Origin of the sequence: Anaerosolibacter sp. (assembly GCF_029240175.1) — a bacterium.
Lineage (GTDB): Bacteria > Bacillota > Clostridia > Peptostreptococcales > Thermotaleaceae > Anaerosolibacter.
Genome location: NZ_JARBTM010000015.1, coordinates 1 through 57,671 on the forward strand (window position 1 = coordinate 1; position 57,671 = coordinate 57,671).

Genomic DNA, 57,671 nt, shown 5'->3' on the forward strand with positions numbered 1-57,671 from the left:
TGCTCGGTATTCCTACAAATATTAGGCGAACACTGTTCGCCGCTACGGGTTTAACCTTAACCTCAACCTTAGCCTATGCGACATTTATGTCGCATCATTCATTTAAATACGCAATTGCATTCTCCAACGCTTTTTTATATATAAATTGAAATTATCAATAAGTGTTATAATAGAAGAATATGAAACACAACAAACTGCTGGAAGGGGCTGGAAAATTGAAAAATCCTGAGACTGCATATAAACGAAGACAACAGCATTATGCTCGGTTACATAATAGACAGGACCGCGCAGCAAATAGGATCAGTAAAATTAGATTGTTGTTTTCTCTAGCTGGTATTCTAATCAGTGGAGCTCTTGCAGGGATAAATAAGGATTCTATGGCAGCTTTGGTGCTATTTATTACTTTATGCGTATTTATTCCTTTGGTAATTTATCATAGAAGAATGAAGGTGAAAAGCAGATATTCAGAAGCCCTCAGGAAAATTAACGAAGAAGGTGTATTGCGAATAAAGGGTGACTGGCATTCATTCCTTGATAAGGGAGAGGATTTTAAAAATGAAGCCCATAACTATGGGGAAGACCTGGATGTATTTGGAGAAGTGTCATTGTTCCAATGGATTAATGCAGGAAAAACAGATTTAGGAAGGAAAAAGTTAGGGGAATATCTTTCTAATCCTAGTAAAGAACTGGAAGACATTAGAGGACGTCAAGGGGCCATCGAAGAATTATCCAAACAACTTCGATGGAGACAGCGGTTTGCAGCTGAAGCCAGATTGGCTGCTGATGATATCTTCAATCCAGAGCCTTTGTTTCAGTGGTTGAAATCACCCGATACAATTTATAGGAAAGCATGGGTGCTGGCTTTAATGTATATTTTGCCTGGACTGACACTAGTGCTTGGGTGGCTAAGCTTTGTGAGTCAGACTATTCCTTATAGTTTTTTTGTAGCTGCTATAGGGGTGCACTTGGGGATGTTAAAGATAGGAAGTAAGGAAAGAGCAGAAATATTTCAAACGGTTTATCGCTATAAAAATGATATTGGAATCTATATAGGAATGATCAGCTGGATTGAGCAACAAGAATTTCAAAGTCCTTATTTAAATAAGATAAAGACCCAGATGATGAATGAAAAAAAAGAGCTTCCATCCTCTCAGATCAAAAATTTCTTTCGGGTTGTTGAAGTATTTTCTCAACGATATAATGCTGCATTTTTTCTTATAAATCTATTGTTTTTATGGGATTATCATGGCCTATGGAAGTTAGAGCGCTGGAAAAATGATTCGGGGACATACTTACACCAATGGCTGAAGGGGATTGGCGAAATTGAAGCCCTGGCTAGTTTATCGATCATAGGATTTGAACATCCTGATTGGACTCGCCCGGAAATACTGAGGGGCGAGCCAGTACTATTCGCTGAGGCAATGGGACATCCGTTGTTGGCGCAGAAATGTATCAGAAATGATCTTAAGGTAAAAAGACCCGCCAGTGTGCTGCTGATCACTGGATCAAATATGTCGGGAAAGAGTACATTTTTAAGAAGTGCAGGGCTGAATCTTGTTCTCGCTTATGCTGGGGCACCTGTTTATGCTAAACGTTTTCAATGTGCAGTTATGGAGATTTACACCTGTATGCGAGTCCACGATGATCTAGGACAGAGCATTTCCTCTTTCTATGCTGAGCTGCTGCGAATCAGGAAAATCATAGAAGCTGTGAAGGAAGAAAAAACTGTATTTTTCTTACTGGATGAAATCTTTAAGGGAACCAATTCCCATGATCGGCATTTGGGGGCAAAGACTCTCATCAGACAGTTAATTCAAGGAAAAACCATGGGATTGGTATCAACCCATGATTTAGAGCTTGGTGAGCTAGAACAGGAAACCCAAGGCATAGTACGTAACGTTCATTTTAGGGAGTACTATGAGGAGGATCAGCTTAAATTCGATTATAAGCTGCGCCCAGGTATCTCCACCACCAGAAATGCCATGTATCTTATAAAGATGGCAGGGATAGATATTGAGAACGGATAATATTTTTAAAAACTGCTGTGATATTCAGCAGTTTTTTTGCATATATATGGTCATAAAAGTTTTTAGACAAGCCTAGAAATGATTGTCTATGGCGGATGAAAATTTGATGTGGCTGGGGGGAAAACAATGGATGAAAGATGGAGGACAATCCATAGGAAATACAAAAATAAGATTGAAGTTCTTCAACGGAAGATTTTTGAAATCCAAAAAGAAAAGGTGAAAGATCATAAAAAGATTATCGCCCTCAACAATAGAGTTAATGCATTGGAGATAGAAAACCAGAGATTGTTAGAGCTCTCTCAAAATGACAGCTTAACTGGGATACCCAATCGTAGAAGGTTGGATGCGTATTTGAACATAGAATGGCTCCGTGGGAGAAGAGAGGTCTCAAATCTATCACTGCTGATTATCGATATAGATTATTTCAAAGAATACAATGATCATTATGGACATATTGAAGGAGACCGGTGTATCATACAAGTGGGAAATACATTGAAGAAAATCCTAAAAAGACCTGGTGATTTACTTGCTAGGTACGGGGGAGATGAGTTTATAGCTGTGTTGCCCAATACAGATTCTGTTGGAGCCCTATTGATAGCCGAAGAGATGAGGCAAGGCATAGAGAATTTAGGAATCATGCATCAACACTCTATTGTCAGTGATTTTGTTAGCGTCACCATTGGCGTTTCAACAACTTTACCGAATGAACAAATGTCATCAGAGATTCTTGTTCATAGGGCTGACGCTGCACTTTATGAAGCAAAGAAAAAAGGTCGGAATCAGATCAAAGCCTTTATATAAAAGGAATAAAGCAGGATAGATCAATGTAGATTGTGAATAGGCATAGAAAGCTATCGAACAACCAGGTAAGTGCCTAACAGTAGAAATAGGATACCAAATAGCTTAAACAAATAAAAACCTTGCTGTTTGAGGATAAATGCATCTACCACTAGGCCGCTGATGAGCTGGGAAGCTACGATAATAGTAAGGGTGTTGGCTACTCCCAGCTTAGGAATTGCCTTGATGCCCATATAGACAATAAACGTTCCAAACACACCACCGATAAGCCACTGGGGCTCTACGGTGATAATCTTTTTATACTCATGGATTGTTCCTTTTAATAGATTTGCCACAAGAATTACGAGGAGACCCGTGATCAAATTATGGAGTGTCGCTATTTTAGGGGAAACGATCCGGCCTAGTTTTACGTTGATGGCAGCTTCAATGGTTGTAAAGACTCCCGCCAAAATGGCAAAGAGAATAGGAATAAATTTGCCCATAAAATAATCTCCTTTCTATTCTTTAAATGTATATGCAAAAAAACTTTTAAAGAATAGAAAAATTTCTTAGATTTTATAAAACAATCGTGTTCTGTTCTTGTATTTTTTTAGAGAATATGATATAGTGTTATTCAAATATTATATATTTTGTTAAAGGGGAGTAACTACCCGGTCTGGGAGATAAAGTCAACAATCGATAGCTTATGCTGTCTGGCTTTGTCCTTTATTTATTGAAGAAGTAAGACCTTTAACATAATTCCATCTTCATAGATGGAATTATGTTAAAGGTCTTTTATTTAGAAAGGGGTGATGAGAAGAGGATACACTTACAAACAAAAACGCTAAATACTAAATTTCAAATAAAATAATAGGAGGAAAAAATATGATACCTTTTTTTGATCCGACGTTTATATTGCTGATCCCAGCCATTATATTGGCTATGATTGCCCAGGGCAGGGTTAAGTCAGCTTACAGTAAATACTCAAGATATGGTTCGAAATACGGCATTACAGGTGCTGAATTGGCGAGCAGGCTTTTGCGAGATCAAAGGATAGGCGATGTGGTGATTGAGATGGTTTCTGGCCATATGACAGATCACTATGATCCGAGACAAAAGGTACTGAGACTTTCTAGGGACATTTATCATGGTACTTCCTTGGCAGCTTTGGGAATTGCTGCCCATGAAGTAGGGCATGCAGTTCAGCATAGTGAAGGTTATGCCATGCTAAGCTTACGAAACATGATTTTCCCTTTGGCAAGCATAGGCTCCCAAGCAGCTTTCCCACTATTGTTTCTAGGGATGATCTTAGGTTCCCAGTCTTTAGCATCCATAGGGGTATTGATATTCATGTTTGCAGTGGCATTTCAGATCATTACGCTGCCTGTTGAATACAATGCCAGCAGTAGAGCTTTAACAATGTTAGCTGATGGATCATATGTGACTGTGGAGGAAGAAAAACCGATTAAAAAAGTGCTAAATGCCGCAGCACTAACCTATGTAGCTGCCACAGCCATGGCAGTGATGCAGCTCCTAAGACTATTGATGATTTCAGGCTTCCTGGGACGGCGTGATGATTAGGCATGGTTGTAAATACAAAGGCGTCTAGAAAACTCTTCTAGGCGCTTTTGTATTTCAAAGCTACTATAGCTATCCCCTTAAAAAAATAGGTTTCAGAATATGCTGAAGGGAGGACAACGGAATTCTAAATACAGGCAGCAAAGACTCTGTGGGTGCAATTTGATGGAATCCAAAGAAAACAACCAAATAACCATTTTCAAGATAAAATGGTTGATCTTCGGCGATGCCTTTGAACTGTTCGATGGTGCCGGGGAAATATTTGCTGCTGTCGGCTTGAAGTTGTTGTCTGACCTGACGGTTGACCGCTTCTTTATAGTTGGCCCCTTCTTGGAATAAGTCTGAAATAGATAAGGATTTTCCTGTTAGAATGTTATAATTATAGGGTACTTTTATATAGGAATGCCTTCCTCGGATGAACTGGTGGTATAAGATGTTCATGCTGAGGATGGATGCCTTGTTATAGGGGATGGAATATATATTAGACGCGATGAATGGAACAAAAGGTTTTCCTTGTTCTTTGGCTAACTTTGCGTAAATATTTGCTTCTTCTTCCATTTCTCTTTTAAATTCCAGTAGGTCATCTTCAACCTGTTTGTTTATGTTGTTTTGAATTTGAGTATTGGCTATACCCTGTATTACGGGAATTTTTAATTCAGTGGTAATAACAGATGTACGGTTGTTAACCGCTTTTGTGGAGATGGTTATAGGATTTTCTGGAACATCACTGCGATAAAGCGTAGGATTCGTTTCAGCAATATGAAATGCCATGCATAAAGGATAACCATAACATTGATATCGGCAAGGCCACGACATTGTACTCCCCCTTTTCTTTGATAAGGTCGAAATGCTACGTAGAAAAATTTTACTATCTATAACAATATTATGTATGATAGTCTATATAGGTTCTTTCGATGGTGTGAGGGTACATAGATAATTTATCCGATGGCTAACAACTCTAAGACTCCCGCTTGCACCCTGTGTAAGCGATGATAATAAATCAAAGATTTATGATCCCTGCTTATACAAGCGGGAGACAAGAGTTGTACAGCCCCTGGATAACACGACTTGGCGTTCAGGTGGAGATACAAACTCCATCTGAACTGAGTCTTAGTTGATGATTCGGGTAGAATAAGATTAAGTAAATGATTATCAGATGAAGGGAGAAAAAAGAGATATGATCAAAGAATTTGAAGGGATTTATCCTGACTTAGATGAGAAAACTTTTATAGCTGAGGGTGTCCAGGTGATTGGGGCGGTAAAAATGAAAGAATTCAGCAGTATTTGGTTCAACACGGTGGTAAGGGGAGATGTGAATCATATTGAAATTGGAAACTATACCAATGTGCAAGACAATAGTGTTGTTCATGTGGCGGATGACCATCCCACCATCATAGGAGATTATGTTACGATTGGGCATAATGCAGTCATTCATGGTTGTACCATCGAAGATCATTGTTTGATTGGTATGGGTGCTATCATATTGAATGGTGCCGTGGTTGGAAAGGGAAGTATTGTGGCAGCTGGTGCATTGGTCAGAGAAAACCAGGTGATTCCTCCAAATTCCATGGTCGTAGGTATGCCGGGAAAAGTAATAAGGACCATAGAAAGCCTAGAGAGTATCCATGCCCAAGCCTTAAAATATAAGACCCTATGGACAGAACGCTATGGTATCATTCCCAATGCGGGAGGCGAGCGATACCAAGGCGAGAAGATTGTTTAGAAAAATAACAAATAGAAAGATGCAGCGGTTTTATACCGTTGCATTTTTCTATTTGTAAGTGATTCATAAGAAGCGTAATGTCAATGATTGAGGGGGCGATAGGCAAAAGTGGCAATAATTCTTGCGGAAACATTTATTTGTCCTGGTTGTATAGGGACAGCACTTTCGGCTGTCTTGAAAAGCTGGCGATCATCAAATAAAATAGGTGAATTGGATTCTTCTACAACGTGAACGGGCGTCTCTGAAACTATTGCTCGGATACTTTGCCCGATGACATGTGCCTTACTTACAGCATCACGAATTGCCATGGTAAGGGCCTGCTTATAGTATTTTGATGGATCAGCGGTGGAGAAAGCAATGTTGTTGATGATGTTCACACCATTGGCTACAGCTTGATCAATGATCGTTCCGATCCTGTCTAAGCTGCGGATCGTGACCAAAAGCATGTGGATAACACGATAGTTTCTAAATATCTGACGTCCTTCCACATAGTCATATTGAGGGTCTATGGTATAGGATTGGGTTTGAATATCTTTCTGGGGAATACCAGAAGATAGTAAGCCTTGTATTACCCTATTTATTATTTGCGTATTTCTTTCTTGTGCCACGCTAAGGTCCTGATCTTCAGTGGACACCCCAAGAGAAACAGAGGCCATATCTGGAGTTATCTTAACATCTGCACTCCCAGATACCTTAAGATGTTGAGGAATCTGGCAGAACATGGGGAGAATAGCGAGAGAAGGGTTAGGGTAAGGATTATTTGGCGTAACAGGAATAGATACCATGAGCTTCATCCTTTCTTATAAAATGTTGCATAGTTTATCATATGTTCGTATCAATGAAATGGAAGCAATTCCAACAGGATATAATGTTTAAGAATATATAGAAGATTTATAAAACAATATTTACTTTGATAGGGGAAATCAATATAATAATAACTAGGCATGTACGATCATTTAAATGCTCAAACAAGAATTTAATACGGAGAATATTTTCCGAGTTATATCTTCTAAAGATTCTTCTATGAAGCTATAACCTGTGGTTTGACCAGAGGGTTTTGTGAGAAATTTCGAAGCCTCCCATGTTAGGAAAGGAAAATACTGTAAAAAGAGTGTACGCGACTATACTGTTTTGAGTAGAACAATCCTTTTAGGATTGTTTTTATTTATATATTCATATAGGAGGAAGAGCATGGCATATTTTCAAGAAGCATTTATAATGGCAATAAAAAATCTTTTATCCTTTGATCCTGAACTATATGGAATCGTATTTCTTTCGTTGAAAATATCGACGATAGCTGTTATACTCAGTGCACTAGTGGGCATACCAGTAGGTGCCGTCATCGCATTAAAGGAATTTAAGGGGAAAAATGTATTGATTAATATGATTAATACCCTTATGGGCATTCCCCCGGTGGTGGTGGGTCTTGTTGTGTACATACTTCTATCGAACCAGTTCGGGATATTTGGGGATTTAAGGCTATTGTTTACCCAAACAGCCATGGTGATGGCCCAAACTATGTTGGCTACACCTATTATTATGGGGCTTACCATCGTTGCACTCCATGGTTTAGATCCTTTACTGCGAAAGACAGCCATTAGCTTAGGAGCCAGTCGTTATCAACTGGTATGGATTCTAATCAGGGAAGCCCGTTATTCCATTGGATCATCTATTATCGTTGCTTTTGGCAGATTGTTGGCTGAAGTAGGTGCAGTAATGATGGTGGGGGGGAATATACGGTATCAGACAAGGGTCATGACAACAGCCATCGCCCTGCAGAAAGGCATGGGTGAATTTCAAGAAGCCCTTGCCCTAGGAATTATTTTATTAATTCTGTCGCTGTTTATCACTACAGGTATAGATATGATCCGCCGGGGAAAGGTGTGGTTGTAATATGGAGAATATTTTCAAGATCAATAACTTATCAAAAGCGTTCAAAGGGAAAAAAGTATTGTGTATTGATGAGCTCAATATTCCCCGGGGTTTGATTACGGCAATCATAGGGCCTAGTGGTGCAGGGAAGAGTACCTTATTATCTATACTGAATGGACTTGTACCTCCCGATGAGGGAAAGATCTTTTTTGAGGATCAGAATATTATAGGTTCTATGAGACATGGGGATCATAATCGAAGATCTATGGCCATGGTATTTCAACATGCAGTCATGTTTCATGGAACTGTTTTCGATAACATTGCCTATGGACTTAAGATTCGTAAGACACCTGAGGATCAGATCAAGAAACGTGTAGATGAAATTTTAGCGTTGATTGGTTTAAATGAAATTGCCCTCCAAAGGGCAGAGACCATTTCTGGTGGAGAAGCCCAAAGAATTGCTTTAGCTAGAGCCATGGTGTTTCAACCAAAGGTGCTACTTTTAGATGAACCCACAGCCAATCTAGATCCAGCGAATGTGAGCCAAATCGAAAAACTGATTGTACACGCAAAGAGAGAATATGGAACCACCGTTGTTCTTGTAACCCATAATATGTTTCAGGCCAAAAGGTTGGCAGATTATACAGTATTTATGATGAATGGCAGCATCATAGAGTGCGGAAACCATGAAAGGATTTTTGAGAATCCAAACGATACGAAGACCCGATTATTCATTTCAGGAGAAATGATTTATTAATAAAAAGAATATGTGAAATTGAATCCATCAGTCATAAAAATTTAGTATAAATATTTGCTGTATAGACCATGAAGGATCAAAGATATGATTGATAAAGGAAAAATTTGACTGGGGCCTTTTTAATGAAATATAATAATAAACAAAGGGCGAAAGAATAAACTGCCTATATGGGCTGTATACGGCTAGAAGGCAAACGTTAAAATACAACTGAGGGAGTGATATAGGTGTTAAAACCCAGTAGTGGAATTTCTATGGCGCTAATCAGGAGACTACCCAAATATCATAGGTATTTGGCGGAGTTCTTAGCTGAAGGTGTTACCATTATATCTTCAAAAGAACTAAGTAAAGTCATGGGCTTTACGGCTTCTCAGATCAGGCAGGATTTTAACACCTTTGGAGAGTTTGGACAGCAGGGATATGGATATAATGTGGAAGTGCTCTATCATGAAATCAGCAAAATTATTGGATTGGATAAGACATATAGTACAGTGATTATTGGTGCAGGGAATTTAGGACAAGCGATTGCGAACTATACAAGTTTGAAGGAGTCGAGATTTATTCCCAAAGGGATGTTTGATATAAACCCAAAGATGATTGGTTTGAAAATTGGAGACATTGAAATAAAAGATATGGATGATTTGGAGTGTTTTGTTGAAAATAATCAAATTGATATTGGCATCATATGTACGCCGGGATCAAGTGCCCAAGATGTAGCGGATAGACTTGTAAGAGCCGGTATTAAAGGCATTTGGAATTTTGCGCCAGTGGACTTAAAAATACCAAATCATGTGGTGGTAGAAAATGTCCATGTCAGTGAAAGTTTATTTGCATTATCCTTCTTAATGAAGAGCAATAAGTAGTCAGGCTTAGCGGTTTTGAATAAGAAAATAGAAAAAAATAAAAATTCAAAAAACATGTTGCAAAAATATAAAAAATATATTATGATTATTCCTATATTAAAAAATGCATAGTAATACGTAGGCAACGACGTCTACAATCAAGGGATATAGAATTCCTTGTTTGTTGACGTCTTTTTTCTTTTTTGATGTACAGCTGGCATCATGATGAAAAAAGGTAAAAGGAAAAATAGAGAAGGAGGAGTTATTCATGGATTATGGGATGGCAATTGACACAATGTGGGTATTGGTAGCAACAGCGTTGGTATTTTTTATGCAAGCAGGCTTTGCAATGGTAGAAACTGGGTTTACAAGGGCAAAAAATGCAGGGAATATCATCATGAAGAATATGATGGATTTTGCAGTGGGATCAGTCGTCTTCTGGGTGTTTGGATTTGGTATTATGTTTGGAACCGATATAGGCGGCTATATTGGGAAAGTGGATCTTTTTTCCTTGAGTTCCTTTGAACATTTGGGATTAGGTATACCCAAAGAAGCATTTTTAATTTTTCAAACGGTATTCTGTGCCACGGCAGCAACGATTGTGTCCGGTGCCATGGCAGAAAGAACAAAGTTTAGCTCTTATCTCATTTATAGTTTGGTCATTAGTGCAGTGATTTATCCCATCGTCGGCCATTGGATATGGGGAGGTGGTTGGTTGGCACAGCTTGGGTTCCATGATTTTGCTGGTTCTACCGTGGTTCACTCCCTGGGGGGCTGGGCAGCCCTCATGGGTGCGTGGATTATTGGACCACGTTTGGGCAAGTTTACAAGTGATGGAAAACCTAAAGTAATCAAGGGGCACAGTCTCACCCTAGGCGCTCTCGGTGTATTTATACTATGGTTTGGATGGTTTGGTTTTAATCCTGGGTCAACGTTGGCTGGAACAAGTACAGAGGCTGTTTCTCATATATTTGTGACCACAAACCTGGCAGCAGCAGCAGGGGCTATTGCATCTATGATTCTCTCTTGGGTTCGTTACAATAAGCCCGATGTGAGTATGACATTAAACGGCGCACTAGGCGGCCTGGTAGGAATCACTGCCGGTACAGATATTGTGAGTCCAAGCGGTGCTGCTGTCATAGGTATCATCTCTGGTATCGTCGTTGTATTGGCTATAGAGTTTATTGAGAATGTAATGAAAATTGATGATCCAGTAGGTGCCATAAGCGTCCATGGTGTCTGTGGTGCTTTAGGTACCCTGTTGGTTGGTATCTTTGCCACCGATGGAGGGTTGTTCTATGGGGGTGGAACAAAACTACTGTTTGTTCAGCTGCTTGGGGTAGGTGCCGTGGCGCTCTGGACCAATGTTACCGCATATTATCTATTCAAGGCCATAGATAAAACGGTGGGTTTACGTGTAAGCAGTGAAGAGGAAGAGGAAGGACTGGATAAGAAAGAGCATGGGACAGAAAGCTACGCTGACTTCCAACCAAGGGTTATTTACTTAAATAGCGATCAAATTTAAAGATCCAGCTAACCATAAAAGTTTATAAATATCCATTGATAAGGAGGATGAGTATGGATAAAATTACCAAGGTGGATATTATCACCAGACCGAACAAGTTCGAGGAATTGAAGGATGCCCTCAATAAAATTGGCGTCATGGGGATGACTGTCAGTAATGTGATGGGATGTGGTGTTCAAAAAGGCCAGACTGGAAATTACCGAGGCGTTACCTATACACCAGAATTGCTGCCCAAGATTAAGGTAGAAACAGTAATCTGTGAAGTACCCGTAGCATTGGTGGTAGAAACAGCAAAAAAAGTGTTGTATACAGGCAAAATTGGTGATGGAAAAATATTCATTTATGAGATTGCCAATGTGGTACGAATTCGAAATGGAGATGAAGGAAAAGTTGCTTTAAACAATCAACCTTAGGATAGAACAAGAGGTATAAAAAGAAGGAAGAATGGAAATAGTAACATAAATAAAAAATGATGTGTATAAAAATTAATTTTTTTCATAGAAAGTATTGACAAAAAAAGAGAATAGGCGTAAAATTCATAAAAAAGAGAAAATAAAGACGATGATGAGAAGAGTAAACCTAGGAAGTAGTTTCAGCGAGTTGGTGATAGTGAGAGACCAATACGATACCTATGTCGAAGAACAGCTCGGAGTTGCTAACCGAAATTCATTGGGAAAGTAGGCTTAGACGGAGCCAAACCGTTATAGATTGGACAGTATCGATTTATAGATAATATTTCCGTACTGATAAAGTGAGCCGTATAGCTAATTTGGGTGGTACCGCGGAAGCAAGCCTTTCGTCCCTGTTTTACAGGGATGATGGGCTTTTATTTATTTTTTTGGAAAATAACAATGAGAAAGGAGAACGAAAATATGCAAAGAGTATGGATTCGGGAATTGGCAGAGATGAAAACGCAAGAGGTATTGTTAAAGGGTTGGATATACAAAATGAAAAGCTTTGGAAAATTTGCTTTTGTTTTTTTAAGAGACAAAACGGGGATTGTCCAGTTGGTCGTAGAAGATGAGGAACTGCTGAAGGCGTTAAAACTGGAAATGTCTGTAACAGTGGAAGGTACTGTGTTTAAGAATGATAGGGCGCCAGAAGGGGTTGAGGTTCGGGTAAAAACCCTGGAGATTTTAGGAAAAACCTATTATGAACTTTTGCCATTCAGTATCAATCAAAGGGATATCAGTGCATCCCTAGAAACACAATTAGATCATCGAACCATAGGGCTGCGTAGGCCAGACCGAAGGGCTGTATTTAAAATTCAGGGGGAGATTGTAGAAGCATTTCGTACGTACCTGAGAGGCTATGGATTCTCGGAAATCCATACACCGAAGATTGTGGCTTCAGGAACTGAAGGGGGGTCAGAACTGTTCACTGTAAACTATTTCGAAACCAGAGCTTTCCTGGCCCAGAGTCCTCAATTTTATAAGCAGATGATGGTTGGGGCAGGTTTTGAGTCAGTTTTCGAAGTAGGGCATGCCTACAGGGCGGAGCTTCATAATACGTGGAGACATCTAAACGAGTATGTGAGCTTAGATATAGAGATGGGATTTATACAAGATGAACATGACTTGATGGATTTAGAAGAAGGTTTCATGAGATTCTTGTTTCAGCATTTAAATATGACATGTGGAAAGGAACTGGAGATGTTTGGGATTGTATTATCTGAAATTCCTGAAATACCTAGGATTCCATTGGGAGAGGTACAAAGAATATTATTAGAGGACTATGACAAAAAGTCACCTGTGGGGAACATTGATGCAGAAGGGGAGATATTGTTTTCAAAATATGTAAAGGAAAATTATCAAAGTGATTTTGTTTTTATTACGAAATACCCTGCTGCCAAGAGACCAATGTATGCTATGCCTGATGATCAAATGGAGGGTATGACCAAGAGCTTTGACCTGATCTATAAGGGATTGGAAATCACCACAGGTGGCCAGAGAATTCATGATTATGAGATGCTAAAACAAAATATTATCAAATTCGGTGCAAACCCAGATGATTTTGATTTTTATCTAGATAGCTTCAAATATGGCATGCCACCCCATGGAGGATTTGCCATCGGATTAGAAAGAATCACCATGAAGATTTTAGACTTAGAGAACATTCGAGAGTCCACACTATTCCCAAGAGATTTAAACAGAATTGTACCCTAGGAGGATTAAAAATGAAGATAACCACAGAAACCATTAACTACATCGCCAAGCTGGCAAAGTTGAGATTTAATGAGGATGAGGCAGAAACTTTTGCCAAGGAATTTGAGGGGATTCTAGATCATTTTCAAAATCTAGACAAGGAAGATCTAAGTATGGAAGGGTTAGCCGCAGCAAAAGAAGGGAAGTCCATTCTAAGAAAAGATGAGATAAAACCCTTTGAGAATAAGGAAGAATTGTTTCAAAATGCAAAAGGGATGAGAGAAAGTTATCTGTCCATTCCAAAGGTTATAGAATAGGGGTGACACCATGAAAATAGAAGAGCTAACCATCGAGGAGATTCAAAAAGCTTATCAAGAAAAGCGATTTACTGTGACGGAGATCGTTCAAGGTTATTTGGATCGTATCAACAAATTAGATCCTCAAATTGGGGCATTTATCACGCTATGTAAAGAATCGGCATTGAAGGAAGCTGAAGCTATAGACAAAAAACTAGCGAATGGGGAAGACATCGGCATGCTGGGGGGAATTCCAGTAGCTATAAAGGATAACATCTGTACCCGAGGGATTAAGACTACCTGTGCATCAAAAATCTTAGAAGATTTTATTCCTCCTTACGATGCCACAGTGGTGCAAAGACTAAAGGATGCTGGCGCAATTATCATAGGAAAAACCAATATGGATGAATTTGCCATGGGATCTTCTACGGAGAACTCAGCATTCCAAAAAACGAAGAACCCTTGGCATCTAGATAAAGTTCCAGGTGGTTCGTCGGGGGGCTCCGCAGCGGCAGTGGCAGCAGGTTTTGCCCCACTAACCATCGGATCAGATACCGGTGGCTCCATCAGACAGCCCGCTGCGTTTTGTGGTGCAGTTGGATTAAAGCCTACCTATGGATTGGTTTCAAGATATGGGTTGGTTGCCTTTGCATCCTCCTTGGATCAAGTTGGTCCTTTTACACGAACAGTAAAGGATTGTGCCATAAGCCTTCAAACAATCCAAGGTCATGACCCTCTGGATACCACCAGTATTCAAAGGGAGCCGGAAAAGGATTATATTTCAGATCTGCATAAGGGTGTGAAAGGTCTGCGTATAGGTATTCCGAAGGAGTGTTTTAAGGAAGGTCTGGACCCAGAGATTCGCTCTGCTATTGAAAAAGCAGTGAGGCAATTAGAAGAAGATGGTGCTGTTGTGGAGGAATTTTCTTTGCCCATTATGGATTCAGGGCTTTCTGCTTACTATATCATATCTTCTGCAGAAGCCAGTGCCAACCTTGCCAGATACGATGGTGTACGATATGGTTATCGGGCAGAAAACTTTACTGGCATTGAAGAATTAATGGAAAATACGAGAACTGAAGGTTTTGGCAAAGAGGTAAAGAGAAGGATCATGCTGGGAACCTACGTACTCTCCTCCGGCTATTATGATGCTTACTATAAAAAAGCCATGATGCTTCGTCAAAAGATACAAAAAGTAATGAAACAGGCATTTGAGGCTTATGATATTATTTTAACGCCCACATCGCCAGTATTGCCGTTTTCCATAGGAGAAAAGACTGCTGATCCCATGGAGATGTATTTAGCAGATATTTATACGGTGAACATCAACATTGCAGGGGTACCGGCTATATCCATTCCATGCGGCTTCAGTAAAGAAAAGCTACCCATTGGATTACAGTTGATCGGTGATCATTATACAGAAAAGAAGCTGCTGCAAGCGGCTTACAGCTTAGAACAAGGGCTAGGGGTTTATCATGAAACAGCATTCTTAAAGGAGGCAGAATAGACATGTTTGAAACGATTATAGGACTAGAAATCCATGTGGAATTAAAAACAAAATCAAAAATATTCTGCGGATGCTCCACGGGATTTGGTGCTCCACCCAATGAAAATACATGTCCCATCTGTACAGGATTGCCTGGCACACTGCCTGTGCTAAATGAAGAAGTTGTAAATCTTGCTATGCGTGCAGGCAGTGCTTTAAATTGCCAAATCAATCATGTAAACAAGTTCGACCGAAAGAATTATTTCTACCCGGATTTGCCCAAGGCATATCAGATTTCTCAATTTGATTTGCCCATCTGCGAAAAAGGATTTGTAGATATCAAATTGGATGACAGGGAAAAACGGGTGGGGATTACAAGAATTCATCTAGAAGAAGATGCGGGGAAGCTGATACATTTAGAAGATGCCCCTGTTACACTCATCGATTATAATCGAACCGGCATACCCTTGATAGAGATTGTTACGGAGCCAGATATGCGGTCTGCTGAAGAGGCCGTTACCTTTCTAAAAGAATTGAGAGCCATGTTGGAGTATGTTGAAGTTTCAGACTGCAAGATGGAACAAGGCTCTATGAGATGTGATGCCAATATTTCCATCCGGCCATTAGGACAGCAGGCGTTGAATACAAAGGTGGAGATCAAGAACATGAACTCCTTTAAGGAGATACTAAAGGCTATTCAGAAAGAAGAGAAACGTCAAAGAGAACTATATACCTTTGGAGAGGCCTACAAGATTAAGCAGGAAACAAGAAAGTGGGACAGTGCCAAGGGCAAGACAGTACCTATGCGGTCAAAAGAAGATGCCCATGACTATCGTTATTTTCCAGAACCCGACCTGCTGCCGGTATTCATCCAGGAAGAGGATATCGTGAAGGTAAAAGAAAGCCTTCCAGAACTTCCAACTCAAAAAAAGACCAGATTTGCAGAAACCTACGGATTGAGTGAAAAAGAAATTGATATCCTTACAGGTAGAAAGATGTTGGCAGACTACTTTGAAGCGGTAATAGCTGAAGGGGTTCCGCCAAAAGAAGCATCAAATTGGATTCTTGTTGAAATCCTAAGACTACTGAAAGATGAAGAAGGGGATGAGATTCCTATAAAGGCAGTACATCTGGGAGATTTGATTAAAATGATCGAAGCGGGTAAGATCAGCCGTACTGCAGGTAAGGAAGTATTCGAGGCGTTAGCCATCACCCATAAAAGTCCTACAGAAATTGTGGAGGAAAAGGGATTAGCCCAGATTAGCGGAACAGATGAATTAGAATCAGCAGTTAAAGAGATACTTGATTATAATCAGCAGGCCATCGATGACTTTAAAAATGGAAAATCTCAGGCAGTAGGATTTCTCATGGGGCAGATCATGAAAGCTACAAAGGGAAAAGCGAATCCAAAGACAGCAAAAGAGATTCTAGAAAAGATGTTGGTGAATCTATATGTAAAGTCGAATATGTAAAGCGGGGAGGTTTATTGTATGGACCCAAAAATTGCCCTCATGGAAAGGGCGAAAGAAATGGAAGTAGAATTCATTCATCTACAGTTCACAGATATTCTAGGCGTTATGAAAAATGTAGCCATTACCATTGAACAATTAGAAAAAGCATTAAACAATGAGATTATGTTTGATGGTTCATCCATAGATGGATTTGTTAGAATCGAAGAATCTGACATGTATTTACGGCCGGATTTATCCACTTTTGTCGTTCTCCCTTGGACCAACTATCCAAGGGAAGCAAGATTGATCTGTGACATATACAAAGCAGATGAGACACCTTTTGAAGGATGCCCAAGAAATACCTTGAAGAAAGTACTGAAAGAGGCTGCGGATATGGGATACATCATGAATGTGGGACCTGAATGCGAGTTTTTCTTGTTCCATACCGATGAAAAGGGGCAGCCTTCTTTGGAAACCCATGACAACGCTGGTTATTTTGATTTGGCACCCATTGACTTAGGCGGGAATGCCCGCAAGGATATGACCATGACCTTAAAGGAGATGGGATTTGAAATCGAAGCATCCCATCACGAGGTGGCACCAGGTCAACATGAAATTGATTTCAAGTATGCCGATGCATTGACTACTGCTGATAATATTATGACCTTTAAGATGGTAGTAAGGCTCATTGCCCAGAGACATGGCCTTCATGCCACCTTTATGCCGAAGCCAAAGTTTGGTGTCAGCGGATCAGGTATGCATATCAATATGTCCTTAGAAACCTTGGATGGTAAGAATGCTTTCTATGATGAAGGGGATGAGATGAAGCTGTCCCAGGTGGCCTATCATTTTCTTGGAGGGGTCATGGAACATGCCAAAGGGTTTACAGCCATCACCAATCCTACGGTGAATTCTTATAAGCGATTGGTACCAGGCTATGAAGCCCCTATATTGATTGCTTGGTCTGCCAGCAATCGAAGTCCGCTGATTAGGATACCTGCAAAGAAGGAAAATTCTACGCGAATTGAACTCAGGAGTCCAGATCCATCTGCCAATCCTTACTTGGCCCTGGCTGCTATTTTAAAGGCAGGTCTTGATGGGATTAAAAACAAAATTGATCCCCCAACACCTGTTACAAGTAATGTTTATCACATGGAAGAGCAGGAGATGAAGGAAAAAGGTATTGAATATCTACCTGGAAATATTTATGAGGCGGTACAATTTCTTTCCCAAGATGAGGTCATCAAAGAAGCCCTTGGAGAGCATACTTATGAGAAATTTGTAGATGCCGTCCTATACGAATGGACAGAATACTCCCGGTATGTTTCTCAATGGGAATTGGATCGATACCTGAGAAAGTTTTAGATGATTGCTGTAGGGAACAGGCATGTCTGTTCTGCATAGAGATAGAGAAAATTGCCATAGCTTGCTGTTTGGGGTGGGTGAGATGAATAGTTATAGTATATTGGTTGCGGATAGCAGCGAGACATCAAGGAAAAAACTATGTGAGCTGTTAACGATAAAGGGATATAAACTGTTTCAAGCAACAGATGGAGCGGGGGCTATAAGGATTTCCAGGAGCATTTTTCCAGATCTAGTGATTATGGATGTGAACCTTTGGGGAATTCAGGCCTATGAGGCAGGGCGGGTCATAGAAGAGGATCGGCTTTCTACAGTACTATTTATCACGAATCATGCCAGTAAGGGATTTTATGAAAAGCTGCAAGTGATGAACGTTTATGCCTACATTATGAAGCCCATTCAACAGGAACAGCTGCATCAAACCGTAGAATTTACCATTCGAAATGCGAGAAAAATTCGCTCTTTAGAGAAAAAAGTAGCCATATTAGAACATAGCCTGGAAAGTAGAAAAAAGATAGACCGGGCGAAGGGCATTTTGATGGAAAAGTTTAAAATTCCAGAGGATGAAGCTTATAATATATTGAGAAAGCAGAGCATGGACCATTGTATCTCCATGGATAAGATGGCAGAAAAAATTATTACCATCAATAAATAAACATATTTTTACAAAAGTAAACTATACAGCACAAAGAAAAGAGGAATAAGGTAAAAAACGTCGAAAATAAAAGAAAATAAAAAATAATTTTTAAAGATTCTGACTAATCGATGGTGTCCATAGGAGTCCATGCTGATTGGTTTGACCTGGGGGGAATAACATCATTATGGATCAGGAGCGAATAGGGGATGTTCAGGAACAGTACAGGTATATATTTAATAATATCACGGATGGGTTTTGGGAATGGGATATCGCATCAAATAAAACGTATCACTCATTGCCTTGGCGGAGAAGAATAGGCTTCGATGACATGGACTATACCTTTGAGGATTGGACATCTTTACTACATCCTGATGATAGGGATCGTGTTCTAAACTTCCTACAATCTTATCTAATAAAGGAGATACCAAAATATGAAATTGAATTTCGGGTTAAAATAAAAGGCGATCAATATATATGGATACAGAGCAGGGGCCAAGCCACCTGGGATCAAAACGGAGTACCTTTGTCCATGGTAGGGGTACATACCATCATTGAAGAGTATAAGTGCCTTGAAAGTGATTTAAGAGAAAGCCAGGAGTATTATGTCAGTATGTTCGAAAATAATTTAGCGGTCATGCTTTTGGTTGATCCAGCGACTGGAGAGATTGTGGATGCCAACGAATCCGCTTGCAAATATTATGGCTACAATAAAGATACATTAACGAATATCAGAATTTACCATCTTAATACGGCATGTCAGGATTACATTGATGAAGCGATGGAAAAAGTGATATCAAATAGAAATGAGTTCTTCCAATTTGAGCATATATTAGCCAATGGAGAGAGAAGACATGTGGAAGTCTACAGCAGTCCGATCAAAGTTAAGGAGAGATTGCTTATATTTTCTATCGTCCATGATGTCACTGAAAGAAAAATGATAGAATTTCAGTTAAATAACACCCTAAAAGAAAATCAAGAACTATTGGTCAAGGTACTAGAATATGACCGGCTGAAAACAGAGTTTTTTTCAAATATTTCCCATGAATTAAAGACACCATTAAACATCATTCTGAGTGCCACCCAGTTAATAAATACTCAATTTTGCCAGCATAAGTACTGTGTACATAGAGAAAAACTGCATAAGTATGTAAATATGTCTAGACAAAATAGCTATCGGTTATTAAGACTGATCAACAACTTGATTGATATTACGAAACTTGATACTGGATTCATGAAAATGAACCTCAGGAACCATAATATTGTGGGAATTGTTGAAGATATTGTGCTATCGGTGGCAAGCTACATTGAAAGCAAGGGGATAGAGCTAATATTTGACACTGATATTGAAGAAAAGATAATGGCTTGTGATGCAGAGAAAATAGAGAGGGTCATTTTAAACATACTCTCCAATGCCATCAAATTTACCGGATCAGATGGAAACATATTTGTAGACGTATATGATCAAGGAGAAATAATTCTCATATCTGTAAAAGATACGGGTATAGGTATCCCTGAAGATAAAAAGGATGTTATATTTGATCGGTTTAGACAAGTGGACGCAACCTTGACTAGAAAAAGAGAAGGCAGTGGGATAGGATTGTCTCTAGTAAAATCAATCGTTGAATTACACGAAGGGACAATTACAGTGGAAAGTATACTTGGTGAAGGGAGTCAATTTTTAATTAAATTGCCAGTAAAGACCATAGAAAATGAAGAAGATTTTTCCAATAGCGAAGCAGCTGCCGCGAGGGAAACAAATATTGAGACCATCCATTTAGAGTTTTCAGATATTTATCTATAAAGAATTGAGATAATTTGTGATTTTCTTATATTTATTATTGAAAAGATAATTGAAGAAATCCTAAAACACGAAATAGATTTTGATATGAAACCGTAGTCTAAGTATACATTGGTTGTATAATCACATACTAATGGTGAGGTGATTATATGAAGGTTAGTAAAAAAAGTCCTAGAAATGCTAGTAGAGCAGAATTTAGCAAAGAGTTTTTATCTGAATTTGGACTCGTTCCCAATAAGCATGAGATGATGGTGGATAGACGTAAAGAAGACAATATGGAAAATGAAAAGCAATAACATCAATAATTAAGGAGAATCTAATCTGGATTCTCCTTTTCCATGCTGAATTTGAAGATTTATTGAATAAGGAAAAATGAGGAATTTGTAGAAATTTGACAAAATATCTGTCTAATGACTTGTGTTGTAGATTACTTTATTGATATAATGTATCCGATAGTATTTACTACGAAATAGGAAAATATTTTATTTAATGCAGTTTGATAATTAACAATCAATATTGATGTTTGTCAGACTGGAAAGAAGATATTTATATTTCGTGGAAATGCAAAAACAGAGCATATACATATAAGGAGGGTATTTATTTGAAAAGAAGCCTAAAACCAGTAACATGTGCATTAGTAGCGGCATTATCATTGTCAGTGGTACCAGGTGTAAAGTTAGGTCCTCTAGGTGTTGACGTTGTTTCAGCGGCTACAGGAGCAGCTACACCAGCGGCACCAGCACCTAAGGCACCAGCAGCGCCGAAAGTAACAGCACCGAAAGTAACAGCGCCGAAAGCAACAGCACCTAAGACTACTGCGGCACCAAAAGCAGCAGTTACTACAGTGGCAACAGCAGTAGCTCGTTTACTTGCGGTAGGATCCAATGGTAGCGATGTTGCACTACTTCAAACGAAGCTTAACGAGAACGGATTTAAGCTTAGCGTTGATGGAGTATTTGGAGAGCGTACATTAGAAGCGGTAAAGAGCTATCAAGGTAAAAACGGCTTAAAGGCTGATGGTATTGTTGGTCCTAAGACTTTAGCAAAATTAAATCCAGCAGCACCAGTTGTAACTCCTGAGCCTACACCAGTAGATGTTGTAACAACAGCTTCTTTAGTAAACAATATTGAAGCTTTCGAAAAGGGAATCAGCGAAGAAGGTAAGTGGATTATTTCAACCCTTAATGATTTAACTAGTGATAAGACACTTGTTTTAGAAGGTGAATTCAAAAACGGTAAGAAGAACGCTGATGGAACAGATGCTATTCAACGTAAAATAGCACTTTATACACAAGATAAAGATAAAAATGTAACAGCTAGATTTACGCTTACAGCACCAAAATTAGTAATCAAGAGCCCAAATGCTAGAATCCAGAGTGGAACTTTCAAGGGTGACCTTTATGTGAGAGTACCAAACTTCCAGTTAGTAGATGCTACTGTTGATGGTAATGTATACTTCACAACACAAGAAGCGCAAGATACATTCAAAATGGATGCTAAAAGCTCTGTAACAGGAAAGCAGTTATTAACTGCAATCGATACAACAACATCAGCTTCTTTGGTAGACAATGTAGAAGCCTTTGAAAAGGGTATCAGCAAAGATGGCAAGTGGATTATTTCTGTACTTAATGATTTAACGACAAATAAGACACTTGTTTTAGATGGCGAGTTCAAGAATGGTAAGAAAGATGCTGCTGGTAATGAACTTATTCAGCGTAAAATCTCTCTTTACAACCAGATTACATTAGATGGCAAGAAAGTATCAGTAGAGAGCTATACTTTAACTGCACCTAAATTGGTAATCAAGAGCCCAGAAGCTAGAATTCAAGGCGGAACTTTCAAGGGTGACGTTTATGTGAGAGTACCTAACTTCCAATTAGTAAACGCTAAGGTGGATGGTAATGTATACTTCACAACAAAAGAAGCTCAAGATACATTCAAAGTTGATGCTGGAAGTTCTGTAACAGGAAAGCAACTATTAACAGAAATCGATACGACAACATCTGCTTCTTTAGTAGACAATGTAGAAGCTTTTGAAAAGGGCATCAGCAAAGATGGTAAGTGGATCATTTCTGTGCTTAATGATTTAGCAACTGATAAAGATCTTGTTCTAGATGGCGAGTTCAAAAATGGTAAGAAAGATGCTGCTGGTAATGAACTTATTCAGCGTAAAATCTCTCTTTACAACCAAATTTCTTTAGAAGGTAAGAAGGTTTCAGTAGAGAGCTATACGTTGACAGCACCTACTTTAACAATTAACAGTCCTGAAGCTAGAATTCAAGGCGGAACTTTCAAGGGTGATGTGTATGTAACAGTACCAAACTTCCAATTAGTAAACGCTAAGGTGGATGGTAATGTATACTTCACAACAAAAGAAGCCCAAGAGACGTTCAAAGTTGATGCCAACAGTTCTGTAACTGGAAAGCAAGAATTAAAGATAAACTAATAATACAAAGAAAAAACCAGGAATCCTGGTTTTTTCTTTGTATTAAGCTTTTATTTTAGGGAAAAGAATATTGTTTTCCAAGTGGATATGCTGGAATAAGTCTGACTCAAACTCTTCAAGTCTTTTGTATGTTAAGACAAAACTGGCACAGCTGTTGCCTGGAGCATTGAAGTCGTTGGTAACTGTTCTTAGGGATTTAATCAAATCACCAGCACCATCATGTTCATTTTCAGTTTCCTCCATAACGGAGATTATTTCAGCAAGTAATTGATCACTAGGATTTTGCTCATATTCTTTTATTTTAGGAAATAGTATTTCTTCTTCCTTAATTAAGTGCTGCTCCATTTCCATTCGAAGGCTGCCAAACAGCTTGTGAACTTGACTCAGGGTCTGACCATGCTCTACACTATGAACCCGTAGAATTTTGGTGATTAAATCACTTATTCTAGGTAGTTCGGTTTTGACAAAGACGTGATGGGTATTCAAGATATGATCAATAAGCTCAGTCATAGATCGTTTTCTGAAGTCTACATCTTCAAGCTCCATGGACCTCAGTGTTTCATACTGTTCTTCTAAACGCTCTAAAATTTCTTTTTGATTCAGCTTTTGCTCTACTATAGCCTGAGACAATGGTCGATCCCCACCACAGCAAAAGTCAATATTATATATCTTAAATACCTCGGCAGCTTTCGGAAATCTTGCTACGATATCACCGATTTTTTCACTTGCTTTAAAGTTTTTTATCATCATAAACCCTCCAATTCATTTATTATTTAATTTAATTGTATATGGAATAGAGATTTTCGTCTTTGATTAGAATCACATTCCGATAGTTTTCGTAAAATAAAAAATGGTTAGATTACAATAAAATGAATATATAATGAACAAATAATTAAATTCCACCTGCAAATACTATTTTAGGGCAGTAAAATAAGTTTATAGGAGGAAATAGCATGCCTACTGGAAGTAAATTAGAAAAAGCCTTAGCAAGTGCAAAAAGCTTAGCAGCGGATTTGCAGACATTTTCCCTTGATACAGATGACCAACAGGCGAGCCAAATGTTTAAACATCTTTCTACAACCATGGATAGTGTAACCCAGACAATTCAAAGCAGACTTGATTTTGTAAAAAGTGAAGAACCTCAATATAATCAATAATTGAGATACTTTGTCAAGCTATTTATTAAATAAGATACACTATTTGGAACTTCAAATAAGCTAAAGGCTGTATGATTATCATACGGCCTTTGGCTTATTTGATTGATGCACTATGGCTAGATCATTGATGCTGTGATGCTACGAAGAAGATTTCATTATAGACAAAGTTTTTACAGAATATATTCACGTTATCAATATGATAATTGTTTCGAGAGAATAATTCCATGTACTCCTCTTGATTCCGTATATAATTACCTTTATCGAAGGTTTTCATGTACCAGTTTCTATACTTGGAGTCCTTTAAGAAGCAAGGCTCTATCACGATAATCTTACCATTTGTTCTTAATACTCTGTGAAATTCATGAAAATATTTATGTAATTGAGATGATGGGATATGATGAAGCACAGCCATAATAAGAATGTAATCTAAGCTTTGAGTTTCTAAGTCTATGGTGGAACCATTGAAATTTAGAAACTGATAATTCCTATTCATACATCGAGCATATCGTATTCTTCGGTAATCATAATCGACACCAACATAATGCTTTGGATCAAACTTAAAACAAATAGATCCAACCCCACATCCAAAATCTAAGATATCTTTATTTCTAAAATCTATATCCTGAAGCAGTGTGTCAAAAGTTTTATTAACAAATGGCCTAGTAGCCCAATTAGGCCTTACGAGCCAATGATATAGTCGTGGTGATAGTTCCATAGAACACAGCCTTTCAGAAAAATGTTTACAGAGAAGCTAAATGTAAAATTAAAGAGTAGCACATATTTAATTATTTGTCTTAGTACAGTGAAATATTTTATTTAATTTTTGGAATATAATGTAATACATCCAATGCTTTTCAAATAAGTCTAGATAGTAATGATTTGACAAAAAAGAGAATATATATAATAATACTTGTATAGACAAGTGAACAAGGTAAATAACTTAATAGGATGTAAAACTCATTAGACACAAAAACTATACGTAATTATATACATGTTAGAAGGAGAGATTACGATGGATAGCTTGAATAAAAGCAGTTATCTTCCATACTATCTACAAATTAAGGATATTTTAAAAGAAAGAATTATGAACAAAATATATTTGCCGAATATGCTAATTCCGTCTGAAAATGAGCTTTGTGATGAATTTGGTGTTACGCGGGCTACCATTCGCAATGCATTGAACGAACTGAAAAAGGAAGGTTTGATTTATACGGCAAAAGGGAAGGGATCTATCGTAAGTCAGCCTAAGATCGAGCAAAGCTTGCTTAAGTTTTACAGCTTTGGACGGGAATTTACGGAACATCATGAGAAAACATCATCAATCATCTTAAGCAAAGAATTGATACAGGTTTTACCCAGTATTGCAAGAAAGCTAAATATTGAAACCAATGCTATGATCTATGAGATTGTAAGGATTAGAATATTTGATAGAATGCCGCTAATATTAGAAACCTCGTACATTCCAGAGGAAGTTGCACCAGGTTTTTTAGAGAATAATTTAGAGGAAAATTCTATATATGATCTTTTAGAGGGAAAATATGGCCGAAAGATTGTAAAGGCAAAAGAGTATATTGAACCCCAGGTATCTAATGATTATGAATCGAAGTATCTAGACATCGTGTATCATTCACCTGTTTTTTATACGGAGAGAATTACTTTGACCCATGGAGAGAGACCCATAGAGCTTAGAAAAAGCATCCTTCGGGGAGATAAGTTTAAGTTTTATACAGAATTGTATTAAGAAGATTTCCAGCCTTCTATGCCAATGAAGTAATGTTGGAGTACTTCTATGGGGCACAGAGCGCTTGAAATATATACAACGTTGAAAAGGGGGAATACCGGTGAGACACTATAACGAAGTAGAGCTTTGGAAAGACATCACCGATGAGCAATGGAATGACTGGCATTGGCAGGTACAAAACAGAATCGACAAAGTAGAGGATCTTAAGAAGGTAGTAAACCTTACAAAGGAAGAAGAAGAGGGAATTACAAAGTCATTGGAAATCTTAAGAATGGGAATCACCCCATACTATGCATTGCTCATGGATAAAGATGATCCAAACTGTCCAGTGAGAAAGCAGGCAATACCTACTATATACGAAACCTGCAAAAGTGATGCTGATATGGAAGATCCACTCCATGAGGATGAAGACTCTCCTGTACCTGGATTAACCCATAGGTATCCAGATAGGGTACTGCTGCTCATTACGGATATGTGTTCCATGTACTGTCGGCACTGTACAAGAAGGAGGTTCGCAGGACAGAAGGATGATCTGATGCCAATGGATCGTATTGACATGGCCATCGAGTATATCCGAAATACACCAGTAATACGAGATGTATTGTTATCTGGGGGAGATTGTTTGTTGGTAAATGATGACCGTCTTGAGTACATCATCAGCAAACTCAGAGAAATTCCCCATGTGGAAGTGGTAAGACTGGGTTCTAGGACGCCAGTGGTTCTGCCCCAGAGAATCACGCTAGAACTGGTAAGCATGATGAAAAAATATCATCCAATCTGGTTAAACACACACTTTAACCATTCCAAGGAAATGACACTAGAAGCAAAGAAGGCTTTAACACTGTTGGCAGATGCAGGAATTCCACTAGGAAACCAAACCGTACTGTTAAGGGGTGTAAACGATTGTGTCCATATCATGAGGGACTTGGTACACAATCTAGTGAAAATGAGGGTAAGACCATATTATATTTATCAGTGTGACCTATCTGTAGGTATCGAACACTTTAGAACACCAGTTTCCAAAGGAATTGAAATTATCGAAGGCTTAAGAGGACATACTTCAGGTTATGCAGTGCCTACTTTTACAGTGGATGCACCTGGTGGCGGCGGAAAGATTCCAGTAATGCCGCAGTACATGATTTCCCAATCACCAGACAAGGTGATCCTGAGAAACTTTGAAGGTGTAATTACAACCTACACACAGCCACAACCCTATAAAGATGAATGCCAATGTCCAGTATGCAAAGGTGAGAGGGAATATAAGATGACAGGAGTAGCTGGATTGTTACAAGGTATCCAAACTGCATTGGAACCAACAGATTTAGAACGACATAAAAGGAAAGTAATTAAATAGAATAGAAAGTATCGCGCTGAATTCCTAAAACTTGGAAACGGGGGAACCATTTGTGGGGTGAATCTCATTCATGAGTAGGGTTAGTCTTCTTTCGACCCGAATCCGTCAGCTAACTTCGTAAGCGTAGAAAGAGGAGAATGTGATGACATGATCCATATGTCCATTTTCCTAAACAATGATGTATAAAGGAGATGAATAGTTATGGATGTTATTGATAATAGTCAGATCGACTATGTGGCATCGAATAAAATCGTTACACTTAATGCAATGAAGGTGAGACCTGCAACGGAGAAGGACCTAAATTCGATTTATGAGGTCGCCTGCTCTGTGGGGTATGAAGAAAAAGACGCCAATCAAGGGTTTCTCATGGATAACTATACGGAGAAACCCAAATATTATCGAAATTTCTTTAAAAAACAGATAACAAGCCTAGAACATTTTTATGTAGCAGAAGATGAAGGTGAAATCGTGGGATTTACCATGGCGTATACAAAGAAGGACTGGCTTAGGGAAAATCCAAACTGGATATGTGATATTTCATGGAACCCTGAGTTTGATATAGATCGAATTGATGATTTTATTTTGGTTGACAAAATTGCTGTCATGGCTGAAAATACAAGTCAAGGAATAGGAAGCATCATGCATAATCATATGCTTGAATGCCTGAAAAACAAAGGGATTAGGCATATCTTTCAAGAGGTGATCGTTAGCCCTACACCAAATTTTGCTTCCCTTGCTTTTAAACATAAACAAGATTTCACTTTAGCTGGTGTGCGATATGAGGAATATAATAAAGAAGTATATACAGACTTGATCTACTATAAATCTATATAAAGTTATAAATAAACATAGGCGGCTTTGTAAAGGCCGCCTATGTTTATTTATACTGTCAAGATTTGACCTAAGGATAAGATGTAGTTATAATTTAAATATAATTAATCCTTTCGAAAGAAAGTGAGTAATTATTAGCGTGTATTTTTAATATCACGCTATAATATTTTGGAAAGCAAGTATATGTAGGGGGCAAAATATGAAACAATATGCAGTCATTGGATGTGGCAGATTCGGTGCCAGTGTGGCTAGGACACTTTATGGAACGGGTCACGACGTGTTAGCCATAGATCAGGATGAGGATGTGATACAAGATTTAGCAGACTCTGTTACCCATGCAGTACAAATGGATGCCACTGATGAATCTTCATTAAGATCTCTTGGGGTAAGAAATTTTGATGTGGCAGTCATCGCCATAGGGTCAGATATACAATCCTCCATTTTGATTACGTTATTGGCAAAAGAATTAGGTGTTAAGTATGTAGTGGCAAAAGCTCAGAATGAGCTTCATGCCAAGATTCTCTATAAAACTGGTGCGGATCGAGTCGTACTGCCTGAAAGAGAAATGGGTGTGAGAGTGGCACATAATCTGGTTTCCTCAAATATTTTAGATTATATTGAGTTGGCACCAGATTATAGTATTGCTGAAATAACACCTTTAAAGGAATGGATTGGAAAGAATTTAAAAGATATAGATATAAGAGTAAAATATGGTGTAACGATCATGGCAATAAAACGAAAGGCTGAGATCAATATCTCCCCAAGCGCACAAGATGTTATATGTCATGAGGATGTCATCGTCGTTGTAGGCCACAACAATGATATACAAAAAATAGAGAGAAAAAGCCAATAGTTTAATAGGATGTGGGTAGCTAAAAACCTAGAGTTTATGATAAACTCCAGGTTTTTAATATGAACTGGAAAAAGTTTGTGGGTAAAGCCGCAAACTTTTTTTGTGTATCTTTTTAGTCATTTGATTTTAATCACATATTTTACCTTTTTCATAGACTATAATGAATCTAAAGAAACATCAAGGAGCGGTGTAAAAATCAACAAAAGACGCAAATCTCTGGTGAGAAAGGCAGGCATACGATGTTAAGTTTATTCAAAAAGAATACTTCGAATACTGTAGAACAGGCATTAAAGGTTAAAGATAATTTACAAGATAAATCAAGGCAAGAAGAGTATGTTAGCTTTTTAAGAAATGTGCATATGCAGATAGAAACTGTCATTCATCAACATCATCTTGTAAATGACGAACATGGTGTTTTGGCGAATTTAGCGCAGCAAGTAGAGGATGAAATCACAAGAGTATCAGATTTGAGCAATAAAACAAATAAGTCAATGGATGAATTGAGTTTAAAAAGTAAAGAATTATTAAGAACCACAGAGGATACAATCCATAAATCTTCAGATGGAAAAGAATCAATAGAAAATATCTCTAATATCATTCTATCGTTAGAAGCAGAGACCCAGGAAACCTATGAAAGCATCGAAGGTTTGAGTACAGAAATAGCTGAGATCGGGGAAATTGTTGGGGTCATAGCTGGTATAGCCAAGCAAACAAATCTTTTGGCTTTAAATGCAGCGATTGAATCTGCCCGTGCAGGAGAACAAGGTAAAGGGTTTGCCGTAGTGGCAGAAGAGGTTAGAAAATTAGCAGAAATAACTGCTGCAAGCACAAAGAATATCAGTGGTTTGATTACGAATATTCAAACGGAGACACAGAATGTTTTGAAAAAGGCCGAGCAAAGCACAAAATCCATTATGGAAGGAAGACTCATTTCAAAAAAGGCTATGGAAAGAATTGATCAGGCCCTAGGTGCTATTGAATATATAGGAACGGAAGTGACGGATGTAATTGATATAATCCTTAAGCAGAAGATATATGTTCAAGATGTGCTAAATAATATCAATAGTATAGAAAAATTATTACAAAAAACAAATACCCAGCTCATACATCATGTTGAAGAGGCAAGCATTGTAGATCAGAAGCTAGAGGATAGTATAAAAAGCATTGATACATTTGTAAATACCGATCCAAACCAAATCATGTAAAGAAGCTATTTCAAGTTTATATGATGAGAAAAGCAAAGACGTGTATACTACAAAGGGAATACCTGACAGTGAATTGGGTAAAAATTATAGGTAGGTTGAAGTGAAAAACAGCTTATAGGGATCTAACACAGCAGTAAACAATAAAAATGAATAAGTTTGTATAGGCTATTGTTAATATATAAAAAATATTTGAGGAGGATTATTATGGAACAGATGATCAAAAACATTGAATTTTCAAAAGCAATGGAAATGGAAACGCTAGTAAATTATCAGGAAGGACAGGTGATTAGTAGAACCTTAGCGCAAGGAAAGAACCTAAGTATGACCCTATTTGCTTTCGATAAGGGGGAAGAAATCAGTTCGCACTCTTCAAGTGGGGATGCTTTAGTACACATACTTGATGGTGAGGCACAAATTACAATTGGGGAGGAAGTATCCCATGTGAAGAAGGGTGATGTCATTGTCATGCCGGCGGGAATCCCCCATGCGCTCCTTGCAAAAGAGCAATTTAAAATGTTTTTAGTCGTTGTTTTTAAGCCATAAAATATAATCGCAAAAATACAAAAAACAACCAGGAATCTTGATTTCGGGTTGTTTTTTGAAATAAAGATAGGTATAGATTGAAAGTCGTAAAGAAGCCACCCTGTAAAGGTATTGACTATATGAAAGGTCGACTCAAACACTCGATTGATAAATGAACAAGAAAGGATGAAAGGGAGATGAAAAAGGAATTAGAAAAAATTCAAATGGGAGAGTATCTAGATTTTGACGAGAAGAAGATTGAAAAGATTATGACCATAAAGCTAAATTATTTGAATGGTGAGATTTCCCTTGAAGAAGCAAAAAGAGAGATGAAGGAATCCTTTAACCAAGTTACGGCCCAAGAGTTTGCCATATGCGAACAATACCTTCAAAAGTATGGAATTTCTGATGATGTGCTGGCAGAGAGAATGGATGAGATATTGGAAATATTCGAAGGACTTCTTGTATCCAATAAATTAATTCTGGCATTGGGACATCCTATCAGAACCTACCTGGATGAAGTAGATGCCCTCCGAAAAGTCCTAAATCAAATGAGGGAGATGCTCAAGAAAAATTTTATCAAGAATCAATGGGCAGAGGCTTATGATCGACTGACGGAGATTGATATCCATTTTGCTAGAAAACAAAATCAACTGTACCCAGCGTTAGAAAGTAAAGGCTTCGATAAGCCCTCAAAAGTAATGTGGACTTTGGAGAATAATATAAAAGATATGATCAAGAAAGCTAAGAAGTATTTGGAGAGTGATCAGGATGAGGAATTCCTGAAGCTTCAAGATGAAGTGATAGAAATGGTAGAGGATATGATGGTTAAGGAAGAGGAGATTCTTTATCCCACTTCAATGGATCTGCTTTCTGATGAGGATTTTGTCAAAATGCGAAAAGGAGACGACGAAATTGGCTATTGCCTCATTGAATCTCCACCGCCATATGGACGAGAAGCTGAGAAAGATGTGGGTGCCCATTCGAATAATGAATTACTAAAGGATTTGGCTGATGTATTCAGGAAACATGGCATGCTCAACATGACATCCAATCGTGAGGTACTTGATGTCAGTCAAGGAAAATTGAGCCTTGAACAAATCAATCTCATCTTCAAGCATCTCCAGGTGGATTTATCTTATGTAGATGAGAATGATATCGTGAAATTTTATAGTGACACCAAGCATAGAGTATTTCCACGAAGTCCAGGCGTTATAGGAAGAGAGGTTCAAAACTGTCATCCAAGAGAGAGCGTAGGTACCGTTGAAGAGATTATAAGAGCTTTCAGAGCAGGAGAGCATGATGAAGCGGAGTTTTGGCTTGAGATAGGTGGAAAATTTATCTATATCATTTACAATGCAGTTCGAGATGAAAAAGGGAATTTCAGAGGTGTATTGGAAATGATGCAGGATGTTACACGTATTAGAAGTCTAACTGGGAATCAGAGACTCTTGTCTTGGAATGACAAAAAAGAAAACATAAAAGACATAGAAGAACATCCTGGTCAAGAAAATAGATATGGTATTACAAAACAGACGGTCATAGGCGATGTAATAAAAGAATATCCCTTCGTAAAAGAGTTTTTGTTTCAAATATCACCCAAATTCAGCAAGTTGAACAATCCTATAGTATTCAAAACCATGGCATCTATAGCGACCATGGAAATGATCAGCGAAAGAGGTGGATTTGAAGTTCAAGACCTAATCGATAAAATTGTAGTAGAGATTGATAAGAGGAAGTAAGTTGGCTTCATAGGGTGTCAAATATTTTTTGAATGATGGAAGCTCCAATGAATCTGTATGACCTATATAGATTTATTGGAGCGTTTTCAATGTCAAATATTTATAACAATCCATACTTAAGAGACTATACTTGCTTTAGTAGGAGTTTTTATTAGATTGAGGAGAAGAATGAATATTACTTAATTAAAATATATACCAGCTCTTTATGAAAAGTTTTGGAAGGATGTTTTTAGGAAATGTCGAATAAGTATTTATAAATTTGTAGAAAAATGAAAAAACAGGGGAAGAAAGATATGAACAAAATATTTTAAATGGATTTACGATTCACTTTGCAGAAGTTTTAGCAATTGATTATTGAAAGTATCCAAACAAGGGGGAGAAGGTATGCTGTCAAAATTATTTTCTATGTTGATGAAATATTCAATTTATTGGGTGCCCGTGATTTTGATTCCAATTATTGATGGTTTGAAAGTGATGAATGTGAACCTTGGTTATTCTGCTTTTCTCGTATACATACTTTTACTGTTTGCATTTGATCTATATAAGCGTTCAAGAAGCCATAAGAAAACGGAGGATATCATAAACGCAATAGAAGAAATGGCAAAAGGAAATTTATGTATAGATATACCTATGGGTGCCAACACCAAAAAAAATCTAGATAGAATAGAAGATCTATTGATTCAACTAACAAAAATCTATTACCAAAGCAATTACAATATTGATACAATTCATGAAAAACAGAAACAGATGTTTGCTAAATATAAGGAAATAGCTGTATTTTTCATTACCGATGCATCAGGACAACAAATATATAACTCCTTAGGCACAAAGCTGGTGTATAATGGGGATCGAGAATATTTTAAGAATGCCAAAAAGACAGGTAAGCCTCAAACTTCTGACATCGTGATTTCAAAAACAACGGATAAATTGGCCATTGTTTTAGCGGTGCCCTATTATAAGCAAGAAGAATTTATGGGTGTCTTTACAACTACCATCGATATGCAAGCTGTCAGCACTGATGAAGAAAAGCTAGGAAATGCTTTGTTGGGTACAGTCGGGAGTCTAAAGGAGTTAATTCGTTCCTCACAATACTTGGCAGAGCAAGTGGCTAAGTCTGCAGTCATGTTAACAACAATTTCGCAGCAATCAGCTGATGCTTCGGAAAGCGTTGCTATTTCATCTGCAGAAGTGGCAAAGACCGCTGATGACCAGTTATCTGAGATTGTGAGTATCACAGAAGAAATACAATTAGTGTCAGCTATGATACAAGGTGTTTTATCAAACACAGAAACCATAAATCATTCAAGCCAACAAGCCAATAAAAGTGCGTTGGTTGGTGAAGAAAAAGTAAAGGATGCCATGGAAAGTATGGCTGATCTAGAAAAAAGCAGTGAAAAAATGAACATAGCATTAGGCGAAATCAATAAGAGCTCTGCAAAAATGGATGAAATTCTTAAAACAATACAATCGATTGCAGAACAAACCAATCTATTGGCACTAAATGCATCCATAGAGGCAGCCAGAGCAGGTGAAGCGGGAAAAGGCTTTGCAGTTGTAGCTGATGAAATCAGAAAGCTTGCCGAAAACTCCAAAGAATCCACGATGCAGATTAAGGATTTAATTCAAGAAATTCAATATAAACTTGCAGAGACAAATCGTGTAGTAAATGAGGATAATGTGATTGTGCAAGCGGGTACAGAAACGGTAAAGGATACAGGCAAGGCTTTAAATGAGATCATAAATTTTGTAAATACGATGAATAACCAGATAGCCTTTATAACAGTATCTATTAATGAGGTGGCAGAAGTTAGCAATAATATTGATTTGTCTACAAATGTTATCCAGAAAAAGAGTAAAGATGTATCAGAAGAGATTCAGCTTGTATCGGCAGCAACGGAAGAACAGACTGCTGCAATGCAGGAAATATCTGCTTCATGCCAAGAATTAGAAGGATTAGCCAAGGACTTACAAGCAATGTCAAATCGATTCAAAGTAAAAGCATAAAGACAGGTTAGCGCATCATTCATTAGAAAAAACAGAGAAAGCTATATCATTGGATGGATTTTATAAATTCTCTATAATATCACAAAGACAATCCTTTCTGGATTGTCTTTGTGATATTATAGAGAAAACAAAGAGAACATGTTCAAAGCAAAGGAGGGAGAAAATGTTTTATGTAAAAGGGGGAAGGTTTAAAACGATCTTAACTGTTTTATTTGTAGTCGCAATGATATTTGGTTGTCTAGGTGTTGCCTATGGACGATACTTAGCGAAAGTGGAAGGGCCAGCACCTGTTCAAGCAAGCACGCCAGTGAAAAAACAAGAACTACCAAAAGTTGAATCTTCAATGGTACTTGCTACAACAACAAGTACCCAGGATACAGGACTGTTAGACGTGTTGATCCCTGCTTTTGATAAAAAATATGATGTGAAGACAAAGGTTGTTGCTGTTGGAACAGGGGAAGCCATTGAGATGGGAAAACAAGGGAATGCTGATGTAATCCTTGTACACGCTAGAAAATCTGAAGATGAATTTGTTGCCAGTGGTTACGGTGTAAATAGAAAAGATGTTATGTATAACTATTTCTTCTTGGTAGGACCCCAAAATGACCCTGCGATGGTTGAGGACACGAAAGATGCAGAATCAGCAATGAAGAAGATAGCGTATGCAAAGACTAAGTTTGTATCACGAGGGGATCAATCCGGAACCCACAAAAAGGAACTTGCCATTTGGGATAAGTATAACCTAAAGCCTCAAGGAAACAAATGGTATATAGAATCAGGGCAAGGTATGGGCGCAACATTGACCATGGCCAGCGAGATGGGTGCATACACATTGGTTGATAGCGGTACTTGGTATAAGTTTGTTGATAAAGTAGACTTAAAGGTTGTATTACAGGGTGAACCAGTTCTCTTTAATCCATATGGTATTATTGCTGTAAATCCAGAAAAATATTCAAACCTAAGCAAGAACGCTGCAGCTGCATTCATAGATTTTATCACTTCAGACGAAGGTCAGAAAATCATTGGAGATTACAAGGCAAATGGAAAGCAGCTGTTTATTCCAGATGCAAAGAAATAGTGGTATATGTGTTACCCATTAAGCTAGAGAGATGAAGAAGTGGTCTAAAAAATGCACGCCCTTGAAAGCCAGTTCCCCGAACTTTGGCGTTTTTTTCTTTTGAAGAAACGTACAAGGATCTACCTAATGAATATATAGATTGATTTATGGAACAATAGAATATATAATTAAACTTGAGTAAAATGATGTGAATAATAAGGATAGTTTAATAAACAATTAAGAGAGGGCGATGATTGGTGAAGAAAATATATATTATTCATGAAAACAATGAATGGACAGCACCATTACTCAAGGGGCTAGATGAACTTGGACTTCCTTATGAGGATTGGTTTTTGGACAAGGGAGTTCTAGACTTATCAGTTGAGCCACCTGAAGGTGTATTTTACAATCGAATGAGTGCTTCTTCCCATACCCGAAATCATCGCTATGCACCAGAATATACGGGAGCTGTGATAGCATGGTTGGAGAGACATGGAAGGAAGGTAATCAATTCGGGTCGTGCATTGCAATTAGAAATCAGCAAGATTGCTCAGTATACGTCACTTAATGCCCATGGAATCCGCACGCCGAAAACCATTGCTGCTGTTGGAAAAGAACAAATTATTGAAGCAGCAAAGAAATTTAGCGGACCATTCATTACAAAACATAACAGAGCAGGAAAAGGCCTTGGTGTACAATTGTTTCAAAATATTGATGCCTTAAAAAAATATGTCGAAGGGTCTAGCTTTGATGAGCCAATCGATGGTATCACATTGATACAGGAATATATTCAGTCGGATGAACCATTCATTACACGGTGTGAGTTTATTGGCAGAAAGTTCTTATATGCTGTTAGAGTAGACACTAGTCAGGGATTTCAACTATGCCCGGCAGATGCGTGTCAAATTGGTGATGCTTTCTGTCCAGTAGGAGAAATTGAGAAACCAAAGTTTGAAATTATCCAAGGATTCATGAATCCTATTCTTGAAAAATACGAAAAGTTTCTTGAAGCCAATGGCATCCATATATCAGGTATTGAGTTTATTATGGATAAGAATGGTGAGATTTTTACTTATGATGTAAATACAAATACGAATTATAACCCTGATGCAGAACTGAAAGCAGAAGTTTTCGGGATGAAGGAAATCGCTAGGTATCTGGGAGATGAACTGGAAAAGATAGATATGGCATAAGTTATATATCGAGAAATGATCATAACAAAATGAATTTATGAAAGAGCCGTCGGGAACCGTCCTGAGGGCTCTTTTTTAGTCTTTTCACAAAGCATAAACTGCTTTTATATATCATATCAGTGAGGGAACTATCAGATTGAATACCTATAGAATAAGGGCGATTTAAAGAATATTATGAAGGAATACTTATATAATCTGCTCAAATCAAGGTTGGTAGATTGGATGATTTGCCATAGGATAAGAGGCTGAATTTGACCATAATCTGCGGTGGGGCTATAATTTAAAGATAATGCGCTTAGTTCCATTTGGAAGCGGGGGATCCAAATTTAATAGGTATTCCATATATGAGATGTAAAAGGAGCAGATAATATGGAAAGTAAAGAAGAAGTGTTGGTTTCTATCGAAAATAAGACGGAAATTTTAGATGAATTGATAGATGTGTATGTTAATCTGTCTCCATTCGAAGTTGAAAGCCTATCGTATTATGGACATAGAATAAGACTTATAAGAAAAGAACTAGAGTTTTTGGAAAGAATTCTAGGGTCATATTAAAAATAGATAACGTGTATACAAAATATTAGGTGAAAGCAAGGGCTGTTTCTAGCTAATCAGTAACTTATAAATAAAGAGTACTATAAATATCAAGAATAATAAGTAATTGTAGAGCAGGGGGGAAAATATGAAACAATTTGCTGTAATTGGATGTGGCAGGTTTGGTTCAAGTGTAGCACGTACACTTTACGGGGTAGGACATGATGTGTTAGCCATAGATCAGGATGAAGATGTTATAAAAGAGTTGGCAGATGCGGTTACCCATGCTGTTCAAATGGATGCTATAGATGAAAGTTCATTAAAATCTCTTGGCATAAGAAACTATGATGTTGCAGTCATTGCAATAGGGTCAGATATACAATCCTCTATTTTGATTACCCTATTAGCAAAAGAACTAGGGGTTAAATATGTTGTTGCTAAAGCGCAGAATGAGCTTCATGCTAAGATTCTCTATAAAACTGGTGCAGATCGGGTTGTGCTGCCTGAAAGGGAGATGGGCGTAAGGGTGGCACATAATCTAGTTTCTTCAAATATTATTGACTATATTGAGCTTGCACCTGATTATAGTATCGTTGAAATAACGCCGTTAAAGGAATGGGTGGGAAAAAGTTTGAAAGATATTAACATAAGGGTAAAATATGGAGTGAATATTATGGCAATCAAACAAAAGTCAGAGATTAATATCTCGCCAAGCGCCCAAGATGTTATATATCAAGAGGATGTTATAGTGGTTGTAGGCCACAACAATGATATACAGAAAATTGAAAAGAAGAGTTAATACTATAATAAAAACACCTGATGCAAAGACATCAGGTGTTTTTATGCATCAATACGCTACAGATTGCAGTAAACTTCGCAGCATCTTCAGTATTTCCTAATAGACCATATACTTTAGCCAAACGTGCATATATCAGAGAATTTGTAGGTGCTATAGACAGGGCTTTTTTTAGTAGCATGAGAGCGCTCTCTAGATTTCCATGGGTGATTTTCTCATTACTCAATCGTAGTAAATCTTCAACTGTAGCCTGATGATTACGCTCTGCCATTATTTCAAATAAAACTTGTTTTATACGATTGGTTGTAAATGGTTTTTGTAAATAGGCAACAGCGCCTAACTGTGTACATTCAACAGCATTTTTAATTGTTGCAAAGGCGGTTATGATGATAACGGGTGTTTGGATGCTGAGCTCCCTAATGCGGCGAAGTACCTCAGTACCACTGATCCTAGGCATTTTAATATCTAAGAAGGCAAGATCAAATACATCATTATGGAAAGCTTCTAAAGCTTCCTCACCGTTTTCTACATTGGTGACTACAAAGCCCTCATGCTCAAGACATGTAGCGAGCAAGCTTCGAATGTTCTTAGTGTCATCTGCTATAAGCACTTTTTTCATGACTAAATCACCTCTTTGAGTAATTGTTCTTAATGATTGGGCTAGAACTTTGTTGGAGGTATAGGCAGTGTAAAGGTAAAACAACTACCTTTATTAGGGGTGCTTTCACACCATATGCTTCCATCATGGGCATGTACAATTTCTTTTGCGATGGATAGACCAAGACCAGTTCCTCTAACTTCTAAGTCAGAGTTTTCTACTTGGACAAATTGTTCAAATATCTTATCTATATACTCTTCGGGAATACCGATGCCAGTATCTGCTATAGAAACATAAACCTGGTCATCACGCAGATAAGACGTTATGGAGATATTATCACCTGATTTTGTATATTTTAGGGCATTGCCTATTAGATTGTTGAGAACCCAAGTGATTCTTTCTTGGTCTACATTTACTTTAGGCAGATCATTCTCAATGCAATAATAAAGGTCCACCTCTTTGCTCTTTGTTTGATGGTAAAATGGCTTTATAGCACTTTCAATAATCCTATCAATTTCAGTTAGCTCCATAACGTACACATATTTTGTAGATTGTAATTTCGCTAAGTGTAGCAAATCATCCACTAAATTCGCTAGTTTTTGGCAATCTTCTTCTATAGTGGATAGGACATCCTTTTGCGTAGGATTAAGATCACCGATATTGTATTCTGCTAACAAGCTTGCGCCCATCATAATGGATGTAAGCGGTGTTTTAAATTCATGGGAAATGGTGGATATAAAATTGGTTTTCATTCTTTCAAGTTTTTTCAGTTCCGTAACATTTTGAAAGAGAACCACTACACCGTTCATCTTCGATTCAATATCTTCAACTTGAGTAAGTGTTACATTAAAATAATAATGTGCATTGTTTGATTCATGGTAGAAGGTACTTTCCTTAAATTGTATATCTTGACCAGAAACGATAGATGAAATATAGTCGTATAATTCGCTCATCCTAACAATTTCAAGGAAGTGCTTTCTATATGCTTGTGATTCTTGTGTCTGAAAAATATCTTCAAAAGCTTTGTTTACGAGTAGTATTTTATAATCATTATCTAAAACCATCAACGGGTCTGCTATACTTCTGACGATCGCTAAGGACCTGCTTTTCTCCATTAAAACCTTTCCTAAGGTACTATGTTCAAATGACATAAGCCTTTCTGTCATTTTATTAAACTCCTGTGAAAACTGACCGATCTCATCATCGGATGTTATATCAATCCGCGTATCTAGATTTCCAGCTTGAACTTGTTTCATAGATTCTGTCAGCTGTTCGACAGGTCTGGTAAATTTGTTGGCAAAAAATTTGGAAATCAGAAAACCCCCAATGGCTGCAATTAAGGAAACCATTAGGACCAAATAAGTGGAAGTTTCTGCATTTTGAGCTGTCCGTTCTTTGTTGCGAAACATGGCTGACTCGTTTATATCCCATAATGCTTGCAAATCCTCTTTAAGTAATAGAAAAGTAGGATTAATTGTATTTGTGTAGTATTCCATCATTTGTTCTTGATCTACCTCATTGGACATGTTCTTTAGTTCATCAAAGGAATTAATATAAATCATATAATGTTCTTTAATTTGTGTCACTAAATCCCTTTCGCCCACTTCAGTAATGTTATTTTCTGCTCTATAGTACCACATTAAGAATTTATCAATACTTGAATTGAAAGTTTTTAAGCCTAGTTCTCGGTTGCCGCTGGTGTAGGTTAATATGGCACTATCTTGTCTTTCTAAGGATTCTATCATATTATTTATGATCTTTAAGCTTGTATAGTTATCGGTCATTAGTCCATCGATAGTCATGGTAAGACCATAAAAATTAAATACAGAAATCATACCCACAAGGGCAATGATGATTACAAGACAAAGATAGACTATAGAGAATTTTTGTCTTAAACTTCTCACATTTTCACCCACTCTTTAAAAAGAATTTACTAGCTTAAGTATATATCAATTGTGTTATTGCTTCAAATATATAACTGTGACCGATATATTTTGTATTAATTATGCAAAATTGATGAAAGCATTTAGAAATCATGGTATATTTGTAATAGCATAGTTAATCGGAGAAGTCTATAAAATAAGTAGATACAAAAAATAAAAATTCTGATAAAATAGTACGAGGACATCAGATGTCTGATGTCGAAAGAAGGGGGACCTATATGAGGTGGATAATCAGTGTAAATGCTAGTTCGTTTTGTTAGATAAACATATAATGTTTTTATCAGAGCATAGAATTATAACAGTGTATTGAAAGGAAGAAGATCATGAGAGCAATTATTGTAGGTGCTGGTAAATTAGGATACAAGCTTGCTGAAGCACTACTTATAGGTGATACCCATGTCACGATGGTTGATATTGATGCAAAGGTACTAGAGCGGATTAATGATCATCTAGATGTGTTGACAGTGAAAGCAAATGGTGTGCAACTAGAAGCATTAAAAGAACTGAATATCCATACGTGTGATTTGATTATTGCAGTGACGAGTAGTGATGAGACCAATATGATTATCTGCTCCATTGCAAAAAAGCTAGGATGTAAATGTACAGTTGCGAGAATAAGAAATCCTGAATATGCCCAGCAGTTAGAGTTTTTTAAATCAGAAATGAAAATAGATTATGTTGTAAATCCTGAGCTTGCCACTGCGAATGAAATAATGCGCTGCTTGCTTAAGCGGTATGCGTTGTACACCGATGAGTTTGCTAAAGGTAAGGTCTCGATGTTTGATTTTAACGTTAATAATCTTCCTGATTATATAGGAAAAAAGGTAGCAGACCTAGGGCATATGGAAGATTTATTGATTGTTGCCATATCCCGACAAGGTGATATCATCATTCCTTATGGGGGTACGATTCTTGAAGAGAGTGATATAATCTATGTTGTAGGTAAGAAAGATAGCATTAATCAGCTGGCTACCATGTGCAAAGGCAATATTGAGAGAAAGTATGTCAAAAGAGTAATGATCCTTGGTGGCGGAAAAATAGGATATTACTTGACGAAAAAATTATCTCAGCTAGGGTTATATGTGAAAATTATTGAACGAGATAAAGAAAGGTGTAAATATCTGTCTGAAAGTTTGGATAATGCTTTGGTAATTCATGGAGATGGAGCAGATATAAATCTCCTTGAAGAAGAAGATATGTCCTCCATGGACGCATTTATTGGTGTAACTGGCTATGATGAGGAGAATTTGCTTATGTCCTTAATGGCAAAACAGTCAGGTGTAGAAAAAGTAATAGCCAAGGTTAGCAGGTCGAATTATGTTCATATCATAGAGAAATTAGGGATTGATGTAGCACTAAACCCTATTAATATCACTGCCGGCGAAATTATGAAGTTCATCCGTGGTGGCAGGGTTGTTTCTGTTTCTTTGCTTTTAGAAGGGCAGGCTGAAGTTACGGAAATCATTGCGAAAGAGAACATGAGGATTACCGGTACACCTATAGTTGAACTGGGATTACCTAAAGGGGTTATTATAGGTGCAGTTGTTCGTCAGGGAAGAGTTATAATTCCCAGAGGAAATACAGTGATTCAGCCAAATGACAGAATTGTTATCTTCTGTTTGTTATCAGAAATACCAGCCTTGGAGTCATTCTTTAACCCTGAAAGAGGAGGAGCATTTAGTGAATTATGGAGTCGTAATAAAGGTATTAGGAAATCTACTAGCCGTTGAGGCAGTTAGTATGATCCCGGCATTGGCCTTGGCTATATATTTCGATGAAGGGGACAAGGTTGCATTTGCCAGATGTATTGTGATGATGCTAATGCTTGGCTATATCGCATCTCAGGCTCCCCAAGGCAAGAAAAAAATTAAGGCAAAGGAAGGCTTAACCATTGTTACTTTGGGGTGGGTGGTTGTTTCCTTTTTTGGATCATTACCCTTTGTTTTTTCTGGAAGCATACCATCTTTGATTGATGCTTTTTTCGAAACGGTATCTGGATTTACCACAACAGGTGCCACAATTATCAATGACATAGAGGTGCTGCCGAGAGGAATTTTATTCTGGAGATCATTTACCCATTGGATTGGCGGGATGGGTATCCTTGTTTTTACAGTTGCAATTTTGCCAGCAATGGGTGTAGGCAGTTTTCAGCTTTTCAAGGCGGAAAGCCCTGGACCCGTAGCCGATAAGATTGTACCAAGAATAAAGGATACTGCTAAGTTATTGTACAAGACGTACGTCATTATTACAGTGGCCGAGATAATACTGTTAATGTTAGGTGGAATGAACCTATACGAGGCAGCCCTTCATACCTTTGGAACGGTGGGCACGGGAGGGTTTTCAACGAGAAATGCCAGTATAGGTGCATTCAGCAGTCCATATATTCAAGTCGTGATTGCGGTATTTATGATTATGTCAGGTGTAAACTTTTCCCTGTATTATGAGCTGTATAAAGGAAAATGGAAAGATGTATTTAAAAATGAAGAACTTAGGCTATATTTATCAATTATAGGAATAAGTGTAATACTAATTGCGATAAATATTAACACACAAGTATATCAGAATATAGGTGTATCCTTTCGGCATGCACTATTTCAAGTGAGTTCAATTATTACTACCACTGGATATGCTACAGTTAATTTCGACGAATGGTCCACGTTTAGCAAAGGTATTTTATTTATGCTTATGTTTGTAGGCGGTTGTGCAGGTTCAACAGGGGGCGGGATGAAGAATATAAGAATCTTGGTTCTGTTAAAACTAATCAAACGGGAAGTCTCAAAAATACTACACCCAAGGGCTGTTATATCCGTTAAGGTTGCGGATAGAGCGGTACCACCGGATACTTTAGCTGGGATTGCAAGCTTTTTCGTACTTTATATGGCTATATTTGCCCTAGGGACTATCGTTATTTCTCTGGAGGGAATAAGTCTCATCAGTGCATCAAGTGCTGTAGCTGCCACTTTAGGTAACATAGGTCCAGGTTTTGAATTTGTAGGACCCGCTACAACTTACAGCAAGTTCAGTAATCCAAGTAAGCTATTGTTATCTTTTTTTATGCTTTTGGGTCGATTGGAGTTATTTACAGTGGCCATACTTCTGACACCGAGATTCTGGAGAGAAGAAATATAATCTGTTACCTTTGGTAAAGATTGAAAGATAGAGATCCAGCAATAAACAATAAAAGAAACTGCACAATTTGTGCAGTTTCTTTTATTGAGATAGAGGTAATTTTTATTTTCTACAAAATACGTACTTTTGCTAATATTTTATAGGCTACCATTAGTGCGATTAAAAAGATCATTCCTAAGAAACCGTATGCTTTTAATCCAATAAAAATTGCAGCCAGGATCATAACTGGATGAATATCAAGGCTCGTTGATACCAGTTTCGGCTCAATAATCTGCCTTGCCAATGTAACAACTATATAAAGTATGATGAGTCCTACAGCAACAAGTGTATTTCCTAAATAAAGGTTATATAAGGCAAGGGGTATATAAACCACAATAGTTCCTACAATAGGAAGTATATCAAAAGCGGCTGATAAGATACTGAGTATTAAGGCATAATCTATTCCTAAGATGGAGAATCCAATAAATGTTTCAAGAAATGTAAGAAATACCACAATAGCATATGCTTTAAAATAACCTGCGATCATTACGCTGCCTTCTTTAAGAATGCTGTGCATCTGTTCCTTGCCTTTAAAGGAAAAAATCGAATAAAATTTTTCAACGATGTTAGGCATATCCTTTGAAAAGAAATAGGTTGCAAGAAACGTAATGAAGGCAATCATAAGAGCTATAGGCAGTCCAACGACAAAGGAGATGATGGCATTTAGGATACTGACAGTTATATCTAGGGTTCCAGACAGCATGGATGTAAGCTGAGGATAAGCTCTTTCTGCTAAGGCGGGGTCTAACTGACCAAAGAAGCGGCTAAGCTCGTTCAGATAGAGATCCACATAGCCCCGTATTTTTTCTAATTCAGGTACCTTTGTAAGTAGGAGTCTTGCTTCATTTGTAATCTTATACAAAACTGCAGATACTAGAATTCCAAGCAAGGAAAATACAAAAATTGTAGATAAAATTGCAGAGAGGGCGTTTGAAACTTTTAATTTTTTTTGTAAAAAGTTACTCAAAGGCTTTGTCCATAGGGCAATGATGAATGCCAAAACGAATGGCAGGGTATAAGACAGGGTAGAGAAAAAAACCACAAATATCAACGTGAATACAATTACAAAGATTGTCGCTTTCTTTAACTTATCAATAAACAATGGATCTAACATAGTAGGCTCCTTTCAACAAAATAAGATTTCAAAATACATGAGGCACGCGGCTATCCTTCCGAGTGAAATAACCTCTCAAAAGGTTTATGCATGAATGCTGTACTTGAAAATTATTATACTATTAGTAATAGATAATTGCCATGTATTTCTATTTCCATAGCAAGAACTGGTTGTTAATATATATTTATTTGCAAAAAACCGTAACACATGGTATAATAAGAAGTTGAATTGTTAGTTGGATTCATAAAATCAATGAATGTACAGTCAAATTATTTTTTTATATAATCTTATCGTTAGTTTCAAAATTACTATGAAGATGCTTTTCATTTTATTTCTAGCGTATATAGGAATGTTGATGCCGTCCTTAATACATATTAGAGATTCTCAAAATATCCAGTGATGAAAGTAAATTTATTCTATTCTTGAATTTTCAATACGAATGATTAAAATGAATAATTGCATTGTTAATCCTCATCAGCTTTGTACAGAATGATTGCTGTTATACCCTAGCAGCATGAGGAAGTCCTATATTCTGTATAATGATCTGAAGTTTAATGATGTAGTTTTGAAAGTACTCATTATTTGCTAACATACTGACATGTTAGCTTTTTTGTTATAGGAAGAAAGCAATATATTAATAAGCGTAGGCGAGTATATTCGATGAAAATTAGAAATTTAAAGGAGGTGTCTTAATGACACAACATATTATATTAACACTGATCGGCTTGTTCTTAGTAACAGCCCTTACGAATATTTTGGCAACACTAAAGAGCATCTTGATGGCAAAGAAAATTATGAATCCAGTATATTTCTTGGTGTTTGCAGATGCTATGATTTTTGCAACGGTTGTAGGAAAGGTGACTAGTTCAGAAGGTTTTCACTTTGCTGTTGCATATGCACTGGGAAAAACGCTTGGGGTTTTTGTAGGGAGTAAAATTGAGGAACGACTTGCCCTGGGTATTTTAGAAGTAGATGTATTTTTGAATAATAAAAGCAAGATGATCGAAATAGCAGAAAAACTCAGAGAAGAAGGCTATACTGTTAATAACTTTTTAGCACGAGGAAATCATGGCAATAGAAGATATAAAGTAGAGGTTGTTATAAGGAGAAAAGAATTCAAAGTGCTTGAAAATATTATGGATGAATGCGGCATAACAGATCCGACCCTAAAGATTAAAAATCTGAATAAAGTAGAAGGAAAAATTTCTATATCAAGGGTTAAGGCCGTTTAAAAATAATAATATCAAAAGGTATAGGGGTCTATAAATGGGTAACACATATACGTCCTAAAACATACCTTATAGCGGTATGTTTTTATCATGGTTTATTGATTTGAAAAACTATGGTAATATAATGTTATATTGGAATAAAATTGAAGAGTAAAGAGTTGGTGATATTTACGGTCTTACACCATTATACTTTCAGAACATATGGGTTAAACAGAAATGTAAGGGGGAGAGGCTATGTACGAAAAAGTATTAATAGTTTGTGCTTCAGTACATCATAACAATACGCTTAATGTTGCTAAGGTTATGGGGGAAGAATTGAATGCTGAAATTATCAAACCGAGTGAGTTTAAGAGTGAAATGATTTCTGATTATGATTTGATTGGTTTTGGATCAGGAATATACAATGGCAAAAACCATCAAAGTATATTCAATCTTATTGATGGGTTGAAAGTTCAAAATCATAAGCATGCTTTCATTTTTTCAACTTCGACAATCCCGGTTAAGGTAATGCATAAAAGCCTAAAGGAAAGTTTAATAGCAAAAGAATTTCACATAGTGGGAGAGTTTTATTGTAAAGGTTTTATGAACTATAGCTTTACAAAGTTTTTAGGGGGGCTAAATAAGGGTAGACCAAACGATAGAGATCTGGAAAAAGCTCGGAACTTTGCAAGGGATCTCGTTAAGATTTGAAATACAATGAATAAAGTAGGTTTGCAAAAGTGAGAGGGGTTAGCGTATGTTAGAGGGAAAGAAGATAAATCTTAGGTTGATTGAAGATAACGATATTCCAACAATGCTTGCTTTGATGAATAACTTGAATCAAAGAGGAGAATATTTGGGAATTGATTTGTACCATGAAACGAAAATCCAAAAACATTATGCAGATGCAGGATTCTGGGAAAATGATTTTGGTCGTATGTTGATAACCGATAAGAATGACTGCATCTTGGGTGCGATCACATTCTTCAAGGGAGTAGGAGACAGTGAAGGGTATGAGGTCGGATGCCAGATATACACCAAGGAAGACCGTGGAAAAGGTTATAGCACTGAGGCAATTAAAATTTTTTGTGCATATATTTTTTCCCTTAAACCTATTCAACGACTTCAGGTTTGTACTGCAAGTGAAAATATTGCAGCTAGAAAAGTTGCAGAGAAATGTGGTTTTGTTTACGAAGGGACCATGAGAAAAGCATTCTTTGCAAGAGGAAAATACCATGATTTAGATTTCCTTTCGATGCTTAGAGACGAATGTCCTTTGCTTTCAGAAGTATTAGAAAGCAAATAGCAGATAGAATCTTCGCCTATTAAGAAGATTCATATGAATGTAGTGCATTTTTAACGTGGTAAATAATTAGAAACATTATATTAGGTAGATTGTAAAGCAGTTTGTGGATCAAATATTTAGTGAGCCCACAAGCTGCTTTGTGTATTCTAAATAAAAAGCATTTATGTTAGATATTGCATTATATGGGGTATATAAGATATAATTATATCGATATACGATAACGTAAATCGATAGCAAGAAATAATATTCCTCAGACAGCTTCGTGTTAGACTTAGTGTAATGAATTGAGCATAGTTCAATAACTTGAACGTTCTCAAGTGCAACTAATAGGGAGTTTGTATGAGCATGAACTGGATTTGGAATAATTAGTATAAATGGAAGTAGGAAGTTCTAAATTAAAGGAGGAAACTATGAATCGTAATAATGATAAATCTAAAAATACATTACTAGAAATATTAAAAGCATCAACCAAACTAGGAATTTCTTCTTTCGGTGGTCCTATTGCACACCTTGCATACTTCAAAAGCGAATATGTTGATAAAAGAAAGTGGTTAGATGAGAAATTCTATGCAGATATCATTGCCTTATGCCAGTTCTTACCTGGACCAGCCAGTTCACAGGTAGGAATATCCATAGGAATGTTAAGGGGAGGGCTGCTAGGTGGAGTGATATCATGGGCGGGATTTACGCTTCCTTCCGTAATAGTATTATCTATCTTTGCATTTATGTATCAAAGCTTTAACCTTGAAAGCGCTGGTTGGATACAAGGGCTAAAAATTATAGCAGTTGCTGTCGTTGCCCAAGCAATACTAGGAATGGGAAAGAAACTAACACCTGACAGACAAAGAATTACGATTGCGATTATTGCAGCAGCATTGACCCTTGCAAAACCTTCAGCTTTAACTCAAATTCTAATTATTATTATAGCTGGTGTGGCTGGGCTTATGATGTATCATGATGCCCATGCGCCAGATGTACAGCATATGAACATATCCATTAGTAAGAGAGCGGGAATTATTTCTTTTGTACTGTTTTTTGGTCTACTGCTGATACTCCCGGTATTGAGGCAACTTACAGATCACAGGCTTATGAGTATATTTGATACATTCTATAGGGTAGGGTCATTGGTATTTGGTGGAGGGCATGTGGTGTTACCATTAATCGAAAGGGAATTGGTTCCTTTCTTTATAAGTGCGGAAGAATTTCTTGCTGGGTATGGTGCTGCTCAAGCAGTTCCAGGCCCGCTGTTTACTTTCGCAGGTTATCTAGGTGCCATGATCAATGGTATAAGCGGTATATTTGTTGGTACTATTGCGATATTTCTGCCATCTTTTCTTCTCATTGCAGGTGCATTGCCTTTCTTAGACGAATTTAGAAAGCATCCAAGTTTTCAAGCAGCTCTGACTGGTATTAATGCAGCCGTTGTAGGGATCTTGCTTGCTGCCCTCTACAATCCAGTTTGGACAAATGCCATAAAAACAAGCTATGATTTCATCATAGCCATTATCCTCTTTGGATTATTGGAGTTTTGGAAGGTTGCCCCTTGGAAAGTTGTAATAATTGGAGCTGTCTTAGGCTTTATGCTCAATTATGTCAGCTGACGAAGAAAAGTGTAAGGTAGCTAACTGTAAATTTCGTAAGTATTTATAATAGTCTACCGAGTCACTCGATATCTATAGTGGATAAAGAAAGGGTGAGTTTTATGAAAAATAAGATTTTACGAAAGCTTTTTTTAGGATTTATTCAAATTCATATACTTCATCATGCAGCTAAAGAACCTGTATTTGGTCTATGGATGATCGAAGAACTACAGGAGCATGGTTATGAAATAAGCGCAGGAACCCTATATCCAATTCTGCATAGTCTCGAAGAGAGTGGATTGCTAACGGCTAGTGAAAAGGTAATCGAGGGAAAGGTAAGAAAGTATTACGAAATCACAGAAGAAGGTAAAGAAGTACTGAAGCTGGCGAAGGAAAAGGCGATGGAACTAATCGATGAATTGGAGTAACAGTATGAAGCATACTAATAGAATAGCCTGTGACATGAGGGATGGAAATTTATCAATGAAATAGGAAAATTGACCCAATAGGATACTGGCTAAAGCATCCTATTGGGTCAATTTTAGCATTAAGATATCCTAGAAAGATGTATAGGGTTCATCGTTTCATAACGTCAAAATTGTCTTCTATCAGCAGCCAGTTTTGTGGGAATGGAAGTCCTAATTTCCAATAACTAACCCCTCGTAATCCCAATTCCTTTACAAGATTAAATTTTGCTTGAATTGAACGTGCATCTTCAAACCATACCCTATGGTTTTTCCCTTCACTATCCACATAATCAAAATAGGGGGCTTGTGCTGTATAATCATACCTAATAGGGACGTTGTTTTCTGCGGCAATTTGAATAGCTCGTTGGGGACTTACTGCTCTAGCATATTGCCCGCCTGGTACATAGGGTAATGTCCAATCATACCCATACAAGTTTTGTCCCATCATGATTTTTGAGGCAGGCATTTCTGTTAAGGCATATTGAATAACATTTCGTACTGGACCGATTGGTGACACAGGCATTGGAGGTCCGCCACTATATCCCCACTCATATGTCATCAAGACAACAAAATCAGCTATTTCTCCGTGGGCTTTGTAGTCGTGGGCTTCATACCAGGCACCTTCTTGTGTAGCACTGGTTTTTGGTGCTAAAGCTGTTGACATCAATAAGCCTTCACTGGATAGTCTTGCTTTGGCTTTCCTCAAAAACGCATTATAATTTTCTCTTAATTCAGGTGGTAGAAACTCCATATCAAAATGTATATCTTTAAAATTATATTGTTTTGCTGTTGCAATAATATTATCAAGCAGACGGTTTTGTACATCTGCATTTGTTAAGATGATCCTTCCCAATTCAGCACTGAATTGTCCTTCCTCAAGATTGGTAACTACCATCATTAAAGTTGCATTGTTTGTTCGGGCAATGGCTGGAAAATTATTTAATGGGGGCTCTTTTAATGTGCCATCTCTTTGAATTTGATAGCTAAATGGTGCTAGATATGTGAGAAATGGTGCTGCCTTCCGAGCTGATTCCTCTAATGCTGTGCTAACTGTTCCTCCTATAGGTTCCACATAGGCGTTAATCTCAGATCTTCTTTTGGGGCGTGGAGGAATATATAAACGCAGTCCAACCCTAAGGGGTTGAGTGACTGGTATTTGATTTATTCGTGCCAGTTCTTGATAGCTTATTCCAAATTTCTGCCCGATACTATATAGACTATCCCCCGGTTGAACCCAATAATAGCTTCCCACGATGGGAATGACCATTGTCTGCCCGACCACTAATTGATTAGGATTTGGAATTTCATTGGCGCCTACAATGGCGGATACTGTAGAATTATATATCTGAGCAATCTCGAATATGGATTGCCCTGGTTGAACAACATGAATCTGCATATTATCCCCTTCCTTACATAAAATTTACCCCATGTCAGATAGCATTTGGGGAAAGTAAAGCTTTACTCTGTCATACTTTGGGACACAAAACAATAATTTTGTATGGAGTAGTTTGAGCTGGAATGCTCCTTGTAGTTGGACCATATACAACGATCAGATTACGGTTTGCAAGGTTTGCAGTAAAGGCTTGGTTATTTTCCAGTATTATCTGAGTAACCGGAGCAATGTTTAATTTCAAAGTGCCATCACTACTCACCAACTGTTCATTAAAATAGTCTACTTTCACATTTTGACCTAGCACGAGTTTAGACATAACAATTGCTCGATATTGTGGGGGATAAATCAAAGGAACTGGGGCATTTGCATCATAAAATCCAACTACCATATCTCCTACTGCCACCATTGTATGGTCTACAAAGTAAGTATTGGGTGTTATTACAAAGTTTACAATACTCCCCTCTCTGTTTTGTACAGTCATTAATTTATAACATCCTGTTGCTTCTCCAGTTCCTGTTCTAAAATCATCAATCCTGGTAATGATTCCGTAGAAAAGTCCAAAAGTTGTCATTTTTCTTCCTCCATATTCCCTTAAACTTCTTTTCCATATAGCATATGCATTCTTTAGGATATATGTTATTGTGTATGTTGTCTTGTAATCCATTATCATTCATCTTCTTTATCCATCAATTCCATGGCTTGTCTTTTGCCTACTTTAAGATATGCAATTATTACATGTATTACCAATACATGTAGTAATTGCATATCTGTAACATCATGAAAGGGTGGACATATTATACTAGTGCAAAAGTGGATGTGAAAGGAGGTGAGGGGTAATGAGAAAAGCAAGTGGTGATACACTTGAAATGCTAATATTTCCTGCTGAACAAATGGAAAAATATAATGAGTTTAAACAACAATATGGAAATTTGTCTGAAAGACAAATATATAGAGAAATAGCAAGATTAAAAAACGAAGTATCTCAAGAGGTATTAGATAAACACATTAAGAACTTAGATGCCATATCAAACATGGAAGGCTTTATTACAGAAGATCAAAAAGGGAAAATAGAGCAGGTCAAATCATTCATAGGTTATCAGAATACTTCAAGGACTAAAGGTTCACAAAATTCCAGGGTTGAAACTGAGTTTGTATCTGGTACCAGTTTATTATTATGGTTCCTGATCCTGGTTGCTATATGGTAAATCTTTAAAATATAAAAAAGTTTGTGGTATCCACAAACTTTTTTATATTTTAAAGGGTAAGCATTTAACATCTGCCAATGCCACCAAGGTTTGGATAGCAGAATAAGACTACCAATAGTAAGAAAAAGAAAAGTAAGCTGCTATCGTTGCATCCAAAAATGCCGCCTACGTTACCACATTGTTTATCAGCCACTCATAGCACCTCCTTTATTTAGTATGTAATCTTGACCATCCATGTTCTTCATTCGATGCCTAGTATAGCTTATTCAATAGGGGAGACAAAAGCTCATTTTTTCAGTTTGAGCAACTTAGGGTTTTGAAAGGAAAAGAGCCCCTTAATATAAGAGGCTCCTGCAAGAGTTTCCTTTACAATAATGGAGGTGTCAGATCATGAGTGAAAGTAAATGCTGTAGCGGCGGTGACAGATAATGATTATTCTTCTTAATACAATGTATGCATGTAAACAGACAAGAGATACCCTAAAAATTTTATTGAGACATAGTTTTTATTACTATTCAACATATGAAACTCATTGGTACATAACGATGGCTAGGGTTGTTAGAATCATTACGCTGGCAGGGAAGACTAGTTTCTGCAGCCTTTGCAAATTTGTGGCACAAAAGAACTCCAGCATTTTTAATCGATGATATAGATAATATATTTAAAATAGGTTCGGAAATCTATGATGGAATTTATATTCTGTGCCGCTGGTAGAATAAAAATCGAAAAAACCTTACTTGAAGGTTAAGGGATTATCTGCTACAATAGGAATATATTTGAAATTACCACATTGAATTAAATGATTAATCAGCAAGGGAGATGAAGCTCTCCTGGGATAGCATCCAAAGCGTCTTTTGACTAATAGCTTCTACCAATATGTATACAATTGTGTGCATTTGGTAGGAGCTTTTTATTTTATGAATTAGAACTGCGTGAAAGGGTGGATGTGTTATGTGGTCAAAAATTTTTGCGTTGGGGTTAGGAGGATTTCTTGGGAGTAACTTGAGATACTGGATTTCAAACTGGGTAATGGAACGCCTCGGACCATATTTTCCTTATGGAACATTAGCAGTAAATGGAATAGGGTGCTTTATTTTAGGATTCATCACTGTGTACGGAAATGAAACGATTGAAATCACGCCAACTTTTAGGGTTTTCATAGCTCCAGGAATGATCGGTGCATTGACCACATTTTCAACCTTTTCCTTAGAATCTTTTAACCTTATCAGAGAATCAAACTATACATCAGCAGTGATAAATATAGCATTAAATATTATTATTGGACTATTTGCTGTAGAGTTGGGCTTTCTTGCTGCAAAAGCGTTTGCTGTTACAGCCAATGAAGTAGCATAGGGGGATGTTTATGAGGGTACAGGGAAAGGGAAAATTAATCAAAATTTATATTTCTGAAAGTCATAAATATAAAAGTAAGCCTTTGCATCATGTCATAGTAGAAAGAGCAAAAAAAGAAGATATGGCAGGTATAACAGTATACAGAGGCATAGAAGGTTTTGGAATGGACCATCATATTCACAGTACCCATATATTAACTTTGTCTGATGATCTACCATTGGTTTTGGAAATCGTAGATGCGGCAGAGAAAGTAGATCAGTTCCTGCGTTGTCTAGACGAACTGATAAAAGAAGGCTTTGTAATGATTGTAGATGATGTGAATATCATCAAGTATCTGAAATAGATAGAGAATGAATGGTATTTAGGCCAGAAAATGAGTCCAGAACTTATTGTCAGGAGTGAGCGGAATGTTAACACAGTTGAATATGCTATTGGATAAATACATCATAGCCATTCAAGCCTTAAAGGATATAGCAGAGCATATTGAAAACGAAGAACTATTAAGCCTGATAAAACAACAGGCAGAAAAAATAGGAAACACAGAATTCCATATAGTAATCATTGGACAGTTTAAGAGGGGAAAATCTACCTTGATCAATTATTTCTTAGGGGATGATATTCTTCCTACTGGTGTAATACCCATTACCTCTATTATCACTCATATACGGTATAGTAATAAACCTAGAACAGTTGTAACATTTAAGAACTCTAAAACCTTAGAGGTTAACCTAGGAAAGATAGATCAATATATTTCTGAGCAGCATAATCCTCAAAATGTGAAACAAGTAGAAAAAATTGATATTTATTATCCGGCAGTAATCTTAAAAAATGGTTTGGTATTAATTGATACTCCAGGTATTGGATCAATACATAGACATAATACCAAAGAAGCATATAGATATTTACCCCAGGCAGATGCAGCTATATTCCTTATTTCCTCCGATGCACCCATATCAGAATTAGAGCTTGATTTTTTATCAGAAATAAAGAGGTATTTTCAAAAAGTATTCTTTGTTCAGAATAAAATAGATTACCTTTCTGAAGATGAGAAAAAAGAGAGTCTGCTTTTTTCTGCGAATGCCATATCCAAACATCTAGGAAAAGAGATAAACATCTATCCTGTATCTGCAAGGTTAGCCCTTGAAGGGAAAAAAGAGAAAAATACTACTGCCTTTAAAAACAGCAGTATGGCTTTGTTCGAGGATGTTTTAGAGAAATTTTTACTGAAGGAAAAGGGAGATTATTTACTGAAGAGCTACGAGGAGAAACTAGATTATATCATTCAAGCCACAAAGGAACAGATTGATTTTCAAATTAGCATATTAAATAGCCCCATAGAAGTTTTAGAGCAGCAACTAGAAGAATTCAAGAGCAAGGCGGCTGAGGTTGCTAGATTAAAGAAGGAAGCTTTAGTTTTAGTGGAAATGGATTTGAAAGCTGTAATCGACTTGGTTGAGAATGATATAGTTGGTTTCCGTACTCGCAATGGAAAGATAGTTAAGGAAGGTCTTACAAACCTCTATTATCAGAATCAAAACATGAAATTTAAGGAATTATCCTCTTTTTTAAATGCCAAGCTTGAGCTATTTATTGAAGATGCTTACTCTGAATGGGACAGAGAACAGAAAATCAAGCTCAAAGAGGACTATGGGATTATTATTAAAAACTTTACAAATAGATTGAATGAAGCCATTGATTTCATAAATGGTGTTACCTACGAAGTATTTCGTCTAAAAATTGCTCAACCATTGGATGAAATGGCTTTTGTGGATAAAGATAGGTTCTTTTTCAAATTTGGAAGCTCAAGTCCAGCATTTCTACTGCCTAAAATTAAGGACTTTCTATTTCTTCTTCCTAAAAAAATAAGAGATAAGATCATGCTTTCAGATTTAATAGACCGTGTAGATGAGGAACTTGAAAAGAATGGAAACAATCTTAAATGGGACTATAGCTGTAAGCTTAAGGATAGCAAATTTATCTTTGAAAGGGTCTACCAAGAAAAAGTCGATCAAATTATTGAAAATGTTGAAGAGATTTTGAAGAAAACATTGGAATTGAGAAATAAAGAAAGAGCTTCTGTTGAAGCCCGAGTCAGTCTTTTTAAACAGCTGGATTCTAGGCTTCATGAGATTAAAGGAACATGGATTAGACTATATGAGGTGACAGGAGGTAAATAGTAATGGGAGATATTAAAGAACTTCTCGAGTTTGATGGGGAAACACAGAGAGGTTTTGACAAATATATAAAGGACCACGATTTATCTGAGGAAAAAGCTATTAGAAATCTTACCATTATAGGCTTAAGCTATTATTATGCAGACAAGCGAATAAAAGAATTAGAAGAGAATGGAGATTTTTCATTAAAGATATGCAGAGAGCTAATGGTTACAAGTGCAAAGTATGCATCCCTGAAGTTTAACTATTTTGAGATGAAGAAGGATTATGACAGACTTAAGCTCCAGGTATCAGGCTTGGTCCATGAGAATAAGCAATATCAAGCCAGTTTACAGCATGCAGCCAAAACCCTAAGCGACTATAGCCGAGAGCTAACTGTGTACAAGGAAAAAGCAAAGTTATAATTAATTCGAATTTTCTACCAATCAGAAGTGTTGTCTAATAATGAATATTAAAGGCATCATGTATAAAGTGATCATTAGGGATTTTAAATAAAACCTATGATAGTTTTAACTATCTGTAAATAAAGGAGGACATAAGAATGAAGATTAACAATGTATTGGCAAGAGAAGTTTTGGATTCTAGGGGTAATCCGACCATCGAAGTAGATGTGATTCTTGAAAATGGTATCTTGGGAAGAGCTGCTATACCTTCAGGGGCTTCTACAGGAACATTTGAAGCAGTGGAATTGAGGGATGGTGAGAGTAATAGATACTTTGGAAAAGGTGTTTTGAAAGCGGTTTGTAACGTTAAAGAGATCATCAAGCCGGCAATTATTGGTGAGAGCGTATTAGACCAAAGACATATTGATAATCTATTGATTGAACTGGATGGTACAGAGAACAAAGAGAAACTGGGTGCCAATGCCATGTTAGGTGTTTCATTGGCAGTAGCAAAGGCAGCTGCAGCAAGCTTAAATCTACCGCTCTATCGATATATTGGTGGCACCAATGCCATTACGATTCCAGTGCCTATGATGAATATTTTAAACGGTGGAAAACATGCAGACAATAACGTTGATATCCAAGAGTTTATGATCATGCCTACGGGTGCAACTTCATTTAAGGATGCCCTAAGAATATGTGCCGAGGTATACCATAATCTTAAAGCACTATTAAAGAAAAATGGACTTAATACATCTATTGGAGATGAAGGAGGATTTGCACCAAATTTGGCATCCAATGAGCAAGCCCTTCAATATATTGTAGAAGCCATTGAAAAAGCCAAATATGAACCGGGTAAAGATGTTATGATTGCCCTAGATCCAGCTGCTTCCGAATTCTATGTGGATGGAAAATATGACTTGGCTGGTCAAGGGGTAATCATGGATTCAGCTGAATTGATTTCCTATTATAAATATCTGATAAGCAAATATCCAATCATATCTATAGAAGATGGTTTCCATGAAGAGGACTGGGAGGCATTCCAAAAGATGACGGATGTATTTGGAAGTCGTATTCAAGTCATGGGTGATGATCTTTATGTTACGAATCCTAATAGATTGCAAAGAGGTATTAAAGGGAGAACCACAAATTCAATCCTTATCAAACTAAATCAGATTGGAACGTTATCGGAGACATTGGATACCATTCAAATGGCACATAGGGCTGGTTATACAACCGTTGTATCCCATCGCTCTGGAGAGACAGAAGATACTACAATTGCGGATCTAGTTGTAGCAGTCAATGCAGGGCAGATTAAAACCGGGGCTCCTGCTCGTTCTGAAAGAGTTGCGAAATACAATCAATTGTTGAGAATCGAAGAACAACTAGGCTCAACAGCTATATATCTTGGAAGAAAGTGTTTTTATAACTTGAAATAAGGAAAAAATAGACCAATCTATATGGACCAGTAATTAGAAAGCCACACTTATGCTAGTGTGGCTTTTGACATCCCTGTAATTATTTTCGCCGTTGAGCGTTAATATATGAAATTAATTTACTAACATCATCGCCTCGTTTCAATGGGTACAAAAGAATAACTTTTTGTGATCCATTCAAACGAATACATAGTTGAATAAGATTAGAAGAAGTATCAGGGATGCGCTCTAAATCTCTTATTTGATTTAATGGAATATATGTCCATACCCCGCCAAATTTACTGATATCTGCATTTTCATATTCTTCTTTATAGATAATGAATTCTTCATCGGTAAGAATCGCTAATTGATTAGGCATTAGGAGATTTTTGGTGATAAACCAAGAATTTTCAAAAATGGCTGGCTGAAATACTGCACTAATTACCTTTTGACTAGGCAAAAGGCAATTATCTGTATAGTTTTGGAGTCTGCAGGTTAGGTCTTCGGTGCTATAGAAGCTGTTACGATTGTCTGATGAGATGGTTTTTATCCTTGTATTTATTATGGAATCACGTATGGTTTTCATGATTTCTTTGAAGAAAGATTCCACTACGGTATTATATTCGATTATAGAACTAACAATATTGTTATCAATCACTG

Annotated in this window: 56 protein-coding genes, 3 riboswitches and 1 other annotated feature (1 of these 60 running past the window's edge); of the genes, 44 read left to right on the forward strand and 12 right to left on the reverse strand. The window is 37.3% G+C overall.

Annotation, left to right across the window (positions count from 1 at the left end):
- Positions 1-215 precede the first annotated feature (215 nt).
- The gene (locus K0R93_RS11490; RefSeq protein ID WP_300301362.1) at positions 216-2,027 is read left to right on the forward strand and encodes a MutS family DNA mismatch repair protein; all 1,812 of its coding nucleotides are present in this window, start codon (positions 216-218) and stop codon (positions 2,025-2,027) included.
- A gap of 126 nt (positions 2,028-2,153) precedes the next feature.
- On the forward strand, positions 2,154-2,828 hold the full coding sequence (locus tag K0R93_RS11495; RefSeq protein WP_300301364.1) for a diguanylate cyclase: 675 nt from the start codon (positions 2,154-2,156) through the stop codon (positions 2,826-2,828).
- 50 nt (positions 2,829-2,878) lie between these two features.
- On the opposite strand, the gene K0R93_RS11500 is transcribed toward K0R93_RS11495, so the two are convergent.
- Entirely contained in the window at positions 2,879-3,307 is a 429-nt protein-coding gene (locus K0R93_RS11500) for a DMT family transporter (RefSeq protein ID WP_300301366.1), read from the reverse strand.
- A 382-nt stretch (positions 3,308-3,689) separates the two neighbouring features.
- On the opposite strand from K0R93_RS11500, the gene K0R93_RS11505 reads away from it, so the two are divergent.
- On the forward strand, positions 3,690-4,385 hold the full coding sequence (locus K0R93_RS11505) for a zinc metallopeptidase (RefSeq protein WP_300301369.1): 696 nt from the start codon (positions 3,690-3,692) through the stop codon (positions 4,383-4,385).
- 69 nt (positions 4,386-4,454) lie between these two features.
- Here the strand turns inward: K0R93_RS11505 and K0R93_RS11510 are convergent, their stop codons facing one another.
- On the reverse strand, positions 4,455-5,198 hold the full coding sequence (locus tag K0R93_RS11510; protein WP_300301371.1) for a DUF3298 and DUF4163 domain-containing protein: 744 nt from the start codon (positions 5,196-5,198) through the stop codon (positions 4,455-4,457).
- Between the two features lie 361 nt (positions 5,199-5,559).
- Here K0R93_RS11510 and K0R93_RS11515 point away from each other — a divergent pair, with 361 nt between their 5' ends.
- A complete protein-coding gene (locus tag K0R93_RS11515) occupies positions 5,560-6,105 on the forward strand; it encodes a gamma carbonic anhydrase family protein (RefSeq protein ID WP_300301373.1) in 546 nt (181 codons plus the stop codon).
- Between the two features lie 80 nt (positions 6,106-6,185).
- On the opposite strand, the gene K0R93_RS11520 is transcribed toward K0R93_RS11515, so the two are convergent.
- Positions 6,186-6,890, reverse strand: a complete 705-nt coding sequence (locus K0R93_RS11520; RefSeq protein WP_300301376.1) for an SIMPL domain-containing protein — start codon at positions 6,888-6,890, stop codon at positions 6,186-6,188.
- A gap of 196 nt (positions 6,891-7,086) precedes the next feature.
- Positions 7,087-7,217, forward strand: a riboswitch (molybdenum cofactor riboswitch).
- Positions 7,218-7,296: 79 nt separating this feature from the next.
- On the opposite strand from K0R93_RS11520, the gene K0R93_RS11525 reads away from it, so the two are divergent.
- The 14 genes from K0R93_RS11525 to K0R93_RS11590 all read left to right on the forward strand — a co-directional run bounded on the left by K0R93_RS11525 (position 7,297) and on the right by K0R93_RS11590 (position 22,718).
- Positions 7,297-7,998, forward strand: coding sequence for an ABC transporter permease (locus K0R93_RS11525; protein WP_300301378.1), 702 nt, complete (start codon positions 7,297-7,299; stop codon positions 7,996-7,998).
- 1 nt (position 7,999) lies between these two features.
- Positions 8,000-8,734 carry an ABC transporter ATP-binding protein gene (locus tag K0R93_RS11530; RefSeq protein ID WP_300301381.1) on the forward strand — a complete coding sequence of 245 codons (735 nt, stop codon included), beginning with the start codon at positions 8,000-8,002 and terminating at the stop codon, positions 8,732-8,734.
- A gap of 251 nt (positions 8,735-8,985) precedes the next feature.
- Positions 8,986-9,594 (forward strand): redox-sensing transcriptional repressor Rex, encoded by a 609-nt coding sequence (locus tag K0R93_RS11535; protein ID WP_300301489.1) that lies wholly within the window; start codon positions 8,986-8,988, stop codon positions 9,592-9,594.
- Positions 9,595-9,841: 247 nt separating this feature from the next.
- Positions 9,842-11,098 (forward strand): ammonium transporter, encoded by a 1,257-nt coding sequence (locus K0R93_RS11540; protein ID WP_300301383.1) that lies wholly within the window; start codon positions 9,842-9,844, stop codon positions 11,096-11,098.
- A gap of 53 nt (positions 11,099-11,151) precedes the next feature.
- Complete coding sequence (locus K0R93_RS11545; protein ID WP_300301385.1) at positions 11,152-11,511, forward strand: P-II family nitrogen regulator; 360 nt, start codon at positions 11,152-11,154, stop codon at positions 11,509-11,511.
- 139 nt (positions 11,512-11,650) lie between these two features.
- Positions 11,651-11,905: a binding site (T-box leader), on the forward strand.
- Between the two features lie 65 nt (positions 11,906-11,970).
- A complete protein-coding gene (gene aspS, locus K0R93_RS11550; protein WP_300301387.1) occupies positions 11,971-13,263 on the forward strand; it encodes an aspartate--tRNA(Asn) ligase in 1,293 nt (430 codons plus the stop codon).
- Between the two features lie 11 nt (positions 13,264-13,274).
- Positions 13,275-13,559 (forward strand): Asp-tRNA(Asn)/Glu-tRNA(Gln) amidotransferase subunit GatC, encoded by a 285-nt coding sequence (gatC, locus tag K0R93_RS11555; RefSeq protein ID WP_300301389.1) that lies wholly within the window; start codon positions 13,275-13,277, stop codon positions 13,557-13,559.
- Positions 13,560-13,569: 10 nt separating this feature from the next.
- Complete coding sequence (gatA, locus tag K0R93_RS11560; protein WP_300301391.1) at positions 13,570-15,045, forward strand: Asp-tRNA(Asn)/Glu-tRNA(Gln) amidotransferase subunit GatA; 1,476 nt, start codon at positions 13,570-13,572, stop codon at positions 15,043-15,045.
- A 2-nt stretch (positions 15,046-15,047) separates the two neighbouring features.
- A complete protein-coding gene (gene gatB, locus K0R93_RS11565) occupies positions 15,048-16,496 on the forward strand; it encodes an Asp-tRNA(Asn)/Glu-tRNA(Gln) amidotransferase subunit GatB (protein ID WP_300301394.1) in 1,449 nt (482 codons plus the stop codon).
- Positions 16,497-16,514: 18 nt separating this feature from the next.
- Positions 16,515-17,840, forward strand: coding sequence for a type I glutamate--ammonia ligase (gene glnA / locus K0R93_RS11570; RefSeq protein ID WP_300301396.1), 1,326 nt, complete (start codon positions 16,515-16,517; stop codon positions 17,838-17,840).
- An 82-nt stretch (positions 17,841-17,922) separates the two neighbouring features.
- Complete coding sequence (locus tag K0R93_RS11575; protein WP_300301398.1) at positions 17,923-18,492, forward strand: ANTAR domain-containing response regulator; 570 nt, start codon at positions 17,923-17,925, stop codon at positions 18,490-18,492.
- A gap of 166 nt (positions 18,493-18,658) precedes the next feature.
- Entirely contained in the window at positions 18,659-20,275 is a 1,617-nt protein-coding gene (locus tag K0R93_RS11580) for a sensor histidine kinase (RefSeq protein WP_300301399.1), read from the forward strand.
- Positions 20,276-20,421: 146 nt separating this feature from the next.
- On the forward strand, positions 20,422-20,568 hold the full coding sequence (locus K0R93_RS11585; protein WP_300301400.1) for a hypothetical protein: 147 nt from the start codon (positions 20,422-20,424) through the stop codon (positions 20,566-20,568).
- 305 nt (positions 20,569-20,873) lie between these two features.
- Positions 20,874-22,718, forward strand: a complete 1,845-nt coding sequence (locus K0R93_RS11590; RefSeq protein ID WP_300301402.1) for a peptidoglycan-binding domain-containing protein — start codon at positions 20,874-20,876, stop codon at positions 22,716-22,718.
- Between the two features lie 42 nt (positions 22,719-22,760).
- On the opposite strand, the gene ric is transcribed toward K0R93_RS11590, so the two are convergent.
- On the reverse strand, positions 22,761-23,465 hold the full coding sequence (ric, locus tag K0R93_RS11595) for an iron-sulfur cluster repair di-iron protein (protein WP_300301404.1): 705 nt from the start codon (positions 23,463-23,465) through the stop codon (positions 22,761-22,763).
- 206 nt (positions 23,466-23,671) lie between these two features.
- Between ric and K0R93_RS11600 the strand changes: the two genes are divergently transcribed.
- A complete protein-coding gene (locus K0R93_RS11600) occupies positions 23,672-23,875 on the forward strand; it encodes a DUF1657 domain-containing protein (protein ID WP_300301406.1) in 204 nt (67 codons plus the stop codon).
- Positions 23,876-23,996: 121 nt separating this feature from the next.
- Here the strand turns inward: K0R93_RS11600 and K0R93_RS11605 are convergent, their stop codons facing one another.
- Complete coding sequence (locus K0R93_RS11605; RefSeq protein WP_300301408.1) at positions 23,997-24,590, reverse strand: class I SAM-dependent methyltransferase; 594 nt, start codon at positions 24,588-24,590, stop codon at positions 23,997-23,999.
- A gap of 297 nt (positions 24,591-24,887) precedes the next feature.
- Between K0R93_RS11605 and K0R93_RS11610 the strand changes: the two genes are divergently transcribed.
- The 12 genes from K0R93_RS11610 to K0R93_RS11665 all read left to right on the forward strand — a co-directional run bounded on the left by K0R93_RS11610 (position 24,888) and on the right by K0R93_RS11665 (position 37,707).
- Entirely contained in the window at positions 24,888-25,616 is a 729-nt protein-coding gene (locus tag K0R93_RS11610) for a GntR family transcriptional regulator (protein WP_300301410.1), read from the forward strand.
- Between the two features lie 100 nt (positions 25,617-25,716).
- A complete protein-coding gene (gene ablA, locus K0R93_RS11615) occupies positions 25,717-26,970 on the forward strand; it encodes a lysine 2,3-aminomutase (protein ID WP_300301412.1) in 1,254 nt (417 codons plus the stop codon).
- Between the two features lie 4 nt (positions 26,971-26,974).
- Positions 26,975-27,108, forward strand: a riboswitch (cyclic di-AMP (ydaO/yuaA leader).
- 63 nt (positions 27,109-27,171) lie between these two features.
- Positions 27,172-27,804 carry a GNAT family N-acetyltransferase gene (locus K0R93_RS11620; RefSeq protein WP_300301415.1) on the forward strand — a complete coding sequence of 211 codons (633 nt, stop codon included), beginning with the start codon at positions 27,172-27,174 and terminating at the stop codon, positions 27,802-27,804.
- Positions 27,805-28,000: 196 nt separating this feature from the next.
- Positions 28,001-28,654, forward strand: coding sequence for a potassium channel family protein (locus tag K0R93_RS11625; RefSeq protein WP_300301417.1), 654 nt, complete (start codon positions 28,001-28,003; stop codon positions 28,652-28,654).
- Positions 28,655-28,893: 239 nt separating this feature from the next.
- Entirely contained in the window at positions 28,894-29,859 is a 966-nt protein-coding gene (locus K0R93_RS11630) for a methyl-accepting chemotaxis protein (protein ID WP_300301419.1), read from the forward strand.
- 204 nt (positions 29,860-30,063) lie between these two features.
- A complete protein-coding gene (locus K0R93_RS11635; RefSeq protein WP_330685147.1) occupies positions 30,064-30,402 on the forward strand; it encodes a cupin domain-containing protein in 339 nt (112 codons plus the stop codon).
- A gap of 176 nt (positions 30,403-30,578) precedes the next feature.
- Positions 30,579-32,123, forward strand: a complete 1,545-nt coding sequence (locus K0R93_RS11640; RefSeq protein ID WP_300301421.1) for a PAS domain-containing protein — start codon at positions 30,579-30,581, stop codon at positions 32,121-32,123.
- 384 nt (positions 32,124-32,507) lie between these two features.
- Positions 32,508-34,127: a methyl-accepting chemotaxis protein gene (locus K0R93_RS11645; protein ID WP_300301424.1), complete on the forward strand. Its 1,620-nt coding sequence runs from the start codon at positions 32,508-32,510 to the stop codon at positions 34,125-34,127.
- A 163-nt stretch (positions 34,128-34,290) separates the two neighbouring features.
- A complete protein-coding gene (locus K0R93_RS11650; protein WP_300301426.1) occupies positions 34,291-35,205 on the forward strand; it encodes a substrate-binding domain-containing protein in 915 nt (304 codons plus the stop codon).
- A 236-nt stretch (positions 35,206-35,441) separates the two neighbouring features.
- Positions 35,442-36,377, forward strand: a complete 936-nt coding sequence (locus K0R93_RS11655; RefSeq protein ID WP_300301495.1) for an ATP-grasp domain-containing protein — start codon at positions 35,442-35,444, stop codon at positions 36,375-36,377.
- A 369-nt stretch (positions 36,378-36,746) separates the two neighbouring features.
- Positions 36,747-36,929: a hypothetical protein gene (locus K0R93_RS11660; protein ID WP_300301429.1), complete on the forward strand. Its 183-nt coding sequence runs from the start codon at positions 36,747-36,749 to the stop codon at positions 36,927-36,929.
- Between the two features lie 127 nt (positions 36,930-37,056).
- Positions 37,057-37,707, forward strand: a complete 651-nt coding sequence (locus tag K0R93_RS11665; RefSeq protein ID WP_300301432.1) for a potassium channel family protein — start codon at positions 37,057-37,059, stop codon at positions 37,705-37,707.
- 31 nt (positions 37,708-37,738) lie between these two features.
- On the opposite strand, the gene K0R93_RS11670 is transcribed toward K0R93_RS11665, so the two are convergent.
- Together K0R93_RS11670 and K0R93_RS11675 are read right to left on the reverse strand one after the other, a co-directional pair.
- The gene (locus tag K0R93_RS11670; protein ID WP_300301434.1) at positions 37,739-38,323 is read right to left on the reverse strand and encodes a response regulator; all 585 of its coding nucleotides are present in this window, start codon (positions 38,321-38,323) and stop codon (positions 37,739-37,741) included.
- Positions 38,324-38,364: 41 nt separating this feature from the next.
- Positions 38,365-40,206 carry an ATP-binding protein gene (locus K0R93_RS11675; RefSeq protein WP_300301436.1) on the reverse strand — a complete coding sequence of 614 codons (1,842 nt, stop codon included), beginning with the start codon at positions 40,204-40,206 and terminating at the stop codon, positions 38,365-38,367.
- Positions 40,207-40,568: 362 nt separating this feature from the next.
- Between K0R93_RS11675 and trkA the strand changes: the two genes are divergently transcribed.
- Positions 40,569-41,975, forward strand: coding sequence for a Trk system potassium transporter TrkA (trkA, locus tag K0R93_RS11680; protein ID WP_300301438.1), 1,407 nt, complete (start codon positions 40,569-40,571; stop codon positions 41,973-41,975).
- Complete coding sequence (locus K0R93_RS11685) at positions 41,926-43,374, forward strand: TrkH family potassium uptake protein (protein WP_300301440.1); 1,449 nt, start codon at positions 41,926-41,928, stop codon at positions 43,372-43,374. The genes trkA and K0R93_RS11685 overlap by 50 nt, the downstream gene beginning before the upstream one ends.
- A gap of 109 nt (positions 43,375-43,483) precedes the next feature.
- On the opposite strand, the gene ytvI is transcribed toward K0R93_RS11685, so the two are convergent.
- On the reverse strand, positions 43,484-44,527 hold the full coding sequence (ytvI, locus tag K0R93_RS11690) for a sporulation integral membrane protein YtvI (RefSeq protein ID WP_300301442.1): 1,044 nt from the start codon (positions 44,525-44,527) through the stop codon (positions 43,484-43,486).
- 692 nt (positions 44,528-45,219) lie between these two features.
- Here ytvI and K0R93_RS11695 point away from each other — a divergent pair.
- From K0R93_RS11695 to K0R93_RS11715, 5 genes are all read left to right on the forward strand, one after another.
- Positions 45,220-45,759 (forward strand): DUF5698 domain-containing protein, encoded by a 540-nt coding sequence (locus tag K0R93_RS11695; RefSeq protein WP_300301444.1) that lies wholly within the window; start codon positions 45,220-45,222, stop codon positions 45,757-45,759.
- Between the two features lie 231 nt (positions 45,760-45,990).
- A complete protein-coding gene (locus tag K0R93_RS11700; protein WP_300301446.1) occupies positions 45,991-46,446 on the forward strand; it encodes a flavodoxin family protein in 456 nt (151 codons plus the stop codon).
- Between the two features lie 46 nt (positions 46,447-46,492).
- Complete coding sequence (locus K0R93_RS11705; RefSeq protein WP_300301448.1) at positions 46,493-47,041, forward strand: GNAT family N-acetyltransferase; 549 nt, start codon at positions 46,493-46,495, stop codon at positions 47,039-47,041.
- Between the two features lie 410 nt (positions 47,042-47,451).
- A complete protein-coding gene (gene chrA, locus K0R93_RS11710) occupies positions 47,452-48,642 on the forward strand; it encodes a chromate efflux transporter (RefSeq protein ID WP_300301450.1) in 1,191 nt (396 codons plus the stop codon).
- Positions 48,643-48,743: 101 nt separating this feature from the next.
- Complete coding sequence (locus K0R93_RS11715; protein WP_300301452.1) at positions 48,744-49,049, forward strand: PadR family transcriptional regulator; 306 nt, start codon at positions 48,744-48,746, stop codon at positions 49,047-49,049.
- Positions 49,050-49,197: 148 nt separating this feature from the next.
- On the opposite strand, the gene K0R93_RS11720 is transcribed toward K0R93_RS11715, so the two are convergent.
- Positions 49,198-50,484, reverse strand: coding sequence for a glycoside hydrolase family 18 protein (locus K0R93_RS11720; RefSeq protein WP_300301454.1), 1,287 nt, complete (start codon positions 50,482-50,484; stop codon positions 49,198-49,200).
- A gap of 70 nt (positions 50,485-50,554) precedes the next feature.
- On the reverse strand, positions 50,555-51,145 hold the full coding sequence (locus tag K0R93_RS11725; RefSeq protein WP_330685148.1) for a hypothetical protein: 591 nt from the start codon (positions 51,143-51,145) through the stop codon (positions 50,555-50,557).
- 172 nt (positions 51,146-51,317) lie between these two features.
- On the opposite strand from K0R93_RS11725, the gene K0R93_RS11730 reads away from it, so the two are divergent.
- Positions 51,318-51,686, forward strand: a complete 369-nt coding sequence (locus K0R93_RS11730) for a hypothetical protein (RefSeq protein ID WP_300301456.1) — start codon at positions 51,318-51,320, stop codon at positions 51,684-51,686.
- Between the two features lie 64 nt (positions 51,687-51,750).
- On the opposite strand, the gene K0R93_RS11735 is transcribed toward K0R93_RS11730, so the two are convergent.
- Positions 51,751-51,879, reverse strand: a complete 129-nt coding sequence (locus K0R93_RS11735) for a hypothetical protein (protein ID WP_300301458.1) — start codon at positions 51,877-51,879, stop codon at positions 51,751-51,753.
- A gap of 613 nt (positions 51,880-52,492) precedes the next feature.
- Positions 52,493-52,564, forward strand: a riboswitch (Fluoride riboswitch).
- A 73-nt stretch (positions 52,565-52,637) separates the two neighbouring features.
- Here K0R93_RS11735 and crcB point away from each other — a divergent pair.
- The 5 genes from crcB (at position 52,638) to eno (ending at position 57,035) form a co-directional block, all read left to right on the forward strand.
- Positions 52,638-53,039, forward strand: a complete 402-nt coding sequence (gene crcB, locus K0R93_RS11740; RefSeq protein ID WP_300301460.1) for a fluoride efflux transporter CrcB — start codon at positions 52,638-52,640, stop codon at positions 53,037-53,039.
- A 10-nt stretch (positions 53,040-53,049) separates the two neighbouring features.
- Positions 53,050-53,382 (forward strand): DUF190 domain-containing protein, encoded by a 333-nt coding sequence (locus K0R93_RS11745; protein WP_300301462.1) that lies wholly within the window; start codon positions 53,050-53,052, stop codon positions 53,380-53,382.
- A gap of 64 nt (positions 53,383-53,446) precedes the next feature.
- A complete protein-coding gene (locus K0R93_RS11750) occupies positions 53,447-55,216 on the forward strand; it encodes a dynamin family protein (protein WP_300301464.1) in 1,770 nt (589 codons plus the stop codon).
- A gap of 2 nt (positions 55,217-55,218) precedes the next feature.
- On the forward strand, positions 55,219-55,617 hold the full coding sequence (locus K0R93_RS11755; protein WP_300301466.1) for a hypothetical protein: 399 nt from the start codon (positions 55,219-55,221) through the stop codon (positions 55,615-55,617).
- A gap of 137 nt (positions 55,618-55,754) precedes the next feature.
- On the forward strand, positions 55,755-57,035 hold the full coding sequence (gene eno, locus K0R93_RS11760; RefSeq protein WP_300301468.1) for a phosphopyruvate hydratase: 1,281 nt from the start codon (positions 55,755-55,757) through the stop codon (positions 57,033-57,035).
- Between the two features lie 79 nt (positions 57,036-57,114).
- On the opposite strand, the gene K0R93_RS11765 is transcribed toward eno, so the two are convergent.
- On the reverse strand, positions 57,115-57,671 hold the 3' portion of the coding sequence (locus K0R93_RS11765; protein WP_300301470.1) for a hypothetical protein. The gene runs 304 nt beyond the window's last position; the window shows 557 of its 861 coding nt (coding positions 305-861); the start codon falls outside the window, past its right edge; the stop codon is at positions 57,115-57,117.

What these genes read in the sequence shown, in the direction of transcription:
- K0R93_RS11495 (WP_300301364.1), top strand. Translation starts at nt 2,154, where the DNA reads ATGGATGAAAGATGGAGGACAATCCATAGGAAATACAAAAATAAGATT.
- K0R93_RS11500 (WP_300301366.1), bottom strand. Translation starts at nt 3,307, where the DNA reads ATGGGCAAATTTATTCCTATTCTCTTTGCCATTTTGGCGGGAGTCTTT.
- K0R93_RS11505 (WP_300301369.1), top strand. Translation starts at nt 3,690, where the DNA reads ATGATACCTTTTTTTGATCCGACGTTTATATTGCTGATCCCAGCCATT.
- K0R93_RS11510 (WP_300301371.1), bottom strand. Translation starts at nt 5,198, where the DNA reads ATGTCGTGGCCTTGCCGATATCAATGTTATGGTTATCCTTTATGCATG.
- K0R93_RS11515 (WP_300301373.1), top strand. Translation starts at nt 5,560, where the DNA reads ATGATCAAAGAATTTGAAGGGATTTATCCTGACTTAGATGAGAAAACT.
- K0R93_RS11520 (WP_300301376.1), bottom strand. Translation starts at nt 6,890, where the DNA reads ATGGTATCTATTCCTGTTACGCCAAATAATCCTTACCCTAACCCTTCT.
- K0R93_RS11525 (WP_300301378.1), top strand. Translation starts at nt 7,297, where the DNA reads ATGGCATATTTTCAAGAAGCATTTATAATGGCAATAAAAAATCTTTTA.
- K0R93_RS11530 (WP_300301381.1), top strand. Translation starts at nt 8,000, where the DNA reads ATGGAGAATATTTTCAAGATCAATAACTTATCAAAAGCGTTCAAAGGG.
- K0R93_RS11535 (WP_300301489.1), top strand. Translation starts at nt 8,986, where the DNA reads ATGGCGCTAATCAGGAGACTACCCAAATATCATAGGTATTTGGCGGAG.
- K0R93_RS11540 (WP_300301383.1), top strand. Translation starts at nt 9,842, where the DNA reads ATGGATTATGGGATGGCAATTGACACAATGTGGGTATTGGTAGCAACA.
- K0R93_RS11545 (WP_300301385.1), top strand. Translation starts at nt 11,152, where the DNA reads ATGGATAAAATTACCAAGGTGGATATTATCACCAGACCGAACAAGTTC.
- aspS (WP_300301387.1), top strand. Translation starts at nt 11,971, where the DNA reads ATGCAAAGAGTATGGATTCGGGAATTGGCAGAGATGAAAACGCAAGAG.
- gatC (WP_300301389.1), top strand. Translation starts at nt 13,275, where the DNA reads ATGAAGATAACCACAGAAACCATTAACTACATCGCCAAGCTGGCAAAG.
- gatA (WP_300301391.1), top strand. Translation starts at nt 13,570, where the DNA reads ATGAAAATAGAAGAGCTAACCATCGAGGAGATTCAAAAAGCTTATCAA.
- gatB (WP_300301394.1), top strand. Translation starts at nt 15,048, where the DNA reads ATGTTTGAAACGATTATAGGACTAGAAATCCATGTGGAATTAAAAACA.
- glnA (WP_300301396.1), top strand. Translation starts at nt 16,515, where the DNA reads ATGGACCCAAAAATTGCCCTCATGGAAAGGGCGAAAGAAATGGAAGTA.
- K0R93_RS11575 (WP_300301398.1), top strand. Translation starts at nt 17,923, where the DNA reads ATGAATAGTTATAGTATATTGGTTGCGGATAGCAGCGAGACATCAAGG.
- K0R93_RS11580 (WP_300301399.1), top strand. Translation starts at nt 18,659, where the DNA reads ATGGATCAGGAGCGAATAGGGGATGTTCAGGAACAGTACAGGTATATA.
- K0R93_RS11585 (WP_300301400.1), top strand. Translation starts at nt 20,422, where the DNA reads ATGAAGGTTAGTAAAAAAAGTCCTAGAAATGCTAGTAGAGCAGAATTT.
- ric (WP_300301404.1), bottom strand. Translation starts at nt 23,465, where the DNA reads ATGATAAAAAACTTTAAAGCAAGTGAAAAAATCGGTGATATCGTAGCA.
- K0R93_RS11600 (WP_300301406.1), top strand. Translation starts at nt 23,672, where the DNA reads ATGCCTACTGGAAGTAAATTAGAAAAAGCCTTAGCAAGTGCAAAAAGC.
- K0R93_RS11605 (WP_300301408.1), bottom strand. Translation starts at nt 24,590, where the DNA reads ATGGAACTATCACCACGACTATATCATTGGCTCGTAAGGCCTAATTGG.
- K0R93_RS11610 (WP_300301410.1), top strand. Translation starts at nt 24,888, where the DNA reads ATGGATAGCTTGAATAAAAGCAGTTATCTTCCATACTATCTACAAATT.
- K0R93_RS11620 (WP_300301415.1), top strand. Translation starts at nt 27,172, where the DNA reads ATGGATGTTATTGATAATAGTCAGATCGACTATGTGGCATCGAATAAA.
- K0R93_RS11625 (WP_300301417.1), top strand. Translation starts at nt 28,001, where the DNA reads ATGAAACAATATGCAGTCATTGGATGTGGCAGATTCGGTGCCAGTGTG.
- K0R93_RS11630 (WP_300301419.1), top strand. Translation starts at nt 28,894, where the DNA reads ATGTTAAGTTTATTCAAAAAGAATACTTCGAATACTGTAGAACAGGCA.
- K0R93_RS11635 (WP_330685147.1), top strand. Translation starts at nt 30,064, where the DNA reads ATGGAACAGATGATCAAAAACATTGAATTTTCAAAAGCAATGGAAATG.
- K0R93_RS11640 (WP_300301421.1), top strand. Translation starts at nt 30,579, where the DNA reads ATGAAAAAGGAATTAGAAAAAATTCAAATGGGAGAGTATCTAGATTTT.
- K0R93_RS11645 (WP_300301424.1), top strand. Translation starts at nt 32,508, where the DNA reads ATGCTGTCAAAATTATTTTCTATGTTGATGAAATATTCAATTTATTGG.
- K0R93_RS11650 (WP_300301426.1), top strand. Translation starts at nt 34,291, where the DNA reads ATGTTTTATGTAAAAGGGGGAAGGTTTAAAACGATCTTAACTGTTTTA.
- K0R93_RS11660 (WP_300301429.1), top strand. Translation starts at nt 36,747, where the DNA reads ATGGAAAGTAAAGAAGAAGTGTTGGTTTCTATCGAAAATAAGACGGAA.
- K0R93_RS11665 (WP_300301432.1), top strand. Translation starts at nt 37,057, where the DNA reads ATGAAACAATTTGCTGTAATTGGATGTGGCAGGTTTGGTTCAAGTGTA.
- K0R93_RS11670 (WP_300301434.1), bottom strand. Translation starts at nt 38,323, where the DNA reads ATGAAAAAAGTGCTTATAGCAGATGACACTAAGAACATTCGAAGCTTG.
- trkA (WP_300301438.1), top strand. Translation starts at nt 40,569, where the DNA reads ATGAGAGCAATTATTGTAGGTGCTGGTAAATTAGGATACAAGCTTGCT.
- ytvI (WP_300301442.1), bottom strand. Translation starts at nt 44,527, where the DNA reads ATGTTAGATCCATTGTTTATTGATAAGTTAAAGAAAGCGACAATCTTT.
- K0R93_RS11695 (WP_300301444.1), top strand. Translation starts at nt 45,220, where the DNA reads ATGACACAACATATTATATTAACACTGATCGGCTTGTTCTTAGTAACA.
- K0R93_RS11700 (WP_300301446.1), top strand. Translation starts at nt 45,991, where the DNA reads ATGTACGAAAAAGTATTAATAGTTTGTGCTTCAGTACATCATAACAAT.
- K0R93_RS11705 (WP_300301448.1), top strand. Translation starts at nt 46,493, where the DNA reads ATGTTAGAGGGAAAGAAGATAAATCTTAGGTTGATTGAAGATAACGAT.
- chrA (WP_300301450.1), top strand. Translation starts at nt 47,452, where the DNA reads ATGAATCGTAATAATGATAAATCTAAAAATACATTACTAGAAATATTA.
- K0R93_RS11715 (WP_300301452.1), top strand. Translation starts at nt 48,744, where the DNA reads ATGAAAAATAAGATTTTACGAAAGCTTTTTTTAGGATTTATTCAAATT.
- K0R93_RS11720 (WP_300301454.1), bottom strand. Translation starts at nt 50,484, where the DNA reads ATGCAGATTCATGTTGTTCAACCAGGGCAATCCATATTCGAGATTGCT.
- K0R93_RS11725 (WP_330685148.1), bottom strand. Translation starts at nt 51,145, where the DNA reads ATGGATTACAAGACAACATACACAATAACATATATCCTAAAGAATGCA.
- K0R93_RS11730 (WP_300301456.1), top strand. Translation starts at nt 51,318, where the DNA reads ATGAGAAAAGCAAGTGGTGATACACTTGAAATGCTAATATTTCCTGCT.
- crcB (WP_300301460.1), top strand. Translation starts at nt 52,638, where the DNA reads ATGTGGTCAAAAATTTTTGCGTTGGGGTTAGGAGGATTTCTTGGGAGT.
- K0R93_RS11745 (WP_300301462.1), top strand. Translation starts at nt 53,050, where the DNA reads ATGAGGGTACAGGGAAAGGGAAAATTAATCAAAATTTATATTTCTGAA.
- K0R93_RS11750 (WP_300301464.1), top strand. Translation starts at nt 53,447, where the DNA reads ATGTTAACACAGTTGAATATGCTATTGGATAAATACATCATAGCCATT.
- K0R93_RS11755 (WP_300301466.1), top strand. Translation starts at nt 55,219, where the DNA reads ATGGGAGATATTAAAGAACTTCTCGAGTTTGATGGGGAAACACAGAGA.
- eno (WP_300301468.1), top strand. Translation starts at nt 55,755, where the DNA reads ATGAAGATTAACAATGTATTGGCAAGAGAAGTTTTGGATTCTAGGGGT.